The 57671-nt window shown below is 67.7% G+C and carries 46 protein-coding genes and 1 pseudogene (2 of these 47 running past the window's edge); 25 read left to right on the top strand and 22 right to left on the bottom strand.

Going from position 1 to position 57671, the window contains the following annotated elements; genetic code table 11:
* Both ACNYC2_RS08160 and ACNYC2_RS08155 read right to left on the bottom strand, forming a co-directional pair.
* Positions 1-906: the 5' portion of a carboxyl transferase domain-containing protein gene (locus tag ACNYC2_RS08160; RefSeq protein ID WP_419706545.1), read on the bottom strand. The gene continues 660 nt to the left of window position 1, outside the view; the window shows 906 of its 1566 coding nt (coding positions 1-906); its start codon is at positions 904-906; its stop codon lies off the left edge, out of view.
* A 78-nt stretch (positions 907-984) separates the two neighbouring features.
* Complete coding sequence (locus ACNYC2_RS08155) at positions 985-1830, bottom strand: helix-turn-helix domain-containing protein (protein WP_419706544.1); 846 nt, start codon at positions 1828-1830, stop codon at positions 985-987.
* A 120-nt stretch (positions 1831-1950) separates the two neighbouring features.
* Here ACNYC2_RS08155 and melA point away from each other — a divergent pair, with 120 nt between their 5' ends.
* Together melA and ACNYC2_RS08145 are read left to right on the top strand one after the other, a co-directional pair.
* Complete coding sequence (gene melA, locus ACNYC2_RS08150) at positions 1951-3345, top strand: alpha-galactosidase (protein WP_419706543.1); 1395 nt, start codon at positions 1951-1953, stop codon at positions 3343-3345.
* Positions 3346-3355: 10 nt separating this feature from the next.
* Positions 3356-3994, top strand: a complete 639-nt coding sequence (locus ACNYC2_RS08145) for a TetR family transcriptional regulator (RefSeq protein ID WP_419706542.1) — start codon at positions 3356-3358, stop codon at positions 3992-3994.
* 60 nt (positions 3995-4054) lie between these two features.
* On the opposite strand, the gene ACNYC2_RS08140 is transcribed toward ACNYC2_RS08145, so the two are convergent.
* On the bottom strand, positions 4055-5224 hold the full coding sequence (locus ACNYC2_RS08140; protein WP_419706541.1) for an acyl-CoA dehydrogenase family protein: 1170 nt from the start codon (positions 5222-5224) through the stop codon (positions 4055-4057).
* 66 nt (positions 5225-5290) lie between these two features.
* Here ACNYC2_RS08140 and ACNYC2_RS08135 point away from each other — a divergent pair, with 66 nt between their 5' ends.
* Both ACNYC2_RS08135 and ACNYC2_RS08130 read left to right on the top strand, forming a co-directional pair.
* Positions 5291-6073, top strand: coding sequence for an enoyl-CoA hydratase-related protein (locus ACNYC2_RS08135; protein ID WP_419706540.1), 783 nt, complete (start codon positions 5291-5293; stop codon positions 6071-6073).
* Between the two features lie 278 nt (positions 6074-6351).
* Positions 6352-7164, top strand: coding sequence for a TrmH family RNA methyltransferase (locus ACNYC2_RS08130; RefSeq protein ID WP_419706539.1), 813 nt, complete (start codon positions 6352-6354; stop codon positions 7162-7164).
* A gap of 118 nt (positions 7165-7282) precedes the next feature.
* Here the strand turns inward: ACNYC2_RS08130 and ACNYC2_RS08125 are convergent, their stop codons facing one another.
* From ACNYC2_RS08125 to ACNYC2_RS08105, 5 genes are all read right to left on the bottom strand, one after another.
* Positions 7283-8398 (bottom strand): GNAT family N-acetyltransferase, encoded by a 1116-nt coding sequence (locus ACNYC2_RS08125; RefSeq protein WP_419706538.1) that lies wholly within the window; start codon positions 8396-8398, stop codon positions 7283-7285.
* An 8-nt stretch (positions 8399-8406) separates the two neighbouring features.
* A complete protein-coding gene (locus ACNYC2_RS08120) occupies positions 8407-9546 on the bottom strand; it encodes a GNAT family N-acetyltransferase (protein WP_419706537.1) in 1140 nt (379 codons plus the stop codon).
* A gap of 314 nt (positions 9547-9860) precedes the next feature.
* On the bottom strand, positions 9861-10673 hold the full coding sequence (locus tag ACNYC2_RS08115) for a DUF554 domain-containing protein (protein ID WP_419706536.1): 813 nt from the start codon (positions 10671-10673) through the stop codon (positions 9861-9863).
* A gap of 9 nt (positions 10674-10682) precedes the next feature.
* Positions 10683-11885: a serine hydrolase domain-containing protein gene (locus ACNYC2_RS08110; protein WP_419706535.1), complete on the bottom strand. Its 1203-nt coding sequence runs from the start codon at positions 11883-11885 to the stop codon at positions 10683-10685.
* 57 nt (positions 11886-11942) lie between these two features.
* Positions 11943-12722: an SDR family NAD(P)-dependent oxidoreductase gene (locus tag ACNYC2_RS08105; protein WP_419706534.1), complete on the bottom strand. Its 780-nt coding sequence runs from the start codon at positions 12720-12722 to the stop codon at positions 11943-11945.
* A gap of 153 nt (positions 12723-12875) precedes the next feature.
* Between ACNYC2_RS08105 and metH the strand changes: the two genes are divergently transcribed.
* Complete coding sequence (metH, locus tag ACNYC2_RS08100; protein WP_419707791.1) at positions 12876-16403, top strand: methionine synthase; 3528 nt, start codon at positions 12876-12878, stop codon at positions 16401-16403.
* A gap of 157 nt (positions 16404-16560) precedes the next feature.
* On the opposite strand, the gene ACNYC2_RS08095 is transcribed toward metH, so the two are convergent.
* Positions 16561-17457, bottom strand: coding sequence for a hypothetical protein (locus tag ACNYC2_RS08095; RefSeq protein WP_419706533.1), 897 nt, complete (start codon positions 17455-17457; stop codon positions 16561-16563).
* A 236-nt stretch (positions 17458-17693) separates the two neighbouring features.
* Here ACNYC2_RS08095 and ACNYC2_RS08090 point away from each other — a divergent pair, with 236 nt between their 5' ends.
* The 7 genes and pseudogenes from ACNYC2_RS08090 to ACNYC2_RS08060 all read left to right on the top strand — a co-directional run bounded on the left by ACNYC2_RS08090 (position 17694) and on the right by ACNYC2_RS08060 (position 26755).
* Entirely contained in the window at positions 17694-18026 is a 333-nt protein-coding gene (locus ACNYC2_RS08090; RefSeq protein WP_419706532.1) for a hypothetical protein, read from the top strand.
* A gap of 5 nt (positions 18027-18031) precedes the next feature.
* Complete coding sequence (locus ACNYC2_RS08085) at positions 18032-18256, top strand: hypothetical protein (RefSeq protein ID WP_419706531.1); 225 nt, start codon at positions 18032-18034, stop codon at positions 18254-18256.
* A 140-nt stretch (positions 18257-18396) separates the two neighbouring features.
* Positions 18397-19845, top strand: coding sequence for an IS1380 family transposase (locus tag ACNYC2_RS08080; protein WP_419706530.1), 1449 nt, complete (start codon positions 18397-18399; stop codon positions 19843-19845).
* Positions 19846-20112: 267 nt separating this feature from the next.
* A complete protein-coding gene (locus ACNYC2_RS08075) occupies positions 20113-20952 on the top strand; it encodes a hypothetical protein (protein ID WP_419706529.1) in 840 nt (279 codons plus the stop codon).
* Positions 20953-21536: 584 nt separating this feature from the next.
* Positions 21537-21872, top strand: a complete 336-nt coding sequence (locus tag ACNYC2_RS08070; protein ID WP_419706528.1) for a CU044_2847 family protein — start codon at positions 21537-21539, stop codon at positions 21870-21872.
* An 11-nt stretch (positions 21873-21883) separates the two neighbouring features.
* Positions 21884-22399 (top strand): annotated as a pseudogene (locus ACNYC2_RS08065) (S1 family peptidase); the annotation flags it as partial.
* Between the two features lie 1941 nt (positions 22400-24340).
* Positions 24341-26755: a RelA/SpoT family protein gene (locus ACNYC2_RS08060; protein WP_419707790.1), complete on the top strand. Its 2415-nt coding sequence runs from the start codon at positions 24341-24343 to the stop codon at positions 26753-26755.
* A 517-nt stretch (positions 26756-27272) separates the two neighbouring features.
* Here the strand turns inward: ACNYC2_RS08060 and ACNYC2_RS08055 are convergent.
* Positions 27273-30815: an SIR2 family protein gene (locus ACNYC2_RS08055; protein ID WP_419706527.1), complete on the bottom strand. Its 3543-nt coding sequence runs from the start codon at positions 30813-30815 to the stop codon at positions 27273-27275.
* A 360-nt stretch (positions 30816-31175) separates the two neighbouring features.
* On the opposite strand from ACNYC2_RS08055, the gene ACNYC2_RS08050 reads away from it, so the two are divergent.
* Positions 31176-32690 carry a toll/interleukin-1 receptor domain-containing protein gene (locus ACNYC2_RS08050; protein ID WP_419706526.1) on the top strand — a complete coding sequence of 505 codons (1515 nt, stop codon included), beginning with the start codon at positions 31176-31178 and terminating at the stop codon, positions 32688-32690.
* 379 nt (positions 32691-33069) lie between these two features.
* Here the strand turns inward: ACNYC2_RS08050 and ACNYC2_RS08045 are convergent, their stop codons facing one another.
* Complete coding sequence (locus tag ACNYC2_RS08045; RefSeq protein WP_419706525.1) at positions 33070-34479, bottom strand: helix-turn-helix domain-containing protein; 1410 nt, start codon at positions 34477-34479, stop codon at positions 33070-33072.
* A gap of 225 nt (positions 34480-34704) precedes the next feature.
* Positions 34705-35046, bottom strand: coding sequence for a hypothetical protein (locus ACNYC2_RS08040; protein WP_419706524.1), 342 nt, complete (start codon positions 35044-35046; stop codon positions 34705-34707).
* 26 nt (positions 35047-35072) lie between these two features.
* On the opposite strand from ACNYC2_RS08040, the gene ACNYC2_RS08035 reads away from it, so the two are divergent.
* Entirely contained in the window at positions 35073-35726 is a 654-nt protein-coding gene (locus ACNYC2_RS08035) for a hypothetical protein (protein WP_419706523.1), read from the top strand.
* Between the two features lie 272 nt (positions 35727-35998).
* Here the strand turns inward: ACNYC2_RS08035 and ACNYC2_RS08030 are convergent, their stop codons facing one another.
* Positions 35999-37768, bottom strand: coding sequence for an SIR2 family protein (locus ACNYC2_RS08030; RefSeq protein WP_419706522.1), 1770 nt, complete (start codon positions 37766-37768; stop codon positions 35999-36001).
* Positions 37769-38071: 303 nt separating this feature from the next.
* Between ACNYC2_RS08030 and ACNYC2_RS08025 the strand changes: the two genes are divergently transcribed.
* Both ACNYC2_RS08025 and ACNYC2_RS08020 read left to right on the top strand, forming a co-directional pair.
* Positions 38072-39388 (top strand): helix-turn-helix domain-containing protein, encoded by a 1317-nt coding sequence (locus ACNYC2_RS08025; RefSeq protein WP_419706521.1) that lies wholly within the window; start codon positions 38072-38074, stop codon positions 39386-39388.
* A 17-nt stretch (positions 39389-39405) separates the two neighbouring features.
* Complete coding sequence (locus ACNYC2_RS08020; protein ID WP_419706520.1) at positions 39406-39918, top strand: flavoprotein; 513 nt, start codon at positions 39406-39408, stop codon at positions 39916-39918.
* A 25-nt stretch (positions 39919-39943) separates the two neighbouring features.
* On the opposite strand, the gene ACNYC2_RS08015 is transcribed toward ACNYC2_RS08020, so the two are convergent.
* Complete coding sequence (locus tag ACNYC2_RS08015; RefSeq protein WP_419706519.1) at positions 39944-40654, bottom strand: YdcF family protein; 711 nt, start codon at positions 40652-40654, stop codon at positions 39944-39946.
* A 156-nt stretch (positions 40655-40810) separates the two neighbouring features.
* On the opposite strand from ACNYC2_RS08015, the gene ACNYC2_RS08010 reads away from it, so the two are divergent.
* On the top strand, positions 40811-41950 hold the full coding sequence (locus tag ACNYC2_RS08010) for an HAD family hydrolase (protein ID WP_419706518.1): 1140 nt from the start codon (positions 40811-40813) through the stop codon (positions 41948-41950).
* 232 nt (positions 41951-42182) lie between these two features.
* On the opposite strand, the gene ACNYC2_RS08005 is transcribed toward ACNYC2_RS08010, so the two are convergent.
* Together ACNYC2_RS08005 and ACNYC2_RS08000 are read right to left on the bottom strand one after the other, a co-directional pair.
* Positions 42183-42608, bottom strand: a complete 426-nt coding sequence (locus ACNYC2_RS08005; protein WP_419706517.1) for an OsmC family peroxiredoxin — start codon at positions 42606-42608, stop codon at positions 42183-42185.
* A 241-nt stretch (positions 42609-42849) separates the two neighbouring features.
* On the bottom strand, positions 42850-44382 hold the full coding sequence (locus ACNYC2_RS08000; protein ID WP_419706516.1) for an HD domain-containing phosphohydrolase: 1533 nt from the start codon (positions 44380-44382) through the stop codon (positions 42850-42852).
* A gap of 271 nt (positions 44383-44653) precedes the next feature.
* Between ACNYC2_RS08000 and ACNYC2_RS07995 the strand changes: the two genes are divergently transcribed.
* The 3 genes from ACNYC2_RS07995 (at position 44654) to ACNYC2_RS07985 (ending at position 47290) form a co-directional block, all read left to right on the top strand.
* On the top strand, positions 44654-45070 hold the full coding sequence (locus tag ACNYC2_RS07995; RefSeq protein ID WP_419706515.1) for a nuclear transport factor 2 family protein: 417 nt from the start codon (positions 44654-44656) through the stop codon (positions 45068-45070).
* Positions 45071-45257: 187 nt separating this feature from the next.
* Positions 45258-46553: an exonuclease domain-containing protein gene (locus ACNYC2_RS07990; RefSeq protein WP_419706514.1), complete on the top strand. Its 1296-nt coding sequence runs from the start codon at positions 45258-45260 to the stop codon at positions 46551-46553.
* Between the two features lie 320 nt (positions 46554-46873).
* Positions 46874-47290, top strand: a complete 417-nt coding sequence (locus ACNYC2_RS07985; protein WP_419706513.1) for a hypothetical protein — start codon at positions 46874-46876, stop codon at positions 47288-47290.
* Between the two features lie 122 nt (positions 47291-47412).
* On the opposite strand, the gene ACNYC2_RS07980 is transcribed toward ACNYC2_RS07985, so the two are convergent.
* On the bottom strand, positions 47413-48057 hold the full coding sequence (locus ACNYC2_RS07980) for a GntR family transcriptional regulator (RefSeq protein WP_419706512.1): 645 nt from the start codon (positions 48055-48057) through the stop codon (positions 47413-47415).
* Positions 48058-48198: 141 nt separating this feature from the next.
* Here ACNYC2_RS07980 and ACNYC2_RS07975 point away from each other — a divergent pair, with 141 nt between their 5' ends.
* From ACNYC2_RS07975 to ACNYC2_RS07965, 3 genes are all read left to right on the top strand, one after another.
* Positions 48199-50958, top strand: coding sequence for a helix-turn-helix transcriptional regulator (locus ACNYC2_RS07975; RefSeq protein ID WP_419706511.1), 2760 nt, complete (start codon positions 48199-48201; stop codon positions 50956-50958).
* Between the two features lie 80 nt (positions 50959-51038).
* Complete coding sequence (locus ACNYC2_RS07970; protein ID WP_419706510.1) at positions 51039-51830, top strand: alpha/beta hydrolase; 792 nt, start codon at positions 51039-51041, stop codon at positions 51828-51830.
* Positions 51827-52612: an oxidoreductase gene (locus ACNYC2_RS07965; protein ID WP_419706509.1), complete on the top strand. Its 786-nt coding sequence runs from the start codon at positions 51827-51829 to the stop codon at positions 52610-52612. The genes ACNYC2_RS07970 and ACNYC2_RS07965 overlap by 4 nt, the downstream gene beginning before the upstream one ends.
* Positions 52613-52702: 90 nt before the next feature.
* On the opposite strand, the gene ACNYC2_RS07960 is transcribed toward ACNYC2_RS07965, so the two are convergent.
* The 4 genes from ACNYC2_RS07960 to ACNYC2_RS07945 all read right to left on the bottom strand — a co-directional run bounded on the left by ACNYC2_RS07960 (position 52703) and on the right by ACNYC2_RS07945 (position 55005).
* The gene (locus tag ACNYC2_RS07960) at positions 52703-52948 is read right to left on the bottom strand and encodes a helix-turn-helix domain-containing protein (RefSeq protein ID WP_419706508.1); all 246 of its coding nucleotides are present in this window, start codon (positions 52946-52948) and stop codon (positions 52703-52705) included.
* Positions 52948-53442 carry a DUF2975 domain-containing protein gene (locus ACNYC2_RS07955; protein ID WP_419706507.1) on the bottom strand — a complete coding sequence of 165 codons (495 nt, stop codon included), beginning with the start codon at positions 53440-53442 and terminating at the stop codon, positions 52948-52950. The genes ACNYC2_RS07960 and ACNYC2_RS07955 overlap by 1 nt, the downstream gene beginning before the upstream one ends.
* Before the next feature lie 148 nt (positions 53443-53590).
* Entirely contained in the window at positions 53591-54034 is a 444-nt protein-coding gene (locus ACNYC2_RS07950; protein ID WP_419706506.1) for a hypothetical protein, read from the bottom strand.
* A gap of 113 nt (positions 54035-54147) precedes the next feature.
* Entirely contained in the window at positions 54148-55005 is an 858-nt protein-coding gene (locus ACNYC2_RS07945) for an SDR family NAD(P)-dependent oxidoreductase (protein WP_419706505.1), read from the bottom strand.
* 59 nt (positions 55006-55064) lie between these two features.
* Between ACNYC2_RS07945 and ACNYC2_RS07940 the strand changes: the two genes are divergently transcribed.
* Positions 55065-55739, top strand: a complete 675-nt coding sequence (locus ACNYC2_RS07940; RefSeq protein WP_419706504.1) for a TetR/AcrR family transcriptional regulator — start codon at positions 55065-55067, stop codon at positions 55737-55739.
* Positions 55740-55812: 73 nt separating this feature from the next.
* Positions 55813-57321: a thiamine pyrophosphate-dependent enzyme gene (locus ACNYC2_RS07935; RefSeq protein ID WP_419706503.1), complete on the top strand. Its 1509-nt coding sequence runs from the start codon at positions 55813-55815 to the stop codon at positions 57319-57321.
* Between the two features lie 48 nt (positions 57322-57369).
* On the opposite strand, the gene ACNYC2_RS07930 is transcribed toward ACNYC2_RS07935, so the two are convergent.
* A protein-coding gene (locus ACNYC2_RS07930) for a YdcF family protein (protein WP_419706502.1) crosses the window boundary here: on the bottom strand, positions 57370-57671 show its end. Its footprint extends 496 nt past the window's final position; only the last 302 of its 798 coding nucleotides appear in the window; its start codon lies beyond the right edge, outside the window; it ends in the stop codon at positions 57370-57372.

Below are 57671 nucleotides of genomic sequence, written 5' to 3'. Positions count from 1 at the left end.
GACGATGCGGCGGATGACGTCGCGCACGTCGTAGGGCGTGCGGGGGTCGGCGGGCACGTCGTAGAGGCCGTCGGGGTCCAGCTCCGGCTCCTCGGGCACCACCCGCTCCAGGCTCGGGGTCCGCGCAGCTCCGGTGGTGGTGCCGATGATCTCGCGGACGATGCGCAGGGCGTGCGCGTCGTCGTCGGCCAGGTGGTCCGCGACGCCCGACGTCGTCGTGTGCACCAGGCCGCCGCCGAGCTCCTCCGCCGTCACGACCTCGCCCGTGGCGGCCTGCACCAGGGGCGGCCCGCCGAGGAAGATCGTGCCCTCGTCGCGCACGATGACCGCCTCGTCGCTCATCGCGGGGACGTACGCGCCACCCGCCGTGCAGGACCCCATGACCGCCGCGACCTGCGGGATCCCCCGGGCGGACAGGTTGGCCTGGTTGTAGAAGATGCGCCCGAAGTGCTCCCGGTCGGGGAACACCTCGTCCTGCATCGGCAGGTACGCGCCGCCGGAGTCCACCAGATAGATGCAGGGCAGGTGGTTCTCGGCGGCGACCTGCTGCGCGCGCAGGTGCTTCTTGACCGTCATCGGGTAGTAGGTGCCGCCCTTGACGGTGGCGTCGTTGGCGACGATCACGCACTCGCGCCCCGCGACCCTGCCGATGCCCGTGACGATGCCGGCGCTCGGCACCGCCCACTCGCCGCCGTACATGTCGTAGGCCGCGAGCGCCCCGATCTCCAGGAACGCGCTGCCGGGGTCGAGCAGGCGGTCGACGCGGTCGCGGGCGAGCAGCTTGCCGCGGGCCGTGTGCTTGTCGCGCGCCGCGGTCGAGCCGCCCTCGCGCACGCGCGCGAGGCGGTCGCGCAGCTGCGCGGTGAGGGTGCGTAGGTCCGTTCCAACGGCGGTGTTGATGGCCACGTGTCGCAGCATAGTCCGCTGGTTAATGATCGTTAACCCCTGGCGCGCGGTTCGCCGGCTGGAGCCTCGGCGAAGGCCTCAGCGAAAGCTGCGGCGGTAGTCGCCCGGTGCGGTGCCGCACACCTGCCGGAAGGTGTCGTAGAAGCTGCTCTGGGCGGTGAACCCGGACGCGTGCGCGATCTCGGCGGTGGTGCGGTCCGAGGTGATGAGCAGCCGCTGCGCCTCCGCGACGCGGCACCGCGCGATGTACGTGCCGACCGTCGTGCCGACGACCCGCTTGAAGAGCGTCATCGCGTGGCTGGGGCTCAGGTGGACGGCGCGGGCCACGTCGGCGGCGGTGATCGGCGTCCGGTAGTGCTCGGCCACGAACTGGGCCATCGCAGCGGCGCGCCCCGCGGCCCCGGCCCGGGGGTCCGGCGCGTACGGCGTCGTCCGGACCTCCGCGTCGTCCTGCGCCGCACGGGTCAGGACCCGCCGCACGAACGCCTGGGCCTCCAGCATGACGACGGTGCCGTACCCGCCGTCCTGGACGTCGTGGCGCCAGCTCTCGAAGAGGGCGCCGACGTCCCGCACCAGGGCAGACGTCGGCACGACGACGGGCCGCGCCCGCAGCAGGACCGCCATCTGCTCCGTGGGCAGCGCCCAGCTCAGCACCTCGGTGAGCGGGAGGTGCACCCACGAGACGTCGGTCGGCGTCGCGCCGGGCTCCACGAGCTGGTGCGGGGTCCCGCCCCAGAACAGCGCCACCTCCCCCGCCTCCACCCGCAGGAACGAGCCGCCGAAGAGGTACTCGAGCCGGCCCGCATGCACGAGGTTGAGCTCCAGGTCGTCGTGCCGGTGCGGCCGCATCATCACCGGCGGCGCGCCCCGCTGCACCCACAGGGCGGGTTCGTTCAGCTCCACCTCGTCGTCCGCGAGCGCCATGAGCGGGAGCATAGGGCCACACACGAGCCCCGTACGGCCGCGGCGCGGACCGGAGGATCCCGGAGAGTCGGGGCACGCAGCCGGAGGTGTGACCGCCATCCTCTGGCCTAGCGTCGCCGTATGGCTCATTCTCCCAAGATCACCATCATCGGCGCCGGTGGCTTCGTCTTCCCGCTGCGCCTCATCGGCGACCTGCTCAGCTTCCCGGCGCTGCGCGGCGCCACCCTCAGCCTCATGGACCTCGACGCCGGGCGTCTCGACCGGGTGGCGACGGCCACCCGGGAGCTCGTGGCCCACCACGGCCTGCCCACGGTGGTCGAGCAGACGACCGACCGGCGCGCGGCCCTGCGCGACGCCGACTTCGTGATCATCACGTTCCAGGTGGGCGGCGTGGAGTCCTACCGGCACGACGTCGAGATCCCGCGGCGCTACGGCGTCGACCAGCCGGTCGGGGACACCGTGGGCCCGGGCGGCGTCTTCCGGTTCCTGCGTTCCGTGCCCGCCTATCAGGCCATCGCGGCCGATGCCCTCGACGTGTGCCCGGACGCCCAGTTCATCAACTACGCCAACCCGATGGCCATGGCCACCGCGTACCTCAACGCGCTCGGGCTGCGCACCGTGGGGCTGTGCCACAGCGTGCAGGGCACGACCCGGATGCTCGCGCGCACGCTGGGCGTCCCGTACGACGAGGTGTCCTTCCGCTGCGCCGGCATCAACCACCAGGCGTGGATCGTCGACTTCCGGCACGGCACCGAGGACCTCTACCCGCGCCTGCGCGAGGTGATGAAAGAGCGCCACCAGCCTGCCCGCGGGGCGTCGGGCCTGCTGTCCGACGACGGCGACCACTCCGAGGCGGCCATCGCGGCAAGCAACTACGAGGGCGGCAACGAGCAGGTACGCACCTCGCTGATGAACCACTTCGGCTACTTCGAGACGGAGTCCAGCCACCACGCGTCGGAGTACGTGCCGCACTTCCGCAAGGACGCCGACACCACCCTCGAGTTCATCCCGGAGCGCTGGGACTACTTCGAGATCTGCGCCGCGCACGACGAGCAGGGCGACGTCGACGAGCAGCTCGAACGCCTCAAGGCGGACCTGAGCCCGTCCGTCGAGTACGGGGCCTCCATCGTGAACGCCGTGGTCACGGGGGTGCCGGCGGTCGTGTACGGCAACGTGCCCAACGCGGGCCGGGTCATCACCAACCTGCCCGACGACGCGTGCGTCGAGGTCGCCTGCCTGGTCGACGCCAACGGCGTGCAGCCGACGTCGTTCGGCGACCTGCCGCCCCAGCTCGCGGCGATCAACCGCACGAACACCAACGTGCAGACGCTCGCGGTCCGCGCCGCGCTGACCGGCGACGTCGAGCACGTGCACCACGCCGTCGCGCTGGACCCGCTCACGTCCGCGCACTGCACGCTGGAGCAGATCCGTGCGATGACCGACGAGCTGCTCGCCGCGCACGCGGCGCTGCTGCCGGCCTCCCTGACGGAACAGCTGGCGGGGGCTCGCTCATAGACTGCCTTCCGTGACCCCGCGCAGGCAGCAGATCCTGAGCACGGCAGCCGACCTGTTCGCCGCCCGTGGCTTCCACGGCGTCTCGATGGGAGACATCGGCGCGGCCGTCGGCGTCTCCGGCCCCGCGCTGTACAAACACTTCGCGGGCAAGGAGGACATCCTCGGGCAGTGCCTGCTGCACGCCTCCGACCAGCTGCTGGCGGGCGCGCGCGAGCTGCTGTCCGACGGCGGGGCGCGCTCCGCCGTCGGACAGCCTGGTGCCGGTACCGCAAGGGCCGAGGCAGCGGGGGGCAAGGCCGCGGGGGCCGACGCAACTGGGGCCGAGGCCGCGCTGGCGGCCCTGATCGCGAGGCACGCCGACTTCGCGCTCGACAGCCCGGCACTGATCGTCGTGCAGGAGCGGGAGTGGGCCGCGCTCGGGGCCGAGGCGCAGGCGCAGGTCCGCAAGCGCCAGCTCGCCTACGTCGACGTGTGGTGCGACGCGCTGGCGCCGCTGCGCCCGGACCTGTCCGCCCCGCAGGCGCGGGCGGCGGTCCAGGCGGCGTTCGGCCTCCTGAACTCGACCCCCCACAGCGCCCGCATAGGCCGCGAAACCATGCGCGACTTGCTGACGAGCATGGCCCGCTCGGCCCTCCTCCCAGACCGTTGAGTGCTGGATATTTGTCCTCTCGAAACGGTTCGGGAGGACAAATATCCAGCACTCAACTGACTACTCGACAGGCAGACCCAAGCCCCTCGCTATCAGCATGCGTTGGAGCTCTGACGTGCCCTCGCCTATCTCCAGGACCTTGGCGTCGCGGTAGAAGCGGGCGATCGGGCCGTCCTCCATGACGCCGTACCCGCCGAACACCTGCGCCGCGATGCGCGTGGCCGTCACGGCGGACTCCGTGGCGTACAGCTTGGCGACGGACGACGCCCGCCGGAACTCGTCGAGCGGCGCGCCCTCGTCCTTGAGCGCCGCGGCCCGGTAGGTGAGCGCCCGGCTCGCCTGGAGCATCACCTCGATGTCCGCGATCTGGAAGGCGACGCCCTGCTTGCGGCCGATCGGACCACCGAACGTGGGGCGCACACCGGCGTGCTCCACCGTGAGGTCCAGCATGGCCTGGATGCAGCCGGTGGCCAGCGCCGCGACGGCGACCCGGCCCGTGTTGAGGCAGATCATGAGCTGCTTGAAGCCGTTGCCCCGCTCGCCGAGCAGGTAGGCCTCGGGAACGCGCACGTCCTCGAAGCGCAGGGCGTGGGTGTCCACGGCGCGCCAGCTCATCTTGTCGTGCAGGGGCTCGACGACGAACCCCGGGGTGTCCGTGGGGACGATGACGGCGCTGAGCTCCGGCCGGCCGTCGGGCAGGGTGCCCGTGCGCGCCGCGACGGTGCAGACGCTGGTGATCGGGGTGCCGGAGTTGGTGATGAACTGCTTGGCGCCGTTGACGACCCACTGGCCGTCCACCAGCTCGGCGGTCGTGGACATGGCGTTGGCGTCGCTGCCCGCGCCGGGTTCGGTGAGGCCGAAGGCCCCGAGGGTGCGGCCGGCCACGAGGTCCGGCAGCCACCTGTTCTTCTGCTCGTCGGTGCCGTAGGCCAGCAGCGTTCCCACCCCGAGGCCGACGCCGGCCCCGAGCGTGATGCCTACCGACTGGTCCACGCGGCCGATCTCCTCGACGGCGATGCTGAGCCCGGTGAGCCCGAGGTCGGACCCGCCGTATTCCTCCGGGGCGGTCAGGCCGAACAGGCCCAGCTGTCCCATCTGGTGCACCAGCTCGACGGGCAGGCGACTCTCCCTGTCCCATCGGCCGATGTGGGGCGCGATCTCGCGGTCGGCGAACTCCCGTACCGCGTCCCGGAGCTTGGTGTGCCCCGGGTTCTCTGGTGAGGTATGCATGTTAGGCATGCCACAGAGGTTAACCACCATTAACCTCATCGCGCCAGGCCCACCGGAGGACTTCCTATGCCCGACCAGAGCCAGGTCACCTACGACGTCGTAGGGCTCGACCTGCCGGACGCACTGCCGGACGGCCGGACGGCGTCCTACGCCCGGATCACGCTCGACAGCCAGGAGCGCCGCAACGCCCTCTCGCACGCCCTGCTCGACCAGCTCCGGGCCGCCCTGAACCGCGCCGCGTACGACGACGTCCACGCGGTGGTCCTGGCCGCGGAGGGTCCCGCGTTCTGCTCGGGCGCCGACCTCACCGAGGCCCTGCGCGACGGCATGACCGACTCCGCACGACGCCTCGCCGAGCTGCTGCGCACGATCCTCGCGCTGCCGAAACCCGTGGTGGCGCGCGTGCACGGGCCCGTGCGAGCGGGCGGGATCGGGCTGGTCGCCGCGTGCGACGTCGCGATCAGCGCCGACCACATCACCTACGCCTTCACCGAGGCCCGCCTCGCGCTGGCACCCGCCGTCATCTCGCTGGCGGTGCTCCCGCGGATGACGCCGCGCGCGGCGTCGCGCACGTTCCTGACCGGCGCGCCGTTCACCGCCGCAGAGGCCGCCGCCTGGGGGCTCGTGACCCAGTCCGTGCCGCTGGACGCGCTCGACCGGGAGGTCGACGCGGTGCTCGCCGAGCTCGCGGCCGCCGACCCGCAGGGGCTCACCGCCACCAAGGAACTCCTCAACGCGGACGTGCTCGCCCGGTTCGACGCCAACGTGGACCAGGCCGTCACGACGTCCGCGCAGCTGTTCAGCTCCGAACGCGGGCGGGCCGCGATGGGGCGGCTGCTGCGGCGCTGAGCGCCTGCATCGACTGAGCCGCGATTCCGGGACTCGGTTCGCGCTCGTGGGCACAGCTGCCGGAGCGGCGCGAACCTCGGGCGCTTGCCTGTGCCGCAGCTCGAGTTCGGTCGCTTGCCTTGAGATCGGTCCGTTGAATGACCGATCTCAAGGCAAGCGACCGAACTCACCTCAAGCCACGTGCAACCGACCGATCTCGCGGCACCACATGCCTCCAAGGCCGCCAGGGGTACGGGGGCCGAGAGCCGCCGTGCGTCGACAAGTGTTTGGATGGGGGCGTGGCCATACGGATCTCCTCGCGCAACGCACGCTTCCAGCAGCTCGAGACGCTGCTGACCAACCGCAACAAGCGGCACCGCGCCGCCGAGTTCATCGTGCAGGGCGTGCGGCCCATCACCATGGCCGTGGAGCACGGCTGGGAGGTCCGCTCGCTCCTGTACGACGCCGAGCGCCACCTCTCGCAGTGGGCCCGGGGCGTGCTCGCGGCCCACCCCCACGTCGAGCACGTCAAGATGTCGCCCGACCTGCTCGCCGAGCTCGCCGAGAAGGAAGACGCCGAGCTGCTCGCCGTCGTCGCGATGCGGCCCGACGACCTGGACCGGATAGAGGCCGGACCCGATTTCCTCGGGGTCGTGTTCGACCGCCCCACGCAGCCGGGCAACATCGGCGCGGTCATCCGCTCGGCGGACGCGTTCGGGGCCGACTGCGTGATCACCACCGGGCACGCGGCCGACGCCTACGACCCCAAGTCGGTGCGGGCCACCACCGGCTCGTTCTTCGCGACGCCGGTGGTGCGGGCGCCGTCGTCCGCCGAGGTCATGGAGTGGGTGACCGCGCGGCGCGCCGCCGGGCTGCCCCTGGTGGTCGTCGCCACCGACGAGCAGGGCGAGGCCGACGTGTCCGCGTACGACCTCACCCAGCCGGTCCTGCTCCTGGTCGGCAGCGAGACCGCCGGGCTGACGCGCGCGTGGCTCGACGCGGCGGACGTGACGCTGAGCATCCCGATGACGGGCTCGGCGAGCTCGCTCAACGCGGCGAACGCGGCGACGGTGGTGCTCTACGAGGCCCGCCGCCAACGCCTGGCGAAGTAACCCCGACCAACCCGCCCCGCCTCGGCCACCGTTGGTCGAGCTTGTCGAGACCTCTGATATGTACAGGGGTCTCGACAAGCTCGACCAACGGGGTTGGGCTCGACCAACGGACGGTGGGTCAGAGCTCTATCGAGTACATGCGGGAGCCCGTCGTCTTGACGTAGCCGAGGCTCGCGTACAGCCCGTGGGCCCCGCTCGGGTTGGCCGTGTCGACGTCGAGCGCCGCGTACTGCATGCCCTCGGCGGCGAACGCCCGCATGCCCGCGGCGAGCGTCGCGAGGGCGATCTTGCGGCCGCGGTAGGCACGGCGCGCACCGAGCATGTCCGTGTACCCGAACGAGTACCCGCGCACCTCGAAGTCCTCGGTGTACCGGGCGGCGATCTCGTAACCCACCACCAGCGGCTCGCCGGCCCGGAGCGCCGCGGCGGTGTCGGGGTCGGTGTCGGGCGAGGCGAGCAGGGCGTCGACGTCGGGCGCGTCGTCGACCACGACGAACGACCACTCCGGCGCGAAGCCGGCCCGCTGCTGCCACTGCTCGCGGGTCTGGGGCTGGCTGCCCCAGTGGTCGCGGAACGCGTCGTTGTGCGCCAGGCGAGTGGCCTCGTCCAGGTCGGTGGACCACGGCACGAGCCGCAGCGAGCCGGTCAGGGCGACGTCGGGCACGGGTGCGGCGTCCGACCCGGTCAGCGGTCGCGCCAGGTCGGAGTAGTAGCGGCGCACGCCGAACCCGGCCCGCTCGTAGAGCCGGTGCTTGGACGCGGGCGCGTCGTCCTCGACGAACACGCCGATGCGGGCGGGCACGTCCTTGCCCGACGCCGCGAGCATCTGCCGGGCGCGACCGGTCCCCCAGGCCAGCAGCTCGCGGCCGATGCCCTCTCCGCGGCGGTCGGGGTGCACGCCGCCCCAGCAGAACGCGCGGACCGTCGTCACGTCGCCGGGCGGGCTGTCGACCTGGGCCCAGGCGACGAGGCGTCCGTCGGGGTCGAACCCGAGCAGGGAGTCCGCCGTCATGTCGCGCCATGCGCCCTCGAAGATCTCCTCGATCTCCTCCAGGGTCTCGACGTACGGCTCGGCGTCGGCCCGGGAGATGAGGTTGCGCAGCGCCAGCCAGGTCGGCGCGTCCTCGCGGGTGGCGGCACGCCAGGTCAGGCCGCCTGCCGTGGGGATGGTCAGGGTCGCCGGCGGCGCGGCGCGCTCGGCGATGGGGGCGATGGTCGGGATCTCGGTGCTCATGGCGGTCCTCAGAGTTCGATCGTGTGCAGGGTGGAGCCGTCGCTCTTCGTGTAGCCCAGCCGGGCGTACAGGGCGGGCGCGCCCGTCGGGTTGTCGGTGTCGACGTCGAGCTCGGCGCGCTGCATGCCGTCGGCGGCGTAGACGTGCATCGCGTGCGTGAGCAGAGCGGCCGCGATGCGGCGTCCGCGGTACGCGCGGCGCACGCCGAGCAGCCCCGTGTAGCCCGCGGTGTAGCCCTGCGACTCCCAGTCGTGCTCGTACCGCTCGCCCAGGTGCAGCCCGACGACGTAGGGCGTGCCCGGCGGCACCGTCGTGTCGCCGGGCTGCTCCTGCTCGGACCCCTCATAGCGCACCGACTCGTCGATGACGACGAACGACCACTGCGGCGCGAACGCGCTGCGGTACGCGCGCCATGACTCGGGGGTGCGCGGCTGGCTGCCCCAGTGGTCCCGGAAGGCATCGTTGCGGGCCAGCCGCGTCGCGTCCTCCAGGGCGTCGCTCCACGGCACCAGCCGCAGCGGCGGCTCCAGCCCGATCGCGGGCACCGGCGCGCTCAGGTCGCGCAGCAGGTTGGCGTAGTACCGCACCGGCTCGTACCCCGCGGCGCGCAGCAGGTCGTGACGCTCGGGCGGGTCGACGTCGCAGACGTGCGCGGTGATCCGGCCGGGCAGCTCGGCCAGCTCAGGGTCGGTGCCCAGCTCCGCGAGCGCCTGCCGCGCGCGTCCGGTGGCCCAGGCGAGCAGCTCGGTGCCGATGCCCTCGCCGCGGCGGGTGGGGTGCACTCCCCCGGTCACGGCGGCGCGCAGGAGGCTGACGCCGTCGGTGGGGTAACGCTCGACGGACGCGTGGGCGAGCATCGTGCCCGTGGCGTCGAGGCCCACGAGGGTGTCGGTGGCGGCCTCGAACACGGGGGCGCCGAACAGTTCGTCGATCTCGTCGGGCGAGGTGAACCAGTCGCGGCCGTCCGCCTTCTCGACGGCGTTCATGAGCTCCGTGAGCGCGGGTACGTCCGCGCGCGTCCAGATCCGCCAGGTCAGGCCGCCCGTCGTCGGGACGGGCGGGGTGCGCGGTGCGGCGGCCCGTTCGGCGATCGTCGGGCCGGTCACCGGGTCGGGCACGGCGAACAGGCCGGACGGATGCGTGGGCATACAACCACGCTAGGCGACCGGCCCGCGCCGGGCACGGGATTTTGCGGGCAACCGGCAGGGGTCGGGGCTGCCCCGCCCGGCACGGCGGCGGCGAACGTCGGCGAGATCGGTCCCTTGCACCACCCCGAACCTTGAGATCGGTCCCTTGCACCGAGATCGGTCAATCAACCGACCGATCTCGCTGCAAGGGACCGATCTCAAGGAACCAGGCCAGCAAAGGACCGAACTCAAGGAACCCGGCCGGCAAAGGACCGAACTCGACGAGCCCGCACCTCAGCAGAGCCGAGCGCCGGTCATTCCCTGCCGCCCCGGGGTCAGCGCAGCACGATCACGAGCTGCGTCAGCAGGGGCGCCACGAGAAGGGCGGGCAGCAGGTCCCCCACCGGGATCTGCTTGATGTGCAGCAGCCGCAGGCCGATGCCCACCAGCATGAGGCCGCCCGTCGCCGTCAGGGCGGCGATGTGGGCGTCGGGCAGCACCGACCCGAGCAGCACGCCGGCCAGGGTCACCAGGCCCTGGACGACGGCCACCGACACCGCGGACAGCAGCACCCCGATCCCGAACGAGGACGCGAACGCGAGCGCCGCGAAGCCGTCGAGCACGGACTTCAGCAGGAGCTGGTCGATGCCGCGGCCGAGGCCGTCGGAGAGCGACCCGAGGATGGCGAGCGGCCCCACGCAGAACAGCAGGGACGCGGTGAGCCACCCCTCGATGAACCGCTCGCGCGCCGTCGCGTCCTGGCCGGTCTCGGTGGCGTCGACGAGCACCGGGCGCCGGGACGTGCGCGCGCCGTCGGACCGCCGGGCCAGCCAGCCCTGGATGGTGCCCGCCAACGCTCCGAGGCGGGTCTCGATCCGCAGCAGCGAGCCCGCGATGCCGCCGATCAGCAGCGAGCCGAGCACGATCAGCACAGGAGCGCCGCTGCCCGTGGCCGCGACGAAGGCGGCGTCGGTGACCGCCATCGCGGACAGCGCGGCGACGAGCAGGGTCACCAGGCCGAGGATGTCGGTCACCACCGCATGAGTGCGCTGGGGCAGCCGGTGCCCCACGGCCATGCCCAGCAGCGACCCGACGACGATCGTCCCGACATTGATCAGCGTGCCCAGCCCGGGAATGTCGACGTTCACCGCGCGAGCCTAACCGCCGGCCGGGGCCTCCCCCGTCTTCGCCAGCCGCTCGAAGAGCGCCGAGGTGATGCCCCCGCCGTCCTCGCCCAGGTCCCAGCCGTCCCCCGCGGACCGGTTCGCCACCCAGAACACGAACGTGTCGCCCGCCGGGTCGCGGGCGATCTCCCCGTAGGACCAGCCGTTGCCCCCGTTGTGCCACAGGATGCTGGGGTCCTCCGGGTCGTCGACCACCCAGCCGTAGGCGTAGTACGTCTCGTCGGGCTCCTCACGCACGCGCGGCTCGAACAGCTCGCGCTTGGCGTCGTCGTCCAGGACGACGTCGTCGAGCAGCGCGACGTGCCAGCGGAACATGTCCCGGGGTGTGGAGAGCAGGCCGCCGTTGCCGCGGAGGTTCCAGTACGGACCGTCGTCGGACCAGGGCTGTTCGAGCGGTGTGCCGTGGGAGCGCCCCTCGGCGTCGTACTGCGCGGCCACCTGCTCCTTCGACCAGTCGGGCAGCACGTAACCCGTGCTGGTCATGCCCGCCGGCACGAACAGGTGCTCGGCGAGGTAGGCCTCGTAGTCCTGGCCGGACACCTCCTCGACGACGGCGGTCAGCAGGCTGTAGCCGACGTTCGAGTACAGGTACGTCGTGCCGGGCCGGGACAGCAGCTCGGAGCCCAGCGCCTCGCGCAGGAAGGCGTCGCGGGTCAGCGGCTCGTCGTCGGACCCGAGCGAGTCCAGGAATCCCGAGGAGTGCGTCAGGAGCTGCTCGATGGTGACGGACCGTTTGTCCGCCGGGACGTCCGGGAGGTGGTCCGCGAGCGGGTCGGAGATGTCGAGCAGGCCGTCCATGTCCAGCCGCACGATCGCGGCGGCGGTGAACTGCTTGGTCATCGACCCGATGTCGAGGACGGTGTCGCAGCCCGGGGCTACCCCGGAGGCCACGTCGGGGTTGCCCCAGCCCTGGCACAGGTCCATCGTCGTGCCCCGCCCCGCGACGAGGGCGCCGCTGGAGCCAGCCGGAAGAGCGTCGCCCAGGATCGACTCCGCAGGCTCCGTCGGCCCGGTAGATTCCGTCGGCTCTGCCGATCTGGTCGGGTCGACGTCGCCGGAGCCGCCGGGGCCACCGCACCCGGCAGCGCCCGCCAGCAGCGCGAGCGCCACCAGGCCTCGTCCGAGCCGTCGTCCGTGTGCTGCGGGTCCTGCCTGGTTGCCGCGCGTCGTCGTCACGCCCGTCATTGTTCTGGGCGGGGGCACCCGGCGCACCGAAAGACCCCGCTACCAGGCTCAGTGCACCGAGAAGCCGCCGTCGACGAACAGCGAGTGGCCCGTCACGTACCCGGAAGACGCGCTCGCGAGGAAGACGGCGGCGCCCGCGAAGTCCTCGGGCAGGCCGTTGCGGCCCACCGTGGTGCGGGCGGCGAGCGCCCCGACGCGTTCGGCGTCGTCCTGCAGTCGCTGGTTCAGGGGCGTGAGGACGAACCCGGGCACGAGCGTGTTGGCCGTGACGCCGCGCGACGACCACGCCTCCGACTGGGAGCGCGCGAGCGATTCGAGGCCGCCCTTGGAGACGCCGTAGGCGCCGCTGTCGACGAACGAGCGGTGCGCCTGCTGCGACGAGATGTGGACGAGCCGGCCGAAGCCGCGCTCGGCCATGCCGGGCGCGAACCGCTGGCCGAGCAGGAACGGCGCCTCGAGGTTCACGGTCATGGTGACGTCCCAGGTCGCCTGGTCGACGTCGCCCAGGTGCGGCCGCAGGTTGATGCCCGCGCTGTTGACGAGGATGTCGGGCTCCCCCGCCGCCGCGGCGATGCCGTCGGCGGCGGCGTGGATGCCGTCACGCGTGGAGAGGTCGGCGACGACGGTCTCGACGGCGCAGCCGCGCTCCCGCAGGCCGGCGGCGACGTCGTCGAGCCGGTCGGCGCCGCGGGCCACGAGCACGGTGCGCGCCCCGGCCTGCGCCAGGGCCTCGGCGATGGCCCGCCCGATGCCGGAGCTGCCCCCGGTCACGACGGCGGTGCGCCCCTGAAGGGAGAACAGGGAGGCAAGGTAGTCGTGCGTCGTCATGGCCGGGACGATACCGGCGCCATACCGCCAGCCGGGCACGCACGGCACCGGCGTCGGGTGGGGGCTTACGCTGCCGAGGTGACCGCACTCCCCGCCGCTGTGCCCGCCGAACTGCCCGCTCTCACCGAGCGTTCCGCCGCCCTGCTGGACGCCATGCGCACGCGCGTGGTCGTGGCCGACGGCGCGATGGGCACCATGATCCAGGCGGCGAACCCGACACTGGAGGACTACGAGGGCCTGGAGGGCTGCAACGAGATCCTGACGGTCTCGCGGCCGGACATCATCGCGGGCGTGCACGACGCGTTCCTCGAGGTCGGCGTGGACGCCATCGAGTCGAACACGTTCGGCGCCAACTGGTCGAACCTCTCCGACTACGGCATCGACGACCGCATCCGCGAGCTGGCCCGCAAGGGTGCGGCGATCGCCCGCGAGCGCGCCGACGCGCACGCGACGCCGGACAAGCCGCGCTGGGTGCTGGGCTCGATGGGCCCAGGCACCAAGCTGCCGTCGCTGGGGCACACCACGTACGCGCACCTGCGGGACACGTTCGCGGAGCAGGCGGCGGGCCTGATCGAGGGCGGCGCGGACGCGCTGATGATCGAGACCAGCCAGGACCTGCTGCAGGCCAAGGCCGCGGTGACGGGTGGCCGGCAGGCGATGGCCGACGTCGGGCAGCGGGTCGCGATCATCGTGTCGGTGACCGTGGAGACCACCGGGACCATGCTCATGGGCTCGGAAATCGGCGCGGCGCTGGTGGCGCTGCAGGCGCTGGGCATCGACTCGATCGGCATGAACTGCGCCACGGGCCCGGAGCAGATGAGCGAGCACCTGCGGCACCTGTCGCAGCACGCGGAGATCCCGGTGGCCTGCATGCCGAACGCGGGCCTGCCGGTGCTGGGGCCGAACGGCGCCTCCTACCCGCTCACCCCGGAGGAGCTCGCCGCCGCGCACACGCAGTTCGCGCGCGAGTTCGGCCTGGGTCTGGTGGGCGGCTGCTGCGGCACGACGCCGGAGCACATGCGCCTCGTGGTCGAGGCCGTGGGCGGGCGCCCCGTGGCGGAGCGCGCGCCGGTCCGCGAGAACGCCGTCGCCTCGCTGTACTCCGCGACGGACCTGCGCCAGGAGACGAGCTTCCTCGCGATCGGCGAGCGCACCAACGCCAACGGTTCCAAGGCGTTCCGCGAGGCGATGCTGGAGAGCCGCTGGGACGACGTCGTCGACATCGCCCGGGCACAGACGCGCGACGGCGCGCACCTGCTGGACGTGTGCGTGGACTACGTGGGGCGCGACGGCGTGGAGGACGTGCGCGCGGTGGTCTCGCGCCTGGCCTCCGCCTCAACCCTGCCCCTCGTGATCGACTCCACGGAGCCCGCGGTGATCCGCGCAGGCCTGGAGCTGCTGGGCGGCCGCGGCGTCGTGAACTCGGTCAACTTCGAGGACGGCGAGGGGCCGACGTCGCGGTTCGGGCGGATCATGCCGGCCGTCGTGGAGCACGGCGCCGCCGTCGTCGCGCTGACCATCGACGAGGAGGGCCAGGCGCGCACCGCCGACCACAAGGTCGCCATCGCCTCCCGGCTGATCGACACCCTGGTCGGCGAGTGGGGCATGCGCGTGGACGACATCATCGTCGACGCCCTCACCTTCCCCATCGCAACGGGCCAGGAGGAGACCCGGCGCGACGGGATCGAGACCATCGAGGCGATCCGGGAGATCACGCGCAAGTACCCCGGCGTGCACACCACGCTCGGCGTCTCGAACGTGTCCTTCGGCCTGAACCCGGCGGCGCGCGCGGTGCTGAACTCGGTGTTCCTGCACGAGGCGACGGCGGCCGGGCTGGACTCGGCGATCGTGCACGCGGCGAAGATCCTGCCGCTGTCCTCGATCCCGGACGAGCAGCGGCAGACCGCTCTCGACCTGGTGTGGGACAAGCGCGAGTGGGACGCCGAGGGCAACCTCACGTACGACCCCCTGTCCAAGCTGCTCGACCTGTTCGAGGGCGTCGACGCCGGGGCGATCCGGGATGCTCGTGCTGCGGAGCTCTTGGCCCTGCCCGTGGGTGAGCGTCTCGCGCGGCGGATCATCGACGGCGCCCGCAAGGGCCTGGAGCCCGACCTCGACGAGGCCCTCGGGGCCGGCATGAAGGCACTCGACATCGTCAACGACCACCTGCTGGAGGGCATGAAGGTGGTCGGCGAGCTGTTCGGCAAGGGCGAGATGCAGCTGCCGTTCGTGCTGCAGTCGGCGGAGGTGATGAAGGCCGCCGTCGCGCTGCTGGAGCCGCACATGGAGAAGGTCGAGGGCGACCAGACCAAGGGCACCATCGTGCTGGCGACCGTGCGCGGCGACGTGCACGACATCGGCAAGAACCTCGTGGACATCATCCTGACGAACAACGGCTACAAGGTGGTGAACATCGGCATCAAGCAGCCGGTGAGCGCCATGATCGACGCCGCGATCGAGCACGACGCCGATGTGATCGGCATGTCGGGGCTGCTGGTGAAGTCGACGGTCGTGATGAAGGAGAACCTGGAGGAGCTGGCCTCCCGCGGGTACGACAAGCGGTGGCCGGTGCTGCTGGGCGGTGCCGCTCTGACGCGGACCTATGTCGAGGACGACCTGGCTTCTGCGTTTCCGGGCGTTGTGCGGTACGCGAAGGACGCGTTCGAGGGGCTCCGGCTCATGGAGCCCTTGGTGCGGGTCGCGCGGGGGGCTGCGCCCGACGACGTCGGGCTGCCGGCGCTCAAGAAGCGGCGGCACGCGGTGGTGACGGTGACACAGACCCCTGTGGAGTCGCTGCCCGCACGGTCGGACGTCGCGGCCGACAACCCGGTGCCGGACCCGCCGTTCTGGGGTACGCGGATCGTGAAGGGCGTGCAGCTCTCCGAGTACGCGGCGTTCCTGGACGAGCGGGCCACGTTCATGGGCCAGTGGGGGCTCAAGCCGGGGCGGTCCTCGGATGGCGCATCCTATGAAGAGCTGGTCGAGACCGAGGGGCGCCCGCGGCTCGCGGAGTGGATGGACCGCATCCTGACGGACCAGATCATGGACCCGACGGTGGTCTACGGATACTTCCCGGTGTGGTCGGAAGGGAACGACGTCGTGGTGGCGCACCACGGGGAGCTCTCCGGGATCGGGGCGCCCGACGGCGGGTCCGGTGGTTCCGTCGGAACTGAGCGGCTGCGGTTCCACTTCCCGCGGCAGCGTCGGGACCGGCACCTGTGTCTTGCTGACTTTGTTCGGCCTCGGGAGTGGGTCGAGGAGACCGGGCGGTTCGATGTGCTGCCGGTGCAGCTGGTGACCGTCGGGGATTCCGTTGCTGCGCATACCGGGCGGCTCTTTGAGGCCAACAAGTACAGGGAGTACATGGAGCTGCACGGGCTGTCGGTGCAGCTGACCGAGGCGCTTGCCGAGTTCTGGCATGCGCGGGTGCGGGCAGAGCTGGGGTTCGCCGCCGAGGAGCCTTCTGGCGTTGAGGGGATGTTCAAGCTGGAGTACCGCGGGGCGCGGTTCTCGCTGGGGTATCCCGCGTGCCCGGAGATGGAGGACCGGCACAAGGTGGTGGAGCTGCTGCGGCCGGAGCGGGTGGGGGTGACGCTCTCCGAGGAGCTGCAGCTGCATCCGGAGCAGTCGACGGATGCGTTTGTGTTCCACCACCCGGAGGCGAAGTACTTCTCCGTGTGAGTCTCGCGGCTCCGAGTGCCCGACCAGGTCAAACATGTTCTGGCTGGTCAGATCAGACTGACCTCGGAGTTGGGCGTCACCAAGCTGGAGCCTGAACCGGATTCGAGAACACCAAGTTCCCTCCGGTTCGCCTGTCGCATTTAAATGTACGAAACACTCAATCAATCATTTTGGCAAGAAAGCCACTATTGGGAAACACAGTATTCCAGTCGTGTTCGTCCTCGATCGATATCATCAAGGCGGCGAGTACGCGCAGGCTCACCGAAACCCGCAAGTAGAAGTCCACGCTAGGCTCCCCCTGGTCATCGACCAGCGGCGCCGTACTGTCCACACCCTGTTCCTCGCCAATCACTGCCCGCTCGATTTCTTCTATCGTATGCGTTGCGCGAAAATTTGCGTCGAAGAATCTGTCGATTGATCCAATCAGACGGAACTCGGGATCTGAGCCCAATACCGATGGCCATCGCGCCAATATCACACGCCCGATAAGGACTACTGCCGCCTGTGCAGGGGTGGAGTCATTATGGGGGAATAGAGCGATGTAGTGATTCACGGCCCGGGCACCATGCGGCAACTGACGAAGCAATGCCACCGCAAGAGTCACCGCTATAGCCGTATCAGGCATTTCCTTGAGCACTTCAATCGCCGCATCAGCCTCTTCCTCCCGGCTGGGTGTTGCGATGCCGCACGGCGATTTAGGCGCCCACGTCACCTTTTTCGCGAACTCGGCATATGCACGTTTCTCTAGTCGATCGTAAGTCGTCCCCTCTGTGTTGAGTCGTTTCTTGAGATCACTGCGGCGCTGCTTAAGTATCGTGTCCGTTCCTGCGATATTTAGCGTGTGGTGCAAGACCGATCCGTAGTCGAATCGCGGCAGCAGGCGGCGGACGGCACATCTGAGCATTCTTTCTGCGGCGATGGGTTCAGCGCCGACATCCTCACCGCCCCGTGCCATCTCGTCTTTCGTAGCACGTAGGGCCAATATGGCTGGAGCCTTTTCAAGCTTCGTCGATGAAAGGCCTTCGCCTTCGCGCAACTTGATCAGCTCGTTCATTACTGCTGACTCACGAGCGGCTCCGGTCTCCAGGTCTGCTGTCAACGGTGCGTCTCCCTACCACGCGGATCAGATCCACACAAGCCCCTATCGAACCCTAATATGCGGCCGGAAACGCAAGGTAACACGCCTCAAACTGGGGCTCCACAGTGTTCGCGTGGTCAGTCAGGGTGATTACCAGGCAGAGCGAACTCGACCAGCGAGTCCGCCACTCCTCACCCCGAGAGGTCAGCTCCATGAGCGAGATCCAGGCCTGTACCACCGCTATGGAGGGCATCAGCCGGCCTCAGCGCCGACTGGTCCGTGCGGTCGGCCACATCCGTTCCCAGGCAATCGTTCGCATCGAGGCGGCCGACGCCGCGACCGACGTGGCCGCCATCAAGATCGAGGACTACGCCACGGCGAACGCCTCCGCGATGCGGAAGGCCGCCGACACGGCACTGCTCCAGCGCAGCCTCGAGCAGGTGGCCCCCGAAGCCGCCAATCGGCTGGGGACGCTGGCCGACCGCGAGGTGCTCGCCTTCGCGGAGGTCCTGGGGCAGCTCCAGCGCGAGATGCGCCGAGCGTGAGTCTCATGGATTTCGTCGACGCCTTCATCGTGCAGATCGCTGTCATGGCGGTCGTTGCGCTCGGCTCCGTTGCCCTCCAGGTTGCGGTGCACCTGTGCCGCACGCGTCGGCTCGCGCGGCTGGCTGAGGCACGCGTCGTGGCCGAAGTGCAGTTGCGCCTGATCACCGCCGAGACCCGGGCCGCCATGCGTCAGGCGGCCCGCGAGCACAACCGCAACCAGCGTCACTGACCTCGATCCTTCGTGGGTGAGGTGAGTCAAGGCATAGGAAAGGTGCTCTGACCTGGCACGATACGGCTTGTCGAAGGCTGTGTCGGGCTGAGGATCGGAGCACCTTTCTGATGGGCGAGACTACCGCGTGGGATGCGCGTTTGGAACTGACCGCGGACGGTAAAGGACTGGTCGCGAACGCGGGTGTGGTGGTGCTGCGCAAGACCGCCGATGCCGTCGGCCTGACCGCCCGGATCGGTGAGGTGTTCGGGCCCGGGCGGGTCGAGCGGATCTGCCGCGGGGCGGTGCTGGTGGGTGCGGCGTCGGCGATCGCTGCGGGGGCCAGGAACCTGTCGCAGGTCGAGCGGATGCTCGCCGGTCACACCGGGACGTTCGGGTCGTGCGGGTCGGACTCGACGCTGTGGCGGACCCTGGACTCGATCGACGAGCGGGCCTTGAAGCGGTTGTCACGGGCGCGGGCCAGAAGTCGTAGGACGTTGTGGCGGCTGCTGGCCGCGCGTCCGGGCGGGTTCCCGTGGCTGCAGGCCGGCGGCAAACGCCTTCACGGGTGGGTCGTGGTGGACCTGGACGCCACGATCGTGGGCTGCCACTCCCGCAAACAGAACGCCACCAGGACCTACAAAGGCGGATTCGGGCACCACCACCTCGGCGGCTGGATCGCGAACACCGGCGAAGCCCTGAGCATCTTGCCGAGGCCGGGGAACGCCGGCAGCAAGACCGCGACCGACCACATCACCGTGCTGGACGAGGCCCTGACGCAGATCCCGGACGAGGGCCGGCGTTCCAAGCTGCTGGTGCGGATCGACGGCGCCGGCGCGTCCCCCGACACGGTCAGCCACCTGGAACAGCTGGGCACCACCCGGCGCCGGGTGGCCTGGACGATCGGCTGGACCATCGCCACGCTCGAGGAGAAGGCGATCAAGGCCCTGCCCGAGCGGGCGTGGGCACCGTATCTCGACCAGGACGGCACCATCGCCCCGCCCATCCACTATGGCGACGGGACCCACGGCGAGACCCGGTCGGAGTACGGGCATGTCGCCGAGCTGACCGGGCTGGCGAAACGGCCCGGCTGGCCGACCAGCATGCGCCTGATCGTGCGGCGGGTCCCGATCGCACCACGCGACAAGGCCGCGGGGAAGGTCACCGCGCTGGAGAAGGCCACCGGCTGGAAATACGCGATCACCGCAACCAACATCGGCCGGATGCGTGGCATCCCCGGGACGAACCAGCCGCGGTGGCTCGACGTCCTGCACCGCCATCACGCCGTCGTCGAGGACCACGTCCGAGCCGCGAAGACCACCGGCCTGGGGCTGCTGCCCTCAACGTCCTGGCGGATCAACACCGCCTGGGTCCTGCTGACCGGCATCGCCCGCGACCTCGACGTCTGGACCCGGCTGCTCGCCTTCGCCGACCACGAGCTCCTCGCGAAAGCCGAACCAGCAACGATGCGCGAGCACGTCTACTCCCTGCCCGCCCGCTTGGCCCGCCACGCCCGCCGCAGGTGGCTGCGTTTCGACCGCGACCATCCCCACACCGACGCGATCACCACCACCTGGCACCGCCTCCAGGTCCTGCCCGCCGTGACCTGAACAGGCTAAAGACCGTTCCCACGAGCCCCAGAACGGAGTCATCGCAGACCCCCGGCCGGAACCGGCGCACGCAGCGACACGCGCACGGCAACCATGCCCAACGCGCGCCAACCACCAAATCAGACGAACCGCTCAGGCCAGGCTACCCACCATGTGAATGATCGAGGCTAGCCTTGGTCTGTGCCGCAACGGAGCAACTTCTTCCAACGGGTCATATTCGTTGTCCAGCAGCAGCTCGCCACGGGCTCAACGATCAAGGAGTCCGCGATGTTGCTTGACTCCAGCACGGGACAATTACGTGAAGTCGACATCCTCATCGAGGGCAAGATGCCCGGAGTGCCCATACCAATCCGGATTGGCATCGAGTGCCGCGACCACAAGAGTCCGCAGGATGTGACTTGGATCGAGCAAGCCTATGCGAAGTACCAGCATCTCCCGCTTGACCTTCTGGTGCTTGCGTCAAGCGTGGGGTTCACGAAGCAAGCTCGCACGAAGGCGGCGCACCTCAAGATCACGCTTTGGCAGCCAGAGACCCTTGAGGACGATGCCTCACGAGAGATCGTCGGTAAACTCAACTCGCTCTGGGCAAAGAGGCTATCCTACGAGCCGGCCGATATGGCGTTCCAGGCGATACTTGAGACACCGGAAGGCGAGCGAGTCGAAAGTGCTGAATTGTCGGGCCTTTTGTCCCACGAGCTGGTCGACAGCGACGGGGCCCCGCTCGCAGGAATTCACGACGTGGTTAGCACCGTCATCTCGTCGCAGCAGGACAGCGAATACCTGCGTGACGCGAAGTCGGGACCTGTCACCATTGACGTCAACGCCCCTGAGTTCAGCCTCACTCGCACCACCGACGGACTCGCAATAACGGCCCATGCCTACGTTATGGGGCAGCCGGAGCGTCGATACCGCATTCGTAGTCTCCAGGCCAAGGTCAGTGCGCAGGTGACAGTCGTTGAAGTGCCCCTCGAGCACCGGCGGCTGGCCGACACGCCGTACTCGTATGGCCGGGCCGACGTGGACGGCAACGGCGTGATGATTGTGGTGACAGAGCCCGAGGGACAACCACCGCAGGTCCTGATTGGTCCCTACGAAGGGCCCAAGTAGCAACCTTCCTTCAACTCGGTCCCTTCGTCCGACCGTTGGCTCTTGGACGGACCAGCATGGCGCGGCAGCCGACACAGATTGGGTGAATGCCCGCTCGTAACAGATCCAACAGTGTCGCCGCCAGTCACCGTTGCAGGCGCCGCAGCCGCACCCCGCTGTCACGCCAGCTGACGTCCTCCAGCGCCCAACGCCCAGCGCCCAACGCCCAACGCCCAGCGCCCAACGCCCAGCGCCCAGCGCCCAGCGCCCAGCGCCCAGCGCCCAGCGCCCAGCGCCCAGGAGACTCTGGTGCACGCCTGCCGGCGCTCGTCCCTGCTCCTTCTTGGTGTGATCCACCGAGACCACGCCGTGGGCTCCGGTGGGTACGTCCGGGTTATGGCCCGTCCGAAATCGGACATAGCCCGGAGTCGTACGACCTATATATCTCTCCGAGACCAAGGTGGAGGGTGAAGTTTTCCCACAACCACTCCGTGCAGGTCTATGTGACGTCGTCAAAAATCATCCGGGCGTTTAGTTGCCAGCAGCCGAACCACGAGCCACGATGGCCTATCGTCCATTCGCCAAATTGTCATGAAGGGCCCCTCATGTCCACCAGACCAGTACACGTCCGGGTCGGCGAACACACCGTGGTGGTGATGGCTGAAGAACTCGACGTCGAAGACCGGGAGGATGAGGAAGGGCCAGTCGCTGACCGCTCCCCCAGCCTCACAGAGGCAATCGCCGCAGCGGCTGCCGCAACTGAGGAAGCAGCACGTGCGTTCCTGCGGGAGGGTACCGTGTCGGTCACGGTTGAAGCTGGACTAGAATTCGCTATAGAGACAGGAGCGCTCGTTTCTGTTCTCGGGAAAGCCTCAAGCAGTTCCTCATTAAAGATCATAGTCACCTACGAGCGGGCGAACCTGTCCCGTTTGTCAGATTGATTGAGACTGTGATGACGGGCGCCGAGCCGACGGTGACGGCGCATGAACTACTTCAGTCTGTTACATATCTGGTTGAGGCCAAAAGCGCCAAAGGCGTTGGCCGCGGGACTGCATTCGCAATCACCCCTCGCCACCTCGTCACAGCTCGCCACGTAGTAGAGGGCAGCGACGTATCCGATTTGCTCGGGCCTGCGGCGAATCACTCCATACCGCCTAAGAGGCGGGCGAAAACGATATGGAATTCCGAAACACACGGCCAGGACTGCGACGTAGCAGTACTGGAAATTACCGACGGACCAGACTTGCCTCACGTTCCCATTCTTGGACCAGCCCGTGGCGAGCGCCCGATTCTATCAGGATTTGGCTTTCCCTCCGGAAAGTACACCGGCGGTGGGGATCCGTTCGTTGTCACGATGCTTGGACGCGGAAAACTATCACTCCCTGGCCCTGAATTGGACAAAATTGAGGGTTCCGCGATTCACCCCGGGGCCAGCGGCAGTCCGCTTCTTGACGCTTCAACCGGAAAGATTTGCGGGATCGTGGTCGTCTCGAATAAACACGAAACAGCCCGCGCCTTCCCGACCGAAGATCTCTTAAGAGACAACCGCGACCCACGTCTCGCAGGGGTAAATTACCACCTCTCGAACGACTCGATCTTTAGTGGATGGGTCGATCGGCTAACTGATGCGCAAATTCGTACCGGCAATCTTGAACACCTTACTCGTGAGGTTCGACTGCTGATCACGATCATCGGTCGTCACGCGGCATTGGATCGCTTCGGAATCTTCACCAATGATGGCGGCGATGCCCCTCCGCTGGCCGCGGTTTACGAATACCCTTCCCTAGTTCGACACGGTGTCGGCGTAGACATCGGACAAAGAGCCTCACTGGTCAACCTCGGGGACGACGACGAATCTTTTGTGTTACTGGCAGGGGCCGGGGGCGGAAAGTCTGCAGCTTTGCGGATGTATAGTATTGCCGCGCTGGAATTGGTTGGGCGAAACAAGCTTCCAGGTGTCGTGCCGGTTCCGATACTGGCTTCGGAAATCAACCCTCATGAACCGATCACGTCCTCAGTGTGGCGGTCACTCAAGCGCATGCCAGAGTTCTCGGAACATGAGTGGCGGCCAGACTTGTTCGATGTCCCACCCGTTAACTCCGGCAGTCGATGGCTACTCCTCGTTGACGGCCTGGACGAAGTAGTCGACGTCGGCAGGCGCAAACAAATTGTCTCCAAACTCCACGAAGCACTGAGGGCGCATGAGCATTTCCGGGTCGCAGTCGCGACAAGACCGCTCACAACGAGCGAACACGCTGCCCTTAACCGGCTCGTTGGTTCGGTCTGGTCACTTGAACCTCTCGACCCAGGACAGCAGAAAACCATCGTAAAGGAGTGGACGAAAAGCGCGCGGAATTCCCCCGAACTAGTTAGGGGAATTCTTGCCGACACTCCTGCCGATCTCCTCGGCAATCCACTTCTTCTATCGATCGCTTGTCGCATTCGCATGATTGACCCAACTGCGACAATTCCTCTATCTCGAAATGGACTGCTCAACGAGTATTTTCGTGCCGTTCGAGAATCGTTCTATGAACCCGAAGGTCCCCCGCTTATTGACGTAGCTGCAGCTGTTGCAGCGCGATTCGGACCCGCGAGTGAACTCGCCGCACGAGAGGTCGTCGAGAGCGCATACGACCATCTTGGAGATTCTGCTCTCTCCTGGGTCGAATCCGGCCGGGATCAGCCGACCATCCCTGTGCCGGCGGTACCGGTGAATGCAGCCATTGATGGCGAAAAATGGCGAACGCTTTGCATCAGTATTTATCAACGAACCGGGCTTGCGCAGATCGTTCTAAACCAAGCCGTCTTTGCCCACCAGATCTTGGCGGAGTACGCCGCATCGAAAAAATGCCAGGATGACGCCGCCCGTGATACCCAGATTCTTTTATCACTCGTGGGCAAGGATCCACCCCCGCACGTTTGGTCAAACCGTTCGTTCATGCGCTTTGCTTCTGCCCGCTGGATCAAGGACGAGCGCTTTGTAAGGTTCGTCCGTGGTGCGATAGCCCGACGAGAGAAAGCTGCCTTTGACCTTGTGGCAGGGCTTGTATCAGATCATGTCGAAGTACCTTCAGCGCTTATCAAGGCCGTAGCGAAGGCGACACAGCATTCGTTCGATCCCTCGATCGATTCAGTCGAACTGCATGAAACTGTCCGAGTGCGGCTGGCGATCTCCGACCCTCGACTTGAGCATGACCTGCTTGTCCTTAGTTCGAACCTGGGTGCTCGGGCTGACGTCAGGGTGCACGCTTACGTCATCGCGACCGCGGTGAATGCCGGCGCCGCGGTGCCGACCGACGGTGACCTCATGGGGTGGACCGCCAGCCTCAGGGACGACCTTCGAGAATGGCTCTCTCGTGCGGACAGGAAGGTCGTCACCGGCGCACTTGATCTGGCGCGGGACGAACTCATTGCGTTCTTCGATCGTGAGGAGCTCGTAGAGGCGCTTGCCTTCCTCCAGGATCCCGCGGCGGTCAGTCTAAGGAGCCGTCTCGATCAAAGACTGGTTGGTCCGCTGCTGCGCACCGTACGGAGCGCCCATCCCGAGTCCGACGTCTCGCTGATCGAGCGAGCCTACTTCGTCGCGGAGAAAGCCCACCGCGGGCAGATGCGCAAGAGCGGCGACCCGTACATCACGCACCCCGTCGCCGTCTCCACGATCCTCGCGGAGCTCGGCTTCGAGGGCACGACGATCGCCGCCGCGCTGCTGCACGACACGGTGGAGGACACCGACTACTCGCTGGACTCACTGCGCTCCGACTTCGGCGACGACGTCGCGCTGCTGGTGGACGGCGTCACCAAGCTGGACAAGGTGAAGTACGGCGACGCGGCACAGGCCGAGACCGTGCGCAAGATGGTCGTGGCGATGGCCAAGGACATCCGCGTGCTGGTCATCAAGCTGGCCGACCGCCTGCACAACGCCCGCACCTGGAAGTACGTGCCCTCCAAGTCGGCAGAGCGCAAGGCGCGCGAGACCCTTGAGATCTACACTCCGCTGGCTGGCCGGCTGGGTCTGAACACAATCAAACGAGAACTGGAGGACCTCTCCTTCCAGACTCTGTACCCCAAGGTGTACGACGAGATCGTGAATCTGGTGGCCGAGCGGGCACCCGCGCTCGAAGAGTTCCTCGACGTGGTGAAGGGCCGGATCGAGCTGGACCTGCGCAGCGCCAAGATCAAGGCAACCGTGACAGGGAGGCACAAACACTACTACTCGATCTATCAGAAGATGATCGTACGCGGGTACGACTTCGCCGAGATGTTCGACCTTGTGGGCGTGCGCATCATCGCGGATAACGTGCGCGACTGCTACGCGGCGCTCGGCGCCATGCACGCGCGGTGGAACCCGGTCCCCGGCCGGTTCAAGGACTACATTTCGATGCCGCAGTTCAACATGTACCAGTCGCTGCACACGACGGTGATCGGGCCAGGCGGCAAGCCCGTCGAGATCCAGATCCGCACGCCCGAAATGCACCGCCGCGCCGAGTACGGCGCGAGCCCACCGTCACAAACGTATATCGACAGCGCTGGTCGCGAACAATTGTATGGCGAAGCACACGGGTCTGAGATGGCTACCTATCATCCGAAAGGCCGGGACATGGCCTGGCTCAACCAGCTCGTGGACTGGCAGCACGAGACCGCCGGCCCGGCGGAGCTTCTCGACTCGCTGCGGTTCGAGATTGGCGACGAGGTCTACGTCTTCACACCCAAGGGCATGGCGATGGCGCTGCCGGGCGGCGCGACACCCGTCGACTTCGCCTACGCCGTGCACACCGAGGTCGGCCACCGCACCATGGGCGCCCGCGTGAACGGCCGCCCGGTGCCGCTCGACTCGCCGCTCGAGAACGGCGACGTCGTCGACATCCTCACCTCCAAGTCAGACACGGCCGGGCCGAGCCGGTACTGGCTCGGGTTCGTCAGGTCGCCGAAGGCGCGTAAGAAGATCCGCCGGTGGTTCACCAGGGAGCGTCGCGAGGAGCCCGTCGAGACCGGCAAGGACTCGATAGCGAAGGCGATGCGCAAGCAGGGCCTGCCAGTCGAGCGCCTCATGTCGCACGAGACCCTGCTCGGGGTCGCGGACGAGATGAACTACCAGGACGTGATCGCGCTGTACGCCGCCGTCGGTGAAGGGCTGATCTCCGCGAACAACGTGGTGGACAAGCTCGTCAAGGCGCTCGGAGGTGCGGACGGCGCCGAGGCGGACGTCGCCGAGGCGGCCCGGCCCGGCGGCTTCACCGCCCGGCGCGTGCGCTCGGGCGACCCGGGCGTCATGCCCAAGGGCTCCGACTCCGCCGACGTGTGGGTCAAACTCGCCAAATGTTGCAGGCCGGTGCCGGGCGACGACATCGTCGGCCTCGTCAACTATGGTCATGGTCATGGTCATGGTCAGGGCGTGAGCGTGCACCGTTCGGACTGCGTGAACCTGGACGGCCTGCGCAAGCAGCCGGGACGGCTCGTCGAGGTCGAGTGGACGCAGGGGGCGAGCACGATGTTCCTGGTGCAGATCCAGGTCGAGGCGCTCGACCGGTCCCGCTTGCTCTCGGACGTCACCCGCGTGCTGTCCGAGAATCAGGCCAAGGTCCACTCGGCCCTCGTCTCGACGTCGGACGACCGGCTCGCGGTCTCCCGGTTCATCTTCGAGATGGCGGAGCCCGCGCACCTCGCCACGGTGCTCGCCGTGGTCCGGAAGGTCGAAGGCGTGTTCGACGTGCACCGCATCACCGGCACCAGGCCCGTCGAGCGGCAGCAGCAAGCAGACGAGGCCCTCGACGGCACAGAGGAGGACGTCGAGACCGTCAAGGACCCAAATGAGACCTCATCGTAGAAGGCGTTCTACATGGGAGTTCCACAGGGGACTCATCTGCCACGGAGTTCGCCGAGCGCCCGCCCTAGTTCGTCCTAGGCAGACCTAGGGTTTAGAGGACCTGCCTGTTCCGGCCCGACCAGCACGGGGACTCTGTCCGCGGGTGAGATCAGCGCTTCCACGGCATCGAGACACAGGAGTCCCATGGCGAAAGGGCACGAGCAGACGAGGAGTCCCAGTTATCGCCAAACGACCCTTCGATGCCTGTAAAGCCGCGGATCCGGCGGAAGCCCATCGGTCGCCGTGCCATCTCCGTGCCACTCTCGCTGATCTCCAGCCCTGTTTCGCTTTGGGCCGGATGAATCGTGACCATGGTACGCGCGCACGCCGCCATCAGCGCCGTGGAACACAGGCTCGGCTCCACGGGCGGGGACAAGGCAGGGACGACACGTCATCGTCGCCCCATCCTGCCCGGCAATGTGAACACCATCAGCAGTGGCTGCGTGCGATGGGCTTGGTCGAGCGTGCGTCGGCAGGCTTATCCGCTGGCTTTGATCCCGAGCTTGAAGAGCGCGGCCTCAACCGCATTCACCGCAGGCTTAGCAACACTGTTCGACTTCAGGAACGTGAGGATTTCCTCCAGGTCGTGTCCCCAGCCGGTACCGATCTCAGTTGTCGGGCCGAGCAGTTTCGCGAGTAGTAGCGCCCATGCTTCGGGCGCGCGTTCGATCGCTTCCACGCTCACAGGGAACATCGACCAACTTCCATGTGGAGCGATTCCGCAGGTGGCCCGATCCAGGAGGCCTAGGCCTGTGGTCAGTTCGGGGCCTTGTGGTAGCCACGCCACCCAAGCCACCAGTTCGGTGAGCTCTGATGGTGGCAGGTTTCGGGGGACGCCCGAGAGGCGGCGCTGGACATAGTTGTTCATCCACTGCTTCCACGCTGCAAGCCTCGATGCGTCGTCGAGCGCAGCGAAACGACGACTGATCTCACCGGTCCATGCCGCTCGCAGCTCGTCGTCCCCGACAGCCACCAAGCGGCGCAGCCACTCGATGCGGTCGCTCTCTGACATGGTGCTATTGATTGCGATGATGGAGATCCAGCGCACGAGGTCCCGTCGCAGTGCTGACCCGGGTTCAACGTGCTCGGCGCAGGAGATGAGCCAATCCCGCACGCCGGCGTCGAGCAGGTTCTCTCCCAACTGCCCCTTGAGGACCACTGACCAGGCAGGCTCGGACTCGCTCCATGGACGGGCCTCGGGGTCGAGGAGGGTGAGCAGCCGTTCGTTGGCCCATGTGGGGTCGGCCCGGTGGAAGAAGAGGAGGTGTCTGAGCAGCGCCGCCTCTACGAGTTGCGGATTCTGACTGAGATTGAGTAGTTCCTCCAGGGCGGTGCGAACGCCTTCGGAGAGGAGGCCGCCGGGGTAGGTTCCTTCTCGAGCCTCCTCGATGGCGGCCGCTGCCCAGTACTCCGCGAGCTGGCCAACGGGCGAATTGATCGCCATCATCCCCAGGTCGGTTCCGGTGACGTTCGACCCTTCGCTAGCAAGGTAGGGGAAGACCTTGCGTGCGAGTGTCCGGCCATCGGGCCGCAGGGTCCATCGGTTCCGGAGGTCGGCGTCGTTCGCCCATGGAATGAGTAGACGCACAACGCTGTGGACGAGGCCGGTGATATTCGTACTGAGCAGTAATTCCGCGATCCGAGTCAATTGGGTCTCGCTCAGGTCTGAGCTGGCCCAACCCTGGATGACGCGTCCGCGAATCCGATCGTCGCCTGTCAGGCCCCAGATGGTGAGACCGTCCTCGGGCCACTGCTCTGTTGTACGAGTGAGCATGTCGCCTCCGCCCCACCACCAGTCGCCGTCGTCGGGACGAGGTTGCAAGCTAAACTGGCTGAGAGCATTTTCCGCGTCTGCCTCGATCATCGCGTGGAATTCTTGAGGCTTCCACGGCCACTCGTCCTCGATGCTCGTGGATCCGGACTCCATGTACATATCGAGGTCCGGGTGTGGGCCGGGCAGCCATTCCGGATGCCTTGATTCGATCTCGTCCAGCGCCGCGGGTCGAGGCACAGCAGGTGACCGTTGAAGTATCCAGTGCAGCAGGTCGTACACCTTGCGATCGTGGTACCTGGCTAGTGGATCTTCGTTGGAGTCGTCGCCTTCAGCCTGTGGTCCGTCGACGATCGCAGCGATCAGCGCCGCCATTTGGCTCTCGTCCAGTTGCGGCGCGACGTCTGCGATCAGCATGTAGACCTCGTGCCGGCAGTCCCTGTCGAACAAGCGCCCGGGGTCAAGTAGGTGCTCGACTTTCTCCGCGAGGAGGCTCTCGTCTCCGTCAGTCCGCAGGTCATGGAGCGCGATGCGGCGAAGCAGCGGCGCGTCGCTCGCGAACCACAGGTGACGGAGCATGCGAGCGTTGGCAGGCTCATCGACCCTGTGCGCAGCGAGCAAGTCGCGAGCCAAGTCGATCAGTGCACCTGCCGTTTCGTGTAGCCCTCCCTCGTCCTGTTCGTGAGGTTCTATCGCTGACCGCGAAAAACTCCAGGGATCGAAACGCCTTTCCCCCTCCGCGACCAGCCGGTGAGCCTTCTCGAAAAAGGATGTAATCCAGGTGAGAGACGCACGACAGATGCGGCTCTCTGGACCGAGCATTCTCCGCTCTATTCCGGTTCGGAGCCGCCAGTTGTTTGCCGTGATATCAGCGCCGCTGACACCTCCATAGGTTCGCAGTTGAGGAGGTGACCAGCAGTCCACGATCTTTTCAATTAGGAGCAAGGTGTCCTGGTCGGAAAATACGGCATCAGACGCCCAGAGGAGTTCGAGGTTTTCCCGACCGGCGCTACCCTCGGGAAGGTCGGCACCGAGCACCCATCTCAACCACGTCGCGGGTACCTCACCGGTCACCTGTTCGCGCATTAGCGCCCATACAATTGTCTCCACGAGCACAGGATCAGTTTTCGATCCATTAGCCAAAACCGCTTCGTGAACCACGTCCCAGCACCCCGGCTCGACACCTTCGCGCGCTACCCAGTACGCAATGGCCTTGACGCATCGGGGGTCCAGGGAGGGAACCCGTACGTTATCCATGAGCGCTCGGATTGGTGCTTGCGCGGCCATCCATTGGGCCCATTCCCTCCCCCGCGCTACGGCGCACACCTCATCCACGAGCGCCGGGTCCTCAAGCGCGGAACTGAGGAAATCTTCGTCGTCCGGATCCGATGGAGGCGTACCACCATTGAACAGTCGAACACGTTGACCCCTGTCGTAAGAGGTGCTTGAGGACCACGTGCTCCAGCGCGTGAGCGCGTCGACCAGGTCTCCATGGGCGTGGGGCGTGTAGGTGATCGGGGTAATTCCCAGGGCGGCCCAGTGTGCCGGCTCGTCGCGGTCGGTGAAGATATAGCGGGGCCTCGCGCCGGAGGTGAGGCCTTTCGCAAAGTAGTCCATCATGCGGTCTTCGTGACTATAACCGACAAAGCACACAACAAAGGCCGAGAAGAGTCCCCGGAGAAAAGTGGGTGCCCAGCCGCGAGTAATGTATGCCTCACCGAAGTCGGAGTCGGTGACAATGAGGTCACGGGGTGGTTGGCTCTTGTGTCCGTGGAGGTGGACTATGCCTTCAAATCTGTCACCGAGGGGTACGCCTGGCGCTTTGTGGATTTCAGCACTCCGGCTCTGCGCCCGGAGTGCTACGTGGAGGAAATTGTCGAAATTGGTCGTCACGAGTCGGATCGTCCCGGGCGCTGCCGCAAGTCGTGCAAGCGCGTCGTGCATTGTGTTCCGGCGGCGGCCGCGCTCGATCTCTCTCTTGACGTGTTCGTGCACGTCGACACCAGGCGTCTTGTCGATAGACCCGAGGTAGACATCCGGCTGCTTCAGTTCATCATCAGCGGGCTCCGGCAGGCTAGCGAGATCTGCGACTCGCCGAGTCAGGTCAGTGAATGAGGGCAGTGATGTTGGTGGCCCCATAGAGGCGCCTGCTCCCACAAAGAAGACCACTTGCCCCTCAGCGTGGGCCTGAACCAGCTCGTCGGGGATATTGATGCTTGCAAAATGCACTACTCCACCCTCCCAGCGCATGCTGAAATCCCTACCGGCCTGATTACGCCGAGGGTCGGGCGCCCCCTGCCGGGCACACCGCCGAGCCTATTCCGACCTGGCTGGCCTCGTGGGCGTGGCGTTGGCTCCTCCCAGTTCCTCACCCGGGTGAACCCTTCGACGGCACGCTTCGCCGCAGGGGGACGTCGCCTACCAGGTGCGAGTCGCCCCTGACCACCAGGTCGGAAAGCATCAACGGCGGCCGCGACGCCGTGCAGGGCGTTACAGGCGGGGGCACCTGGCTCACAGCCTTGCAGCGCCCCCGGGGTGAACTTGAGCGGGTTGGTTCGATCGAGTGCTTCAGCGCTGCCCGCAGCCAGGACCAGTGGTTATCTTGAACCCATGATCGACGCGGTTGGCAAGCACGTCTTCGTCTCCTACGTGCACGAGGACGGTGACGAGGTCGACCAGCTGTGTGCGGTCTTGGAGGCAGCGCAGATTCCGTACTGGCGCGATCGCAAGTCTCTCGGCCCCGGCGATGCGTGGAAGGCAGAAATTCGCCAGGCCATCCGCAGCGGATCGCTCGTGTTCCTTGGATGCTTCTCGGACAATTCACGCCGGAAAGATGCCTCGCACATGAACGAGGAACTGACCCTCGCCGTCGAGGAGTACCGCAAGAGACCTCCCGGTCGAACCTGGCTGATCCCGGTCCGGTTCGATTCGGGCGAAGTCCCCGAGTGGGATCTCGGTGCGGGACGGACCCTGAGCGATCTGAACTACGTGGACCTGTTCGGGACCGGCTACCCGGCTCAAGCCGCTGCGTTGGTGACGACAATTCATGGCGTCATGGGTGACAAGCAACTCAGCCCAGCAGCAGCCCTGGAAGCGGTCGAGCAGGCAACAGATGTGGATCGGGCCGACCTGCTGAAGAAGCTCACCAAGGAGATGCTTCTCGATTCCAGGAGACGGATCCAGCTCGATGATCTGGTGTCTCAGGAGGTCCAGCGCGTCCTCAAGGCGATCAACGATCCGGACCGGGTGGCTGGTCCACTGGTCGGTGACGGGAAAGAACAGATAGTGAGCGTGGCCACCGCGGCCAGAGATCTATGGGGCTTGACCAAGCCGTTCTGTTCGTCGCTCCAGGTCGCTGCACGGTGGGGAGAACCCGAAGCGCTAGCGCCGTGGACCAATGGTCTCCGGTCGTTCGTTCAGTCCTCCATCAAGACACAGGCCGGCCCACAGGCGCTGCTCGACCTTCGGCACCTGCCCGGCGTTGCTTCTCTGATGACCGCTGGCATGGCATGCGTATCGAGTCAGAAATGGGGGAGCCTCAAGACGCTCGTGGTCGACCCAATGGTCAGAGGCAGCTACGAGAACAAGCCGCAGGCTCTGCTGGAGGCGACTGATCCGTACGCCCCGTTCAACCAGCCAGAATTGGCCGTGCATACGCTCGCCCGGGCCAGCATCGAGGACAAGCCTCTCGCGGACGCTCTGACGGAGTTTACGGAAAGGCGCGCGAGCAAGTACCACACACCCGTCGCGGAGTGGCTTCACAAGGAACTGCGACCCCTGTTCCTGGACCACTGGCCGGACGACGAAGAGTTCACGGCGATGTTCGACCGTACTGAGGCTGTTCTCGGAGTCCTAGCCCAGGACGCTGTCAACGTTCGCATTGCCGCCCGAGGCGGTGGCTGGGGCCAGTCACGTTGGTTCGGTCGGTTGACCTGGCGTGCGTGGCGCTACGGCAACGCGGTCGAGGATCTGCAACAGGAACTCGCGACCGAGAGTGCGATGTGGGGTCCGTTGCGAGGCGGACTCTTCGGAGGCGATGTCGACCGGGCCAAGGCAGCGCTGGACAAGTACGCCGAACACTTCGGCGAGATCGCCAAGCAACAGAGGTTCTCACACCTGCACTGATGGCTCGTGGCATGCCAGCCGGCTCATTAATCGGCTACCGACAGCGATCGTTGAGCACACGCAGTCGCTGCGAAACGTCGGCGGCGGGCTCAAATCCCAGCTGGTATCCGCCTACGCGCAACCGCCACTCGCGCAAAGCTTCCTCGGGGTCGGTCGCCCAAGTCGGTTCTCGGATGGAGTACCCAGCGTTCTCGGATGGAGTACCCAGCAAGGACTTCCTCGATGATCCGCTCGACGAGATACCGAACGGCGCTCAGGCCGGAATCCAAGCGTCGCCTGGCCAGTCCCGCGTTGAAGCGCCCCGCAGCGGGCATTCGCCTCGTCACATGGGTTGCCGCTCGCACACAGGCGACCCGCTCCCTCCTACGGGGCCCCGGTCCTAGCGATGGCCGCTACGGCGCTCAGCAAGAGGGATGCCGCGCTCGTTCACCCACGCCTCAACCTCACGCCGCCAGGCCTGCCGTAGGTGAAGTGGATCAATCTGCCCAGCGTCCGTCAGCAATGTCGAGTCACTCACGCCGTCCTCAGCGAGCATTTCGACTGTGAGTCGACGAACTGTCACCACCAGTTCGCGGGCGGTCTCAGCGACCGTATCCAGCAGCGCGGTCACCTGGGCGGGTTCCCCGTCAACACGACGTGCGTGCGTAAGCTTGCCATCATCGGGTGTGCGGGACGCGTCAATAAGGAGCGGGATTCCGACCTGGGCAGCTTGACCCGTCCGCGTAGAGTCGGGCGTCGAGACTGCCACGTCCAACGACTCGTCCTCCCATGCAGGGAGGAGTTGGGCAATGAAGATGCCGTCGCCGGCCGCACCGGCCCGCACAGCATGTTTGACCAGTAGGTCCGCGAGCCGCAAGACGGCGAACTCCAGCTCGGGCTGTTCGACGTTCGTCCACTGGAGCGTACGAGCGCGCTTCAAGGATCCGACAGCGGCCCCGGCGAATCCACTGCCATCAAGCCAGAGTTCGTGGTGCTGATATTGCGAGACCGGCGACGAAGGATCCGACGTGATTACGATGCGCTTGCGGCGGACCCTTTCACTGAAATTCCGATACTCGCTGGGCTCGAGCGGCATTTCGCCCTGCCAGTCAAACACCAGGCCAAGGGCAGCACCTGGCTCGGCAGCCGAGAGCGGCAACTCGCCAGGCAAACTTGGGACGAACGCGACAGCAACCCAGGCGTTGCTCGCCCGGGCCAGAGCTGGTCGCGCCAACTCAGCGATCTTCTGAGCGCGGTCCTGGTCCGAGCGCGCCATCTCGAGCCGGTTCCTGTACCGGTCGGCGACCTCAGACTCCGACAGATAGTCGGTCATCGTGGAACGCCGCACCGGGTAGCTGAGCTGAGTCCCGTTCACGACCGCATGCGGTGCGTTCGGGCTCCGTGGAACGGCGACGATGGCGATACCCGTCCCAGACGCGTCAGGGTTCCGGACCCACCGCACGTGAACCTGCGGGAGCTTCGGCGCTATGCGGCTCGCGGTGACCGATTGGACTCGCTCCTCGAAGTCGTCAATCTGGTCGACCGGCGCCAAACCGGCCGCGGCATCCCGACCATTGTCGTCAATGCCATAGATGAGGACCCCGCCAGTAGCATTGGCGAACGCGGCACAGTCCTTCGCGAACTCCTTGTTGTTGTCCCACCATTGGCTCTTAAATTCTAGGTCGGCCGCCTCAGGAGTCTGCATGCCGATTGCTCGTTCGACTGCCTGCCAGACCTCGTCGTCAGTTGCGTCAAACAACCCCGTGTTCAAGGCAAGGGCCTGTTCGACGCGGAGGAACCGGGCTGCCATAGCAGCAAGGTAGTCCGGTACTGAACGCGTGTCGACAAGACAGTGACACCCGAGGCTGGACCGCGCCGCATCGCTGGAAGCTCAGTGGGAGCTGGTGGCTCAACTCGACGCCACTCCGCAGTTGGTCCATCACGGGGATTTCATCTCCCCGTGACTTCGGGCGGATTGATGCTGCTGACCTCGGCATCCCCACGCGCGCTTGGCAGCGTCCGGTACTCGGAACCGTCAGTATTCCCCCTTGTACAGCGGTGAGCTGGCTGACAGACGCATGCCAAGGAGTTCGCCCGAGCGCCCGCGATGAACGTTCGGCTCCGCGGCCTCAGCCGGCGATCGACTGGAACGACGACCGAGGATACTACCGGTCAGGGTGCCTTTGGCATGCCGGGCGACCTTGATCCGCTCGAGCAGGAACTTGTTGAGGAGTGCGGCCCGCCAGGTCTCCTCGTTGCCGCCCGCGCCATGGTCCCGGCCGGCCATCAGGGCAGTGAAGGCATTCCGCATGGACCCGCCTCCGCTGCACAACGAGGCCGCGCGCAACGGCCTCAAGCTCACGATCGCCGCGATCACGGAGCGGGCACCTAGGCTTGCCACCCATGAGACCGGAGACATGGGCTTTATTGGGTGTGGCGGTCGGCGCCGCAATCAGCGGTTTAATTCAGTTCATGCACTTGCTGGTCCAACGCCGGTGGGCTGTGGCCGATTCCCTACGTTCGCACGACCTCGAACGTGAGGCGCGCCTTTTCGACCACCGTCGAGTCGCCTACGTCGAGTTCATGGAACAATTCCGCAAGACATTTAGCTCCACAGATGCTCAGGTGAACGGCGACGTGAAGCCGCTGGAGTTCAGCGATCCTATCTACGCCGAACTTTCCGCGGCTGCGGAACGCGTTAGCATCTACGGGAGCGAGTCGGCGCACGAAGTAGCGCATGAGGCGACGTTCGCCGTGGGAGTCTATTGGCTCGTGGGAACCAACCCAGATAGATCGGAGGAACCAGGCGAGCACCAGGAGTTGCGCGACCAACTGCACAAGTTGCTCGAAGACTTCCGAACTGTTGCACGTCGCGACCTTGGCGTAGAAATGCCCAGACGCAGATCGAAGCCGCAACCCGCGAGCCTCCCCTGGCCTGGGCTTGAGACTGTTTCAGAAGGCGACATCAGCGAGGGCTTCACCGACCAGCATGGGGATAGCCTGAATGGAGACGGTAGTCCAGCAATGCCGTCTGAGGACTTACATGGCAAGCCCTAGCCTGACGCTTCCAGCCTCAGTGTCCGGACGGACACCTGGCAACGTCCGATATTCCGAACCGTCGCTGTTCCGCCGTGCCGTGTGCGAGCTCACTCTGCGGCCACAGCGGTGCGACGTCGCTGGCACTCGCTAGAGCGGCTGAAGCCTCCGGCCGGCAGGTTCGTCAGACGACTCCCCCAGGTCGGCTGACGCACGCGGACTTGTTGTCGCAGGGCTCGCACACCCTTTGGCCCACCACGGCGTCCGCCCGGACCGCCAGCGGTGGCTTGCCGTCACGGCCAGCGCCATTGCTTGGCCACCTCGGTGCGGTACTTGATCAGCGGCTCGTTCCACGCCGGGCCGAGAACTGACGCCCAAGGCTCCGCCGTGCTGGCATGCTTCAGTTCCTCAAGAAGTTGTGCTTCAACCATCGGTGGCTCGTCGTCAAGCCATCGTTCGTCGAGCATGAATTCTCCGGCGTAGGGGTGCCGCGCCCCGCGCAACCATTGCGCCAGTCCAAGTCGATACTCAGTATCGTCCATGATCTGAGCCACGGAGGCTTCGTCCACGACCGATTCGAGGATCGGGCGTAAAACCATCCGCAGGTAGTGGCTCCCCGGATACCTCCAGGTGTTCGTCGACTCTCCCTCGTCACGGGGCAATCTGTTCACGATCTCTGGGTCGACCACATATACCGGGTGCAGAACGGCTGCGGCAGGCTCTGGTTCGCGACGGCCTAACGGGCTACGCCAAGTCGGTTCAGTCGCGAGCCTCCAGAGCAGGCGCTGATTACCTGAAGCCTGAGCAGCAGCCGCCATCGTGAACAAGATCAACTGCGCGGGCAAATGTTGTAGCGCCCATACCGCATCGATATACGCGCCGTCAGGGCTCCGGCGAACATTGAGCGCATGCTGAAGGAGTCGAACCCAGAGGTCAGCGTGAGTCCCGTCGTCATGAAACACGCCGGCGGCTACCAGCGGCAACAGCGGCTCCGTCGCTGACCGGTACGCATCCAGACAGGACTTCGCAACCTGGGGCTCTGCGATTTGCGGGTTGTACGCCCCCTGCGACTTCGCAGCTTGCTGGATCAGATCCAGCCGGTCCATGACGAGATCATGAAGTTCGATCCTCTTCAAGGGATCGGGCAGGAATCGCTTGACTCTCGCTACCGCCATGGCCGTCGTCAACGGCGGCTCGGCAAGACGATCCAGAGTCTCGAGATTCGACAACAGCCCCATGAACAACGCATCCGCATCAGCCGCGTCGATCCCAAAGCCATGCCTGGCAGCGAGCAGACGCTGCGCGTTCCCGCCGCGGCTGCTTCTGCTGTCCCAGTACATCGGGTATCGACGGCCCGGCGCCTTCTCGATCTCACCAACGAGTGCCGTGTCCCAGTCGGCCGACCATCCCGAGATGAGGAGCCCGTACTCATCGAGGATCTGTTGCAGGAGTGCTGTCCACGCCTCTGGGTAGAGCGCGAGTTCCTCATCCGTATTGAGCGAATCGGTGTCCTTGTAGTCGCCGTGGAGCTTGATCACGGTTGCAGGCGCGTGTGCAAGCGGCCTCATCCCGACCGCTGCCGACGGTCGCGAGATCACCTGCGGCTCGACCCCTGCGGCATGGAGCGCCTGTTCCATCAATCTGTCAAAGTTCGTCGTCACGATCACGCGGACCACACCACGCTTCACGAGCTGTGCGAGTGCCTCGTGTGCCCGACTAGGTCGGATCGGCTCGACATCTTCGCCAGCCTTAGGCTCAAGGAAGCTCTCGAGTATCGCCTGCCGAGTGGGTGCGGTAGGAGCAAGTTTCTGCAGCAAGGATGAATAGCCAAGCTGCTCCTCGAACCTCCCGACCCACCAGGCCTCAGCGTCGGCGACAGCGTCTGCCTCCGCTTCGGGCCCCTCCTGAGCAGCGACACGCCGCACCAGCTCGTTGACGATCCCCCAGCCCGTTGGCACGCCCGCTCCTGTTGAGACTCCCGATCCGAGCAGGACCGCGTAGACCCCAGGCTGTGCGTGCATCGCAGTCGCAAGCATCACGCTGGGAGACAGAGGGATCGCCATGACGAGGATGATAGGAGACCGCACTCACATCGTTGCCGTGCCGCACGGCACGACGCATCGTCAGTATCCGACGCAGAATTCGGGTGGGGCGACGCTCGCCACCTCCGCATCAGGACGGACTCGCACGAAGCGCAAGAGGTGGCGGAAGTTCGGTCCTGGCTTGGAGGGCATTCTGACCGGCCAGCCCGGCAATCTGGCGTGACCACCTGCCTTGACGAGCCAGGCGCCACTAACCTGTCCAGGAAGTGAAGGTGCCGGCCACTGAACCGGACAGCAGTGATGACCGGCCGATGAGGGGAAGCCGTGGCCAACGACCGCCTGCGCATACGCCGGGAAGCGACACCTTCGCCGTCAGGCAGCGGACGTCACATGACCCGAGCAGAGCTCGCTGAGGCCGTCAACCAGTACGTCTGGAGCACAAGCCGCAAGCGGATCTGTCTCGACGCGGACACCGTCTCCCGCTACGAGCGCGGACAAATCCGCTGGCCAAGCGCGGCGTACCGCGAGGGACTTCGCGCCATCCTCGGGGTCGGAGCAGACGTTGACCTCGGATTCCATCCCACGCCCCGCGGCAGAACCGTGTCCGCAAGCGACTCGATAAGGCCATCGGGCCAAACGACCTCCGCCGCAGACAAGAGTTCTGTGAGCGAGCCCAGTTCCGCCTCAAGCGCCAACAGTTCACACAAGGTGAGTATGGAGACGCGTCTCGCTGCGATCGGAATGGCGCTGACAACTTTCCCCGCCTCCGCGGACCGGATTCCTCATGCGGATCTGCTGAAGAAGGCGAAGGCTGCTCACGATGCGTATCAGGGTGCTCAGTACGTTCACCTCGCACGGGCGTTGCCTGGACTCATCGCCGCGGTCGCAGACGTAGGCAGCAGCCGTTCGGAGCAGGCCGCACGTAGCCACGTGTACCTGGTGACGGCCAAGCTGCTGAGCAAGATCGGCGATGCTCAGATGGCCCACCTAGCCGCTGATCGAGCGCTGCAGGCTGCCCTGCTGTCCGAGCAGGTAGAGCTGGTGTCCGCGTGCGCTTATCAGGTCACATGCACGCTGCTGAGGGAACATGGTCCAGCCGAAGCCGAGCAGTTCAGTGAAGCGGCCTTCTGCAGGGCCGGGACGTCGAGTCCGACACAGATCTCTACCAAGGGTGCGCTCGCGCTGATCAGCGCGGTAGCTTCAGCGCGCCGAGGAGATCCCGCCTTCGCGCAGAACTGGCTCGGCCAGGCAAGACGCCTGGCCGACAGTTTGGGCACCGATGCGAACTACGCCTGGACGGCCTTCGGTCCGACGAATGTCCGCATCCATGAGGTCTCGGTCGCCGTTGACCTCGACAAGCCAGATCGCGCGATCGAGCTCGCGGCGCCGGTCGACACGGACCTGCTTCCCAGCGGTCTGAAGAGCCGGCGTGGTCAGCTGCACATCGACAGCGCTTGGGCGTATCTCCAGATCGACAGAGATCCTGAGGCGGTGATCAATCTGCTCGAGGCCGAGCGGTTTGCTCCCCAGACCGTGCATCACAGTGCCAGCGTCCGAGGTCTGGTGGCGCAGATGCTCGAACGTCAAAGTGGAACTCCTGGGCTTCGCGGGCTCGCACGACGTGTCGGTGTCGCCGCATGAGGACCCGGAGCGTCTACGTGATCGCATCGGCCGCCCCACCGGTCCAGCACATCAAACACCTGCTCGACGCGCTCGATGACACCGGGTGGCAACCGAGTCTGATCCTCACCCCGAGCGCAGCGACATGGGTCGACATCGAGGACCTAGCCGATCGCGTCAACGGACTCCTGCGGGTGCAGCCCCGAACCCCGCAAGACCCTGACCCCTTGCCTCGTGCCGACGTCGTACTCGCGGCACCCCTGACCTTCAACACCCTCAACAAGTGGGCCAACGGAATCAGCGACACCCTCGCCCTCGGACTGCTGAACGAGGCCATCGGCCTCGACCTACCGGTGTTGGCAGCGCCCGTGATCAAGGGCGTTCTGCGAACACACCCTGCGTACCCGGCAAGCATCGCAACACTCCAACGTGCCGGCGTGCACCTGATGGACCCGGACACGGTGACGATTCGTCGCGACGACGGCACCGTCACCGCCGACTGGAGTGCCATCGCGCAGCGCTTGGACCAACTCGTCCCTCCGAAGGCGTAGTGGGCGGGTGGCTGACACGTCAGCGCTATGAGGCAGCAACCAAGCGGCGCGTGAATCCGGCGTCCACGAGTCTGTCGTACGCAGCCCGCACCACCGCAGGTACCTGAACCGGTACCGCAAACCTGGCCTCGGCGTACACCCACAGGCGCTGCGTGTCCCCGACGAGCATGTTCAGCACCCGGTCCGGATCAGCGATGGACTCGATGTACTCCCCCAGCCCGAGCCAACGCGCCGAACACACCAGATCGAGCGAGGGCCAGACCTTGCGGGCAGTAGCCCACGCGCGTCGTTGCTGGTACGGCTTGCTGATGATCGTCGCCGATGACACTTCAATGTTCCGCGCTGCCAGCAAATCCCGCGTGAACCTGAAATTCTCACTGGTATTAGTCGCCTTCGACTCGACGATTATCGCCTGAAGCGGGACGTCGAACTCCATGGCTCGATCGGCAAAGTAGACTGCCTCACCCCGAGGGAACCGATCAAGCGTCGTAGGCGCATTCGCTCCCGTGAAGACCACGACGGGAAAGCGCCCCTTCTGGTACAGGTCCGCAGCGTGTTCCGCCACGCCGATGTCGTGACTACCTAGACCTATCCCGATATCGGTCGCTCGGCCTTCGTCAGGCATCTGATGAAAATCCCAGAGGATCTGAGCATCCTGCATCACACCTGCGGAGAACATGGCCGCCAGTTTGGCATGGCCATCAGCGCACGTGGATTCGTTCTGCCCGAGCGGCATCCGGCGCTCGTTGGACGGCTGTGCTACTCACAGCCAGATTGCTGTCTTTGCACGCATTGAATGCCCTCCCCCACTCAGCCCCGGCGGAACGACAGTTACAGGCAGCCCGCTGAGGGCCAATGAGATGCCATAGCGCCACGGGGAGAAGAACCAGTGATGACAGCCGGCCAGACCACACGGACCACGACCCAGCGCCTGGTCGCGCTCGACATCGACGGGACCCTGATCGGGCAGGACCGCAGGATCCCACCCGGAACCGTCGCGGCATTGGACCTGGTCCGGGCAGCAGGCCACCACATCGTCCTCGCGACCGGCCGGTCCCTCATCGGCCTCGGACCGATCGCCACCAGGCTGGGCCTGGTCCAGGGATACGCCGTCTGCTCCAACGGCGCCTTGACGATCCGCCTCGACCCCACCGCCCCGACGGGCTACGCGGTAGTCACCTCCAGGCACTTCGACCCAAGCCCGGCGATCCACCAAGCCCTTGAGATCGCGCCAGACGTACGAGTCGCCGTCGAGGAAATCGGCTGGGGCTGGCGCGTCAACACCCCGTTCGATCCAGGTCACCTCAACGGACCGCAGAAGAAGACGCCGCTCTCAGACCTCGTCGCCGCACCCGCATCACGCGTCGCGCTCCACTCCCCCGGCATCGGCCACCACCGCGACACCCTGAGCGCCACGGAAGTCACAGCCACTCCCGCCGGCCCGGACTGGCTCGACCTCACAGCCCCGGGAACCAGCAAGGCCGCAGCGCTGGAAGCGATCCGCACGCGACTCGGCGTCCCGGCAGAACAGACGGTCGCCGTCGGGGACGGGATCAACGACCTCGAGATGCTCGCCTGGGCCGCGCGATCCGTCGCGATGGGCCACGCCCCCGCCGTCGTGCAAGCCGCAGCAGACGAGGTGACCGGGACCATCGAGGAGAGCGGCGCGGTCGCCGTCCTGCACTCCCTGCTGCCGCCCGACGTCGACGTCGGCTCCCTGTCGCCGCTGGCGGCCCAGCTCGCGACCGCCGTCGTCACCGCGCACGGGGCCGCGAAGATCGTGCGGGTCTGGCACGGGATTGGAGCCGGGCTCTCCCGCTGCGAGGTCTGGACGCTGCGCGATGGCGCCTGGGTTCGGCACGCCCCGATCCCCGCCGGAACCGGAGCCACGATGCGCGCGATCGAGAGGGCCGCGCGAGAAGCGGGACTCACCTATCCACGAGGTGATGAAGGACGCCGTCGCGCCCACTGGCGCGCCAGCGTCCTTCATGACGGCCCGGCTGGGTTCGACCTGCCTCTGTCCCTCACCTGACGCCCGCACGACCGACGTCTGACCGACTTCGTGCGGCCCGTCACCCGAAAGCGAGGTACTTCTCCGTGTGACTTCTGGGTTGGTAGTCACTCGAGCAGGTCAGGCGCACCCCGTCGGCTGCATCCCGCACCTGGGCTGAGACCCGGCGCCGTCCCGGTGCTGAGGGCATCCGGAACAGGGGGCACCGCGCACTCTCGCAGCGCGCGGTGCCCGAAGAGACGTCCGCTCCGGTTCAGATGAGCTTGGCCGAGAGCGTGATCGTCGTTCCCGAAAGAGCTCGGCTGACCGGGCAGTTGGCCTTGGCGTCCTGCGCCGCGGCGACGAACGCATCCTCGTCGATGCCGGAGACAGTGCCCTCGACGGTCAGATGGATGCCGGTGATGCCCTCGCCGGGCTGGAACGTGACATCGGCGGACACCGTGAGCCGGGTCGGCGCGGTGCCCGCTCCTTCAAGGCCGTGTGTCAGGGCCATGGCGAAGCAGCTGGAATGGGCCGCGGCGATCAGCTCCTCCGGGCTGGTCTTGCCGTCCGCCTGCTCGGCGCGCGACGGCCAGGACACCGGCTGGTCAGCGATGCCAGAGGAGTCGAAGGTGGCGATGCCGCCTCCGTTCAGCAGGCCGCCTTCCCAGACGGTGTGTGCTGAGCGCGTGGTTGCCATGATGAGTCCTTTTCTCTTGCGGTGCGTAGACAAAGAACGACGAGCGCGACCCGGCGATCGGGCCCGTGCTCCGTTCCCGCAGATTCTGTTCGAGGACCGACCCTCGGACATCGGCTGATCGACCTATATCGGTGACCCCCTGATCCCGCGTCGGCCTCGGGCGTCGAGCGGGACGGACAGCGCTACGACGCGGGAGCGGGGTCATGCCCGCGATCCGGCACAGGTGCAGCCGGATCGACGGTCACGGCAGGAGCTGCTGCTCCATGGCGTAGACAGCTACCCCGGCCCGGGTGCGTCGCCCGGTCTTGTCGTAGATGTGCCCGAGGTGATGTCCCACGGTGCGGCTCGATATGGACAGCTCATGTCCGATCTGCTGGTTGCTCAGCCCCCGCGCAGCAAGTCGCAGTACTTCGATCTCCCGCGCCGTGAGCCCGGCCGGGCGAGGGGACCGGGACGGCGGTCCCCCTGCCGCCCGGATCACCAGGTCGCAGGCGACGCGGTCCAGGGTGCCCGAGTCCGCCTCGCGCGTCAGGAGCTGGATGGCTTCATCGACGGTGAAGGCGTCGCGAGACGCTTGTGGTTCGGTCAGCGTGGCGAACATGTCGGCGGCTGCGAGGATACGAGCCGCAGGACCGGTCTCGGTTCCGAAGGCGCCGCGGTGGTAGCCGCTACCGTCCAGGCGTTCGTGGTGTGCGGCGGCGATCGGTGCCAGCGCGGCGAGCGCGGGTACGCGCTCCAGGACACGCTGGGTCCAGTACGTATGCATTCTCACCCGCTCCATGTCCGCGGTGCTCAACGGCCCGGGCCGGTCCCATACATCGGCGGAGATTCCGGCCCGCCCCAGATCGTGGAGCAGGGCCGCGCAGCGCAGCTGGGTCACTTCGTCGGCCGTGAGACCTCCGAGCCGGCCGGCGCTCTCCGCCAGCCGCGCGACGTGCTCGCTGTGTCCGACCAGCCACGTGCCCTTGAGGTCGACGAACCTGCCGAGAACCGCGCACAGGTCAGGAATCCTCTCGCTGGGCACCATGACGTACGGCGGCGGTTCGGCGCCAATTGCGGAGGCGACGGCGTCGGGTTCACGCAACGTGGCGAGCAGCTTCGGAGCGTCGGCTGCGAACGCACGCGCGAGGTCGGGATCGAGATGGCCGCCGGCGCGCCTGACCACCTCATGGACGGCGAACGGCTCACCGCCCTTCGCGTGGGCCAGGACAGCCTGCTCGGCCACGTGGACGACACGAGCGGCGAAAGACAGGTGGCTGCCAGCAGCTCCCAGGGGTATGCCCTGTCCGTCCCATCGCTCGTACACGTCGCTCAATGCCGCGAGGGTCTGCGGCAGGACGCCGAGTCCCGAGCCGAGCGCCTGGCTGGCCTCGCAGCCGTTGCGCATGGCCTCCACTCCGAGCGTGGGCAGCACCTCGGTCAGTGTGCCCGTCAGCTGCTGAGCGCTCTCGCGCGTCCACCCACCGACCCGGAGCAGCTGCTCGGTCAGAGGCACGTCGTCACCCGGATCAAGGTGCTTCAGCGCGCTCTGGAACGCCACCTCGTCACCGAAGACCGTCGCGAGCTCGGGAGCGAACGATGTGCAACCGACCGAGCGCAGCAGTGCCGTCTCGTAGACCGCTCGGCACGTTTCCTGGTCGCTCGCGAGGACGTCGCGGGCGAACATCGTGGCGACGACGCAGGTGCGTAGCCCTTTCTCAAAGGTCATTCCTGCGGCCAGATCGGTTGTCAGGGAGAGCGCGGTCAGCACCTCGGCCAACCGGATGTCCTCCACCTCTCAAGCCTACGGTCCCTCTGCCTGTGCCCCGGTCCCGTTCGGACCCCGCGCCTCGCGCACAGGACGCGCCGGCAGTCGGCACCGAGGAGCGGCCACCCCTGAGGGGTCGATGAAATAGGTCGATCAGCCGATGTCCCTCGGCTGGTTGCCGAGGAGGATCTACGGAGGCGGGCGCGAGCTCTGCCGCAGCGCTCGGAACCCCCGTTTCGCGCCGCAGCGGTCTGCCGGGATAAGTCAGCCACCCATCGGCACAACACGGAGGCACCACGTGAACAAGCACCAGCACGACGAACAGACCACCACAGGGTGTGCGGTGGTAGAAGCGTTGTACCGCTCGCTCGCCCAGGGTGACGTCGCCGCGCTGCTCGCGGGACTCGACGAGCGGATCGAATGGGTCGTTCCCCCGGGTCTGCACTACGGAGGCACGTACCGAGGGCGCGAGGAGGTACTCGAGAACGTCTTCTCCCGTTTCGCCACCGAGTGGCAGGACTTCACCGTCGCGCCTACAGAGATCATGGAGTCCGGGAACCGTGTCATCGCGCTCGGTCACTACTACAGCGCCAAGAACTTGGCGAGCGGGAAGCCGATGCGGACGCGCTTCGTACACGTGTGGCGACTGCACGACGGTGTCCCGGTCCACTTCGAGACCGTCCTCGACACCCACACCATGGTCGCCGCGATGTGAACGGGCTGACCGGGCGATGCCGTCGGCGTCACCGGTCTCCGTCCTGGAGCTCGCACCGTCCGATCCGGCTCGAAGCGGCAACAATCACCCCGCGTCATCCCCGGTTCACCCGCCGCTCACCAGGTACGACACCGGTTCCACTGCGACGATTGCCCGGTTCTGCACGCCGCCGTGAGGGGAGACGCACGTGACCGGGTACGCCGTCGTGGACGTGGAGACCACCGGGCTGTTCCCCGGCGGGCAGGACCGGATCGCGGAGATCGCGATCGTCCAGGTCGACTCCGACGGTCAGATCGAGGACACCTGGGCAACGCTCGTCAACCCAGGACGAGATCTCGGTCCGCAGCAGATCCACGGGATCAGCGCCTCCGACGCCCGCCACGCGCCGACGTTCGACGACATCGCCGGTCCGGTGGCCGAGCTGCTGCGAGGACGCACCTTCGTGGCGCACAACGCCCAGTTCGACCGACGGTTCGTCTGGCACGCGTTCGCCGCGACCGGATACGACGTCCCGCTCATCGCGCCCACCACCCTGTGCACGATGCGCACCGGCGCGCAGCTGTTCCCCACCGCCCCACGCTCCCTGGCGGGCGCGTGCTTCCACCACGGAGTCACACTCGGATCGGCGCACGAGGCTCTTTCCGACGCGAGCGCTGCGGCAGAACTGTTGCGGATCTACCTGGCCGGCGGTGCCCGCCATGTCGTGCCCGGCTGGGACGACGTCGTCGAGCTCGCCGCAACCACGCCCTGGCCGCTGATCCCTGCCACCGGGGCTGCGCCCATCCGGCGCGGCGTCGCGACCGAGCGCGACACCCACTTCCTCGCCCGGCTCGCCGCAGCCCGCACCTTTCCGATCACCACCTGGGAGAAGGAGGAGTACCTCGAGCTGGTCGACCGGGCGCTGCTGGACCGGCACATCTCGGCGCGCGAGCACGACCAGCTCGCCGCGTTCTGCGTCCAGCTCGGCATGGGTCGTGACGAGGCCGACGCCCTCCACCGCGAGTACCTCGCCGGGCTCGCCGCCGTTGCCTGGGCCGACGGCGTGCTCACTCCCGTTGAAGTGGCCGACTTCCAGGCTGTAGCCGCCATGCTCGAGGTCCCCGCCGACGACGCGCAGCGAATCCTCGAACACCCGGCGCCCACGAGCTCCGCCCCAACCACGGCGGCCGCCATCGACGCTGAGACATCCAGCAGCCCGTTGAGCCGGTTCGCTCTCCGGCCTGGCGACCTGGTCGTCTTCACCGGAGCGATGGACGAGCCACGCGACGTGTGGGAACGCCGTGCCGGCGCGGCCGGACTCGTGGCCCACCCGGCCGTGACAAAGAAGGTACGTCTGGTTGTCGCGGCTGACCCGGACTCGATGTCCGGCAAGGCACGCAAGGCCGAGTCCTACGGCATCCCTGTGGTCAGCGAGGCCGGGTTCGCACGGGTCCTCGACGGTCTCGCGCGTCCCACGGCAGCAGGCGCGATAGCTGCCGGATAGCGGCACAGGGCCGTGCGAGAAGCCGGGCTCACCTCTCAGATCGCTGCCACCGACTGCCGTGCGAGAGGACGAGCTGAGCCGGTTGCGGGTGACGCGAGGCGCAGAGGCTGCGTGAACGCGCACGCCTCGAAGGGCTTGCAGGTTCCTGCAAACCGCTTGGCCGCACTGGTGTTTCACTGCGGTCAAACGAAGGAACGGACAGGTCAAGCGCGATCTGACGGCGGCCTTCGGTGTCGCAATCGGCGCCACCATCGGTGACCAGACGAACCAGCGCTAGCGCCTGGACCTTCAATTCCCCAGGTAGACACAGGAGGCATCTCATGGCCCAGAAGCTCACCCGAGCACTGCTTACGTTTGCGCTCTTGGTCGGCGCGCTCATCGCGGCACCGACCTCGGCCAGCGCAGCCGAGACGTGCAGCGGCACAAGGATCGCCCTGATCACGCACCACAGTCTCAACACGGGCAAGGTCGTCGCCCACACCGGTGTCTTCGACAGGGGCTCCAACAGGTTCTGCGTTCGCACGGTCAAGTCCGGAGTGCTCTACGGACCGAAGACGGCCATGTCGCTCATCATCTACCCCGTCTCTTCCAGCACCCCGCTCGGCCGAGACGTCGGCCGTTTCTACGAGTATGCGGGCCCCCTGAACTTCACGACCTCTTCCTGCTTCGAGGTCAACCTCGGCATGCTCAACAGGGCAGACGAGGAGACCGTGAACTATCGCGGCACCTTCTGCTGAACGAGGCGCTGACAGCCCTGGCGCCAATGCCGGGTAGACCCGGCCGAAGAACGGGAGTGGTGATCTCTTGGCCCGGCGGGCCGGTCAGGACGAGATCGCCACTCCCTCGCCGGCCACGCCGTTCACCGAGGGCCCAGCGTGCTCCACGTGCCGGCCGCGATCTGTGCGGCGCGGTCGGCGTCGCCGTCGGCGAGGGCCTGGACGAGGTCGTCGTGCCGGTCCGCCGACGCGCTCCCGCTCACCGACGAGAACCGCAGCACCTCCGCCCGGCGCAGCACAGGCGTGAACTGGTCGAGCACCGTGGCCAGCGCCTGGTTGGACGCCGCGGTGACAGGGACGGCGTGCAGCTCGTCGTCCGCGGTGAGGGCGGCCTCGATGTCGCCCGCGGCGATCGCCTCACGGAACCGGAGATTGGCCTGGCGCATCGTGTCGAGATCGGCCTCGGTGAGGTTTCCGACGGACTCCCGGACCGCGAGCTGGTGCATGGCCGCGACGACGTCGCGAGCATCTCGGACGGCGCTCTCGGAGAGCGAGGTGACCGTCGTCGAGCGTCCGGGCTGAGCCGAGACCAAGCCGGCCTCCGCCAGGCGTAACAGCGCTTCCCGGACAGGGGTCCTGCTGACACCGAGCCAGGCGGCGAGGTCGACGTCGCGCAGCTGCTCACCGGGAGCGAAGGTGCCGTCGACGATGGCGTCGCGGAGCCGGCGGTAGACGTCGTCCCGAAGGAGGCGACGGTCGATCGTCGGGGCGTTCTGCGGGATAGGCATGCAATATATTGCGCCCCCGCTGGGGACAACTGCAAGCAGCTCACGGGTTTGGCCCAGGGGTTCCTGTGGACGTAGCCGCCCGCCGGGTGAACGCATGGCCCCAGGGTGGACGGGCTCCACGCCGTGGCCCATGCTGATGCCATGACCGCGGTCGATGCTGCGCCGCTGTTCGGCCGCGAAGAGGTGCTTCGCCGACTGGTCGGCGACCTGGACCAGGTCGAGAGTGGTGGGTTCACGGTCGGCCTCAGCGGTGAGCCCGGTGTGGGCAAGAGCGCGGTCCTGACGCGCGTCATGCAGCACGCCGCGACCGCAGGCCTGACCGTCCTGAGCGCAAGGGGCAGCGAGGCGGAGTCACACCTGCCGTACGCCAGCCTGCACCAGCTGTTGCGGCCGGTCCTCGGGCGGGTCGGCGGGCTGCCGGCTCGACAGAGCCAGTCGCTGCTCGCCTGTTTCGGCATGGTCGACGACGTGGAGGCCAATCGGTTCTTCACCTCGCTCGCCGTCCTGGACCTGCTGGCCGAGCTGGCCGACGAGGCACCGGTCGTGGTGTGCCTCGACGACCTGCACTGGATGGACCGGCCGTCCGTCGATGCGCTGGCGTTCGTCGCCCGCCGCATCGCCGCCGAGCGGGTGGTCCTGTTGTCCACGTCGCGGCGACCAGACCCCCAGCTCCTCGGTGATGAGCACGTCGTCACCTGGATCGAGCTGAAAGGACTGCCCGTGGACGCCGCGGACGCGCTGCTGCGGTCGTGCGCGCCGAACCTCAGCCCGGCGCTGCACGACCGTGTGATCACGCAGGCCGACGGCAACCCGCTCGCACTCGTGGAGTTCGCCGGCGCGTTGAACGCCGGGGCTCCTGACTGGACCGAGCTGGACGAAGCGCTTCCGATGACCTTGCGCCTGGAGCGGGCGTTCGCCGCGCGGGCCGACGATCTGGAGCCGGTCGCCCGCGCGATCGTCGATGTCGCGGCCCTCGACGAGGGTGACGATCTCGACGAGGTCGTCGCAGCCGCTGCCATCCTGTGCGGCGCGGCCGTCGGCCCCGACGACGTGCGGCCCGCCGTGGCGCTCGGGCTGCTGGCCGTGGCGGGTCGGACGTACGCCTTCACGCATCCCCTGATCGGCTCGGCAGTCCGGCAGTCGATGTCGCAGGAACGGCGCGAGCAGGGGCATGCCGCTCTGGCAGCCGTCCTGTCGGTCAACCCGGAACGCGCCGCGTGGCACCGGGCCGGCGCGATGTCCGGACGTGACGAGCCCGTCGCGGCGGAGCTCGAGCTCGCGGCCGCCGAAGCCCGTCGACGCGGCGCCTATCCCACCGCGCTCATCTGGCTCGAGCGAGCCGCCGTGCTCAGCCCGGATCCGCTCGACCGGGCCGCCCGCCTCCTCAGCGCGGCCGAGGTGGGCTTCGAGCTCGGCAGGTTCGCCGAGGTCGAGCGGCTCAAGGACCAGGTCACGCGGATGACGCTGCGGCCACGGGACCGCTCACGGCTCACCTGGTTGACGGGCGCGTTCCACGACGGCGCCACCAGCGATCCTGCCGATGTCCGCCACCTGGTCGACCTGGCCCGGCATGCCACAGCCGAGGCGGACATCGAGCTGACGATGCAGCTGCTGTTCGGAGCGGCCCGCAGGGTCTGGTGGCGAGACCCCGGCGCAGCGGTCCGGCGGGAGATCGTCCGTGCCACGCGCGCGGTCCCGCTACCCGCCGCGGACCCGAGGGTGCTCGCCGTGCTCGGCCTCGCGGAGTCCCTCGAGCTGAGCGGGCCGGTGATGGAGCAGCTGACCCACTCGCCGGTCGACGGCGGTGGACACGCCGATATCGCCGCACTCCTGGGCATCGCGGCGTTCTGCGCGGGCGACTTCGTGCGCGCGGACTCGTCCCTCTCGACGGCGATCCACGGCCTTCGCGCCGAAGGCCGCCTGAGCCTCCTCGCCGAGGCACTCGCGATCCGCGCCTGGGCGGAGATCAACCTGGGCGTCTTCGACCCGGCGCGGTCGGCCGACGAGGGCATGCGCCTGTCCGACGAGACCGGCCAGCGGGTGTGGGCCGGGACGGCGCGGCTCGCGCTGGCATTCGTCGACGCGGTCGGCGGGAGCTGGGACCGACGTCATCGCCTGCTCGCCGAGGCCGAGCAGACCGCGCTCCAGCTCCCGAACGCGAGCTCGTCGCTGCTGGCGGGGGCGCAGCTCGTGCGCGGCATCGGCGAGCTGGGAGCAGACCGGCCCGAGCAGGCATACGGCGAGCTGCTCCGTGTGTTCGAGCCGGACGATCCCGCCTTTCAGCGGGTGCAACAGGTCTGGACGATCAGCTACCTGGCCGAGGCCGCCGTCCGGATCGGCCGTCGGGACGAGGCGAGAACCCTGATCGCCTCCGTCGAGGAGATGGCGAACGGATCCGCTGCCATCGGTACGGAGATAGCGCTCGCGTACTCGCATGCCGTGCTCGCCGACGACGCCACGGCCGAGCAGCTCTTCCATCGCGCGCTCACCGGCGCCGGACGCCGGTTCCCCTGGCACCATGCCCGCACCCAGCTCGCCTACGGTTCGTGGCTGCGCCGCCAGCGACGGGTGGCCGAGTCGCGTGACCCGCTCAGGGCGGCGCGCACGGCGTTCGAAGCCCTCGGAGCCAGACCATGGACACAGCAGGCCGACCAGGAGCTGCGGGCGACCGGTGAACGCGGCTGGCGACCCGCGGACGGCGTCCGCCCGCAGCTGTCTCCTCAGGAGGGCCAGATCGCCGGCCTCGCCGCCCAGGGCCTGTCCAACCGGGACATCGGCCAGCGCCTCTTCCTGTCGCACCGCACCGTGGGCTCGCACCTCTACCGCATCTTTCCCAAGCTCGGCATCACCAGCCGCCAGCAGCTCGCCGGCGTCCTGAACGAAGCACAGTCATCCGACTGAAGCCGGGAGGATCCCGGTCGTCCTAACCTCCAAGCAGACCCTGGTGCGACCAGCACCGGGGACCGAGCAAGGAGGCAACCGTGGCAACACCAGTGCTCTTCATCCACGGGCTGTGGCTGCACGGCAGCTCATGGGAATCATGGGTGACGCGGTTCCGCGACGAGGGCTATGCGCCGCAGGCGCCGGGCTGGCCTGGTGACGGGGAGACCGTGGCGTCCTCACGGCAGAGCCCGGAGGCGATCGGCGACCACGGCATCGACGACGTCGTGGCGCACTTCGCCGCGATCATCGACGAGCTCCCCGAGCTGCCGATCCTGATCGGGCACTCGTTCGGCGGGATGATCGCCCAGAAGCTGCTCGGCCAGGACCGCGCCAGGGCCGCGATCGCGATCGACGCCGCCCAGATCAAGGGTGTGCTGCCCGTCCCCCTGTCGGCCCTGCGCGCGACCCTGCCCGTGTTCAAGAACCCCGCGAACAAGCACCGAGCGGTCTCGTTGACCGCGGAGGAGTTCCGCTTCGCCTTCGGGAACGCCGTCTCCGCGGAGGAGTCCGACGAGCTGTTCGAGCGATGGACGATCCCGGCACCCGGCAAGCCCTTGTTCGAGGCCGCGGCGGCCAACTTCGACCCGCACTCGCCGGCGAAGGTCGACACCGACAACCAGTCCCGTGGTCCGCTCCTGCTGATCGCCAGCGGCAAGGATCACACCGTCCCCGAGTCGGTGACTCGCGCGACGCTCAAGCAGTACCGGCACTCGGAGGCGGTCACCGACCTGACCACCTTCCCGGACCGAGGACACTCGCTGACGATCGACTCAGGCTGGGCGGAGATCGCCGAGACCTGCCTCGTCTGGCTGAAGGAGCAGTCCCTGTGAAGCTCGACCTGGCCGGACGGCGGGCGGTGGTGACCGGCGCGAGCAAGGGCATCGGTCTCGCCGTGGTCCGCGCTCTGGTGGACGAGGGCATGCACGTGGCCGCAGGGGCTCGCAGTCCGTCCGCCGAGCTGAGCGAGCTGGCCGAGCGCGGTGTCGTCACGGCGCTCGGCGATCTCACGACCACGGCGGGCTGCCAGGCGCTCGTGGACCTGGCCGTCGACCGCTTCGGCGGCGTCGACCTGCTGGTCAACAATGTCGGCGGGGTACGGCCGCACACCACCGGGTTCCTGGACGTCTCCGATGCCGACTGGGAGTGGGCCCTGCAGGTGAACCTGCTCTCCGCCGTACGCGCCACCCGAGCGGCGCTGCCCCATCTGCTCGAGGCTGCGCCGTCGGCCATCGTGACGATCTGCTCGGTCAACGCGACCCTGCCGGACCCCGGAGTGATCGAGTACAGCGCCGCGAAGGCGGCGCTGCGCAGCTTCTCCAAGTCGCTGTCCAAGGAGGTAGGACCCTCCGGGGTCAGGGTCAACACCGTCAGCCCCGGCCCGGTGGAGACAGCGCTCTGGCTCGGACCGGGCGGAGTAGCGGAGACGCTCGGTCAGGCCCAGGGTGTCGACCCCGACGCCGTGCGCGAAGCCGCCGTCGCCGGCACCCCGACCGGGCGGTTCACCCGGCCCGACGAGGTCGCCCAGGTCGTGCTGCTGCTTGCGTCCGGCACGGCCGGCAACGTGACGGGGACCGACGTGCTGATCGACGGCGGCATGGTCGCCACGGTCTGAGACACCTGCGTCAGGGCTCGAAGACGGATGCGTTGTCGCATGCCCGGTCGGCGAAGGTGAGCGCGGGTTGCCCCAGGAGGTCCTCCACGGTCATCGCTCGGGGCGCAGACCCGCCCCGAGCGCGTCGCCGCCGTCAGGCACCCACCGCAGCACATCTCCCGGCTGGCAGTCGAGAACCTGACAGATCGCGTCGAGCGTCGAGAACCGGACCGCCTTCGCCCGGCCGTTCTTCAGCACCGACACGTTGGCCGGACTCAGGCCGATCGCATCGGCGAAGTCGCCGACCGACATCTTCCGCTGCGCCAGGAGCACATCGATGTCGACGACTATCGCCATCAGAGCACGCCGTCCAGCTCGGTCTGTGCGTCCGTCGCCCGTCCTACGAGCCGATGGGTCACGAACACGACGCCGAGCAGTGCGACGCCGACGAAACATCCCAGGCCGCTCGCCATCCACAGCCCCAGGTCCCCCATGTCGTCGGGCATCGGGATCCCCACGAACGTCACATACAGGAAGAGGCCGGCGGTCAGCAGCGTCGCGACGCCGACCGCCGCGCCGATCGTGACCACCCAGCGCTGCGTGCCCGGCCGGAAGAAGGTGCCCGTCTGGGCGCGGAGCACAAGGACCCACAGGGCCGCGAGCGACACCTGCGCGCAGGCGATGAACGCGATCCCGGCCGCCAGGAGCGGGGCACGGTACGGCTCGTACGGGGGGAACAGCCTGACCTCGTCGGCGGCGATCCCGGGCAGGATCACGACCTGGGCGAACAGGGCGATGGCGATCCCGCTGAAGATCAGCAGCGTGAGCATGTTGAAGACGATGCGATTCATACAGCGAGTATCGGTAGGAATCGCTCGATAGTCAATAGATTATTGGCGACAGTCGATCGATGAACGATGTCGCGACCTGACCCTTCCGAGGCACGGACGAGCGGCTCCCAGCCATAGAGGCCGAGAGCCGCTCGTTCTCCGGGGTCGCTCAGCCGGTGACGGCCAGCTGCGGCGACGACTCCCCGGGAACCGTCGGCACCGGACGAGGCTCCGCCTGGTCGGTGGGCGCGGGCTCCGTCCTCGACTCGTCACGGCCCGTGGCGGGCGCCTGCGACGGAGCGGCGCTCGGCTCGGTCCTGGTGTCCTTCGGGGCGGACGGAACCGGCGTCGCCTCTGCGGGCGCCGCGGGCTCGGGAGCGGCGTCGGTGGGCGCCGACGACACGCGTGCCTCCTGAGCGGAAGCAGACGGCGCGGTCGACGGCGGTTCCGGCACCGCCGCGCTCGCCGTCGTGCAAGCCGTGGCCAGCAGCACGACGGCGAGCGCGCTGCCCGCGGCGCCGAGGCCCCGCGAGGCGGTGCTCCAGACCGTACGGCGGAGCCGGGCCGGGTTGGAGCTGTCGGACGGGTTCGATGAGTTTCGGTTGAGAGTCACAAAGCGTTCAATGTCCACCGGTGTGCGGAGCATGACGCCTCCACGCCGTGACGTGGTTCATACGAGCCGGGTGTCATCGTGAGGCGTAGCCGGACACCAGCCCGCGTGCGGCGTCAGGCCGGGAGCTCGACCGGGAACGGCTCCGCGAAGTCCGCCGAACGGCTCACGGCAGCCCATCGGAGGTCCGACTCCAGCAGACGGCGGTCCTGCGCCACGGACATCTCGGTGGCGTTCACACCGAGCGGCAGGTTGGTCGGCAGGTCGTCCCGCTTGGCCAGCGCGACGAGGATCTGGGCGGCCCGGTCGGGATCGCCGGCAGCACCGGCACCGCCCTGACGCATGTGCGCGTTCATCGCGCCGACGGTGGACTCGTACCCGGCAGGTGCCTCGTGCACGGTCATGGAAGCGCCGGCCCAGTCGGTGGCGAACCCGCTCGGCTCGACGACGAGCACCTTGACGCCGAACGGCGCCGTCTCGGTGCGCAGCACCCGGCTGAAGCCGTCGATGGCGAACTTCGCCGCCTGGTAGGACGCGATGCCCGGCGACCCGCCGACCCGTCCGCCCGTCGACGAGAACTGGATCACGAGGCCGCCACCCTGCTCGCGAAGCAGCGGGATCGCCGCCTTGGAGACGTTGTAGACGCCCCAGAAGTTGGTCTCGAACTGGGTGCGGAAGTCGGCGTCGTCGGTGGTCTCGATGGGCGACACGTTGGCGTAGCCCGCGTTGTTGACGATCACGTCGATCCGGCCGAAGCGGGCCGTGGCCTCGGCGAGCGCGGCGCGAGCCTCTGCCTGGTCGGTGACGTCGAGCCGGAGCGGGAGCACCCGGTCGTCGTACTCGGCCACGAGGTCGTCGAGCTGTTCGGGCCGCCGCGCGGTGGCGGCCACCCGGTCGCCGGCGGCGAGCGCGGCGGTGGCGAGGGAGCGGCCGAAGCCGCGGGAGGAACCGGTGATGAACCATGTCTGCTGCATGTCTTTAATAAAACACCGTTGCCTTAACTTGCGCAACCCTGTTGCGCTAAGATGTGACCATGACGCCTTCCGGGGACTTCCAGCGAGCGCGCTCCCCCGGGGCCAAGCTCGTCCGCGAGGCCGCGATCCTCGACGCCGCCCGCCGTCTCGGCGCCGAACGCGGCATCCGGGAGATCACGCTGACCGACATCGCCGAGGCCGTCGGCATGCACAAGTCCGCGATGCTGCGGTACTTCGAGACGCGCGAGGAGATCTTCCTGCGGCTCACCGCCGAGGGCTGGCGCGACTGGGCGCCGGCGCTGGCCGAGCGGCTGCGCGCCATCGAGCAGCCCGACCCGGACGCCGTCGCAGCAGCCTTTGCCGGGACCCTCGCCGCCCGTCCGATGTTCTGCGACCTGCTCGCGCAGACGCCGCTCAACCTGGAGCGGAACGTGTCGGTCGAGAAGGTCCGCGAGTTCAAGCTCACGACCGGCGAGGGCCTCGGTCAGATCGTGCCCGCCGTCCGAGCCGCCCTGCCCGGCCTGACGGAGCAGGACGGCATCGACCTGGTCGCGGCGTCGACCTCCATGGCCGGCACGTTCCACCAGATCGCCACGCCGGGGCCGGAGGTCGCCGCGCTCTACCGCTCCGACCCCCGGCTCTCGCACGCCCTGGTCGACGTCGAGCCACGGCTGGTCCGGATCCTCGCGGCGATGCTGCACGGCCTGGTGGGACGGCGGCCCGGCCCGGCCTGACCGGCTCGCAGGCGCGGCCCGCGGCGTCGCACTTTCCGGGCTTGTGCGAGCCCGGCAACATTAGGATCGCGAGATGACTTCAGCGACCACGGTGAGCACCCGGGAGGCGTGCCGGGACCTGGCCCTCGCGGTCGCAGAAACCTTCCCCATGATCAGCGGCGTGACCGGCAAGCCGGTCACCCACCTGATCGAGCACCTCCACCGTGACGTCCCCGACTTCGTGTGGGCGCTCAACGAGAAGCTGGCCGTGGAGAGCGCCGTCGGCGCCTCCTTCGCGGGCACGCGGAGCTGCGTGATCATGAAGCACAACGGGCTGGGCGTCGCGCTCGACTCGATCGCCAACGCCGGCGTGCACACGATCGGTGCCGCCCTGGTGATCGTCGTCGGTGACGACCCGGACGCCGCGAACTCGACCTGCGTCCTGGACAGCCGCGAGCTCGCCGCGGCCGCTCGGGTCCCGATCCTGGAGGCGATCGGCACGGGTGATGTCGCGGACACGGTCCGGATGGCGGTGGCGCTCTCCGAGGAGTCCAACACTCCGGTACTGATCCGCGTGACTCCCCGGTTGCACACGGCCTGCGCCGGCGACACCGGGCACCTCGACTTCGAGAGCCCTTCGACGCCACCCGAGCTGACCCACGACCGCGCCACGGTCGCGCACGGGCTGACCAAGCTGGGGCGCGTGCAGTGGCAACGCCTGGTCACACTGCCGAAGATCACGCAGGGATCGGCCCTGCACGGCACCGAGACCCGCTGCACCTGCGACGGCACCACCGCCGTCGTCGCGGTCGGAGCGGCTGAGGAATGCCTGCCGGACGACGTCAGCTGCACCATGACGCTGCGGGTGTGCTGGCCGATCCCGGAAGGGGTCGTCGACTTCGCGCTCGCCCACGGCCGGGTCATGGTCGTCGAGGAGTCCGCCCCACAGGTCGAGCGATTCCTCCTCGAGCGCACGCAGGGGAAGGTGGAGATCGCCGGGCGCTGCTCGGGCCACCTCCCGCCCGAGGGCTCCGTCTCGTCGGAGCTGCTCGCCCAGGCGCTGACCTCTCCCCAGCCCGGCACGTGGCAGACGGCGAACCGGAAGACCGCCCCGCCCGCGGATCCCGGGCGGTACGCGACGCTGTTCGACGCCGTCGGCAGGATCCACCGAGCGGGAACGTTCGTCGCGACCGACGTCGGCTCGTCGGTGCGTCTCAGCTACCCGCCGTACGAGGGCGCGGAGGTGGCCCAGAGCCTCGGGTCCGCCGTGGCGGTCGCCGCGGGTGCGGCCCGCACCGGTCGGCGCGCCGTCGGCGTCATCGGCGACTTCGGCATGCTGCACAGCGGTCTGCAGTCGGTGCTGGAGGTGGCCAACGACGGTCTCCCGGTGCTGACCGTCGTGCTCGCGAACTCGGAGCAGGCGCAGACCGGAGGACAGCCCATGCCGCAGGCCGACCTCCCTGCCCTGCTGGCCGCGTGCGGGATCGAGCGGATCGACAGCTGGAACCTCGACGACCTCGATGGCGGCGCGACCTTCGAGCGCCTTGGCGCGCTTCTCGGCGGCCCGCTCCCGGCGGTCGCGATCGTCCACGCCGATCGGTGATCCAGCCCGCCCGCCGCCAGGTCTGCCTGCGTAGCGGGACCCGGCCCGTCACCGCCCCGTCGCGACGAACTTCGCGATGGCCAGGGATTCCCGCACGTAGTCGACGGGGATCTCGTACCACGGGGTGTCCGCATGCAGGTGGGTGGCGCGCACCCCCGCTGTCTCGGCGATCCCGGCCGCGCGGAGCACGTGGTAGTCGCTCGTGACGAACGCCGTCGTGTACTCCATACCGAGGCGTGCGTCGAGCAGGTCCTTCGCGTAGCCGAAGTTCTCGGAGGTGCTGGTCGACCGCCCCTCCTGGATGATCCGGTGCTCCGCGACCCCGCGGGCTACCAGGTACCGCTGCATCG

It is taken from the genome of Promicromonospora sp. NFX87 (genome assembly GCF_048564965.1).
In the GTDB taxonomy this organism is placed as follows: domain Bacteria; phylum Actinomycetota; class Actinomycetes; order Actinomycetales; family Cellulomonadaceae; genus Promicromonospora.
Note: the sequence above shows the minus strand (reverse complement) of the source record. Positions and strands in the feature narration are given on the sequence as shown.

What these genes read in the sequence shown, in the direction of transcription:
- ACNYC2_RS07975 (WP_419706511.1), top strand. Translation starts at nt 48,199, where the DNA reads ATGACCGCGGTCGATGCTGCGCCGCTGTTCGGCCGCGAAGAGGTGCTT.
- ACNYC2_RS08070 (WP_419706528.1), top strand. Translation starts at nt 21,537, where the DNA reads ATGTCCACCAGACCAGTACACGTCCGGGTCGGCGAACACACCGTGGTG.
- ACNYC2_RS08030 (WP_419706522.1), bottom strand. Translation starts at nt 37,768, where the DNA reads ATGGCGATCCCTCTGTCTCCCAGCGTGATGCTTGCGACTGCGATGCAC.
- ACNYC2_RS08035 (WP_419706523.1), top strand. Translation starts at nt 35,073, where the DNA reads ATGAGACCGGAGACATGGGCTTTATTGGGTGTGGCGGTCGGCGCCGCA.
- ACNYC2_RS08090 (WP_419706532.1), top strand. Translation starts at nt 17,694, where the DNA reads ATGAGCGAGATCCAGGCCTGTACCACCGCTATGGAGGGCATCAGCCGG.
- ACNYC2_RS08015 (WP_419706519.1), bottom strand. Translation starts at nt 40,654, where the DNA reads ATGCCGCTCGGGCAGAACGAATCCACGTGCGCTGATGGCCATGCCAAA.
- ACNYC2_RS07960 (WP_419706508.1), bottom strand. Translation starts at nt 52,948, where the DNA reads ATGGCGATAGTCGTCGACATCGATGTGCTCCTGGCGCAGCGGAAGATG.
- ACNYC2_RS08075 (WP_419706529.1), top strand. Translation starts at nt 20,113, where the DNA reads ATGTTGCTTGACTCCAGCACGGGACAATTACGTGAAGTCGACATCCTC.
- ACNYC2_RS08135 (WP_419706540.1), top strand. Translation starts at nt 5,291, where the DNA reads ATGCCCGACCAGAGCCAGGTCACCTACGACGTCGTAGGGCTCGACCTG.
- ACNYC2_RS08120 (WP_419706537.1), bottom strand. Translation starts at nt 9,546, where the DNA reads ATGCCCACGCATCCGTCCGGCCTGTTCGCCGTGCCCGACCCGGTGACC.
- ACNYC2_RS08055 (WP_419706527.1), bottom strand. Translation starts at nt 30,815, where the DNA reads ATGCGCTGGGAGGGTGGAGTAGTGCATTTTGCAAGCATCAATATCCCC.
- metH (WP_419707791.1), top strand. Translation starts at nt 12,876, where the DNA reads ATGCGCACGCGCGTGGTCGTGGCCGACGGCGCGATGGGCACCATGATC.
- ACNYC2_RS08045 (WP_419706525.1), bottom strand. Translation starts at nt 34,479, where the DNA reads ATGGCAGCCCGGTTCCTCCGCGTCGAACAGGCCCTTGCCTTGAACACG.
- ACNYC2_RS08095 (WP_419706533.1), bottom strand. Translation starts at nt 17,457, where the DNA reads ATGAACGAGCTGATCAAGTTGCGCGAAGGCGAAGGCCTTTCATCGACG.
- melA (WP_419706543.1), top strand. Translation starts at nt 1,951, where the DNA reads ATGGCTCATTCTCCCAAGATCACCATCATCGGCGCCGGTGGCTTCGTC.
- ACNYC2_RS07945 (WP_419706505.1), bottom strand. Translation starts at nt 55,005, where the DNA reads ATGCAGCAGACATGGTTCATCACCGGTTCCTCCCGCGGCTTCGGCCGC.
- ACNYC2_RS08125 (WP_419706538.1), bottom strand. Translation starts at nt 8,398, where the DNA reads ATGAGCACCGAGATCCCGACCATCGCCCCCATCGCCGAGCGCGCCGCG.
- ACNYC2_RS07985 (WP_419706513.1), top strand. Translation starts at nt 46,874, where the DNA reads ATGGCCCAGAAGCTCACCCGAGCACTGCTTACGTTTGCGCTCTTGGTC.
- ACNYC2_RS08005 (WP_419706517.1), bottom strand. Translation starts at nt 42,608, where the DNA reads ATGGCAACCACGCGCTCAGCACACACCGTCTGGGAAGGCGGCCTGCTG.
- ACNYC2_RS08050 (WP_419706526.1), top strand. Translation starts at nt 31,176, where the DNA reads ATGATCGACGCGGTTGGCAAGCACGTCTTCGTCTCCTACGTGCACGAG.
- ACNYC2_RS07955 (WP_419706507.1), bottom strand. Translation starts at nt 53,442, where the DNA reads ATGAATCGCATCGTCTTCAACATGCTCACGCTGCTGATCTTCAGCGGG.
- ACNYC2_RS08105 (WP_419706534.1), bottom strand. Translation starts at nt 12,722, where the DNA reads ATGACGACGCACGACTACCTTGCCTCCCTGTTCTCCCTTCAGGGGCGC.
- ACNYC2_RS08085 (WP_419706531.1), top strand. Translation starts at nt 18,032, where the DNA reads ATGGATTTCGTCGACGCCTTCATCGTGCAGATCGCTGTCATGGCGGTC.
- ACNYC2_RS07980 (WP_419706512.1), bottom strand. Translation starts at nt 48,057, where the DNA reads ATGCCTATCCCGCAGAACGCCCCGACGATCGACCGTCGCCTCCTTCGG.
- ACNYC2_RS08140 (WP_419706541.1), bottom strand. Translation starts at nt 5,224, where the DNA reads ATGCATACCTCACCAGAGAACCCGGGGCACACCAAGCTCCGGGACGCG.
- ACNYC2_RS08010 (WP_419706518.1), top strand. Translation starts at nt 40,811, where the DNA reads ATGACAGCCGGCCAGACCACACGGACCACGACCCAGCGCCTGGTCGCG.
- ACNYC2_RS07940 (WP_419706504.1), top strand. Translation starts at nt 55,065, where the DNA reads ATGACGCCTTCCGGGGACTTCCAGCGAGCGCGCTCCCCCGGGGCCAAG.
- ACNYC2_RS08155 (WP_419706544.1), bottom strand. Translation starts at nt 1,830, where the DNA reads ATGGCGCTCGCGGACGACGAGGTGGAGCTGAACGAACCCGCCCTGTGG.
- ACNYC2_RS07935 (WP_419706503.1), top strand. Translation starts at nt 55,813, where the DNA reads ATGACTTCAGCGACCACGGTGAGCACCCGGGAGGCGTGCCGGGACCTG.